At 39.5% G+C, this 57,671-nt stretch carries 45 protein-coding genes and 1 pseudogene (2 of these 46 only partly in view); 27 read left to right on the top strand and 19 right to left on the bottom strand.

The genetic code is table 11. The annotated features are described in order from the left end of the window. The 10 genes from CTN07_RS04165 to CTN07_RS04210 form a co-directional block, all read left to right on the top strand. Positions 1 to 743, top strand: partial view of a lipocalin-like domain-containing protein gene (locus CTN07_RS04165; protein WP_005299018.1) — the 3' portion only. It extends 337 nt beyond the left edge of the window; only the last 743 of its 1,080 coding nucleotides appear in the window; the start codon falls outside the window, past its left edge; it ends in the stop codon at positions 741 to 743. Between the two features lie 34 nt (positions 744 to 777). Beyond that, positions 778 to 2,067, top strand: coding sequence for an amidohydrolase (locus tag CTN07_RS04170; protein ID WP_005299021.1), 1,290 nt, complete (start codon positions 778 to 780; stop codon positions 2,065 to 2,067). Positions 2,068 to 2,556: 489 nt separating this feature from the next. Further along, positions 2,557 to 4,695, top strand: a complete 2,139-nt coding sequence (locus CTN07_RS04175; protein ID WP_036764966.1) for an FUSC family protein — start codon at positions 2,557 to 2,559, stop codon at positions 4,693 to 4,695. Between the two features lie 15 nt (positions 4,696 to 4,710). Beyond that, positions 4,711 to 6,345 (top strand): TolC family protein, encoded by a 1,635-nt coding sequence (locus tag CTN07_RS04180; protein ID WP_005299029.1) that lies wholly within the window; start codon positions 4,711 to 4,713, stop codon positions 6,343 to 6,345. A gap of 5 nt (positions 6,346 to 6,350) precedes the next feature. Further along, the gene (locus tag CTN07_RS04185; protein WP_085999137.1) at positions 6,351 to 6,554 is read left to right on the top strand and encodes a DUF1656 domain-containing protein; all 204 of its coding nucleotides are present in this window, start codon (positions 6,351 to 6,353) and stop codon (positions 6,552 to 6,554) included. Positions 6,555 to 6,561: 7 nt separating this feature from the next. Beyond that, the gene (locus CTN07_RS04190; RefSeq protein WP_005299032.1) at positions 6,562 to 7,458 is read left to right on the top strand and encodes an HlyD family secretion protein; all 897 of its coding nucleotides are present in this window, start codon (positions 6,562 to 6,564) and stop codon (positions 7,456 to 7,458) included. Between the two features lie 44 nt (positions 7,459 to 7,502). Then, on the top strand, positions 7,503 to 8,195 hold the full coding sequence (locus CTN07_RS04195; protein WP_005299035.1) for a potassium channel family protein: 693 nt from the start codon (positions 7,503 to 7,505) through the stop codon (positions 8,193 to 8,195). Next, complete coding sequence (locus CTN07_RS04200) at positions 8,188 to 9,315, top strand: AI-2E family transporter (protein ID WP_036763713.1); 1,128 nt, start codon at positions 8,188 to 8,190, stop codon at positions 9,313 to 9,315. The genes CTN07_RS04195 and CTN07_RS04200 overlap by 8 nt, the downstream gene beginning before the upstream one ends. Positions 9,316 to 9,440: 125 nt before the next feature. Then, positions 9,441 to 10,604: a YcjF family protein gene (locus CTN07_RS04205; RefSeq protein ID WP_005299041.1), complete on the top strand. Its 1,164-nt coding sequence runs from the start codon at positions 9,441 to 9,443 to the stop codon at positions 10,602 to 10,604. Further along, complete coding sequence (locus CTN07_RS04210; RefSeq protein ID WP_005299043.1) at positions 10,597 to 12,141, top strand: GTPase family protein; 1,545 nt, start codon at positions 10,597 to 10,599, stop codon at positions 12,139 to 12,141. Before CTN07_RS04205 ends, CTN07_RS04210 begins: the two co-directional genes overlap by 8 nt. A gap of 102 nt (positions 12,142 to 12,243) precedes the next feature. Here CTN07_RS04210 and CTN07_RS04215 read toward each other — a convergent pair whose 3' ends face one another. The 4 genes from CTN07_RS04215 to CTN07_RS04230 all read right to left on the bottom strand — a co-directional run bounded on the left by CTN07_RS04215 (position 12,244) and on the right by CTN07_RS04230 (position 17,736). Next, a complete protein-coding gene (locus tag CTN07_RS04215) occupies positions 12,244 to 13,875 on the bottom strand; it encodes a sodium/sugar symporter (protein ID WP_036763716.1) in 1,632 nt (543 codons plus the stop codon). Between the two features lie 386 nt (positions 13,876 to 14,261). Next, the gene (locus tag CTN07_RS04220; RefSeq protein WP_005299049.1) at positions 14,262 to 15,287 is read right to left on the bottom strand and encodes an acyltransferase; all 1,026 of its coding nucleotides are present in this window, start codon (positions 15,285 to 15,287) and stop codon (positions 14,262 to 14,264) included. A gap of 126 nt (positions 15,288 to 15,413) precedes the next feature. Next, the gene (locus CTN07_RS04225) at positions 15,414 to 16,340 is read right to left on the bottom strand and encodes a LysR substrate-binding domain-containing protein (RefSeq protein WP_005299050.1); all 927 of its coding nucleotides are present in this window, start codon (positions 16,338 to 16,340) and stop codon (positions 15,414 to 15,416) included. A 31-nt stretch (positions 16,341 to 16,371) separates the two neighbouring features. Then, entirely contained in the window at positions 16,372 to 17,736 is a 1,365-nt protein-coding gene (locus CTN07_RS04230; RefSeq protein WP_005299053.1) for a hypothetical protein, read from the bottom strand. 378 nt (positions 17,737 to 18,114) lie between these two features. On the opposite strand from CTN07_RS04230, the gene CTN07_RS04235 reads away from it, so the two are divergent. Both CTN07_RS04235 and CTN07_RS04240 read left to right on the top strand, forming a co-directional pair. Continuing rightward, entirely contained in the window at positions 18,115 to 18,957 is an 843-nt protein-coding gene (locus tag CTN07_RS04235; RefSeq protein WP_036763719.1) for a CvfB family protein, read from the top strand. Positions 18,958 to 19,294: 337 nt separating this feature from the next. Next, positions 19,295 to 20,503 (top strand): NupC/NupG family nucleoside CNT transporter, encoded by a 1,209-nt coding sequence (locus tag CTN07_RS04240; protein WP_005299059.1) that lies wholly within the window; start codon positions 19,295 to 19,297, stop codon positions 20,501 to 20,503. Positions 20,504 to 20,681: 178 nt separating this feature from the next. Here CTN07_RS04240 and moeB read toward each other — a convergent pair whose 3' ends face one another. Next, positions 20,682 to 21,440 carry a molybdopterin-synthase adenylyltransferase MoeB gene (gene moeB / locus CTN07_RS04245; protein ID WP_005299062.1) on the bottom strand — a complete coding sequence of 253 codons (759 nt, stop codon included), beginning with the start codon at positions 21,438 to 21,440 and terminating at the stop codon, positions 20,682 to 20,684. 12 nt (positions 21,441 to 21,452) lie between these two features. Further along, the gene (moeA, locus tag CTN07_RS04250; protein ID WP_036763722.1) at positions 21,453 to 22,688 is read right to left on the bottom strand and encodes a molybdopterin molybdotransferase MoeA; all 1,236 of its coding nucleotides are present in this window, start codon (positions 22,686 to 22,688) and stop codon (positions 21,453 to 21,455) included. Positions 22,689 to 22,982: 294 nt separating this feature from the next. Here moeA and folE point away from each other — a divergent pair, with 294 nt between their 5' ends. Together folE and CTN07_RS04260 are read left to right on the top strand one after the other, a co-directional pair. Next, positions 22,983 to 23,636 carry a GTP cyclohydrolase I FolE gene (gene folE, locus CTN07_RS04255; protein ID WP_005299068.1) on the top strand — a complete coding sequence of 218 codons (654 nt, stop codon included), beginning with the start codon at positions 22,983 to 22,985 and terminating at the stop codon, positions 23,634 to 23,636. 106 nt (positions 23,637 to 23,742) lie between these two features. Beyond that, positions 23,743 to 24,663, top strand: coding sequence for a LysR family transcriptional regulator (locus CTN07_RS04260; RefSeq protein WP_005299071.1), 921 nt, complete (start codon positions 23,743 to 23,745; stop codon positions 24,661 to 24,663). Between the two features lie 15 nt (positions 24,664 to 24,678). On the opposite strand, the gene CTN07_RS04265 is transcribed toward CTN07_RS04260, so the two are convergent. Together CTN07_RS04265 and CTN07_RS04270 are read right to left on the bottom strand one after the other, a co-directional pair. Then, entirely contained in the window at positions 24,679 to 25,563 is an 885-nt protein-coding gene (locus CTN07_RS04265; RefSeq protein WP_005299073.1) for a YjjW family glycine radical enzyme activase, read from the bottom strand. A gap of 22 nt (positions 25,564 to 25,585) precedes the next feature. Next, positions 25,586 to 27,130 carry a YjjI family glycine radical enzyme gene (locus tag CTN07_RS04270; RefSeq protein ID WP_005299076.1) on the bottom strand — a complete coding sequence of 515 codons (1,545 nt, stop codon included), beginning with the start codon at positions 27,128 to 27,130 and terminating at the stop codon, positions 25,586 to 25,588. 144 nt (positions 27,131 to 27,274) lie between these two features. Between CTN07_RS04270 and CTN07_RS04275 the strand changes: the two genes are divergently transcribed. Together CTN07_RS04275 and CTN07_RS04280 are read left to right on the top strand one after the other, a co-directional pair. Then, positions 27,275 to 27,511 (top strand): putative hemolysin, encoded by a 237-nt coding sequence (locus CTN07_RS04275; protein WP_036763725.1) that lies wholly within the window; start codon positions 27,275 to 27,277, stop codon positions 27,509 to 27,511. Positions 27,512 to 27,885: 374 nt separating this feature from the next. Beyond that, positions 27,886 to 29,652 (top strand): L,D-transpeptidase family protein, encoded by a 1,767-nt coding sequence (locus CTN07_RS04280; RefSeq protein ID WP_005299079.1) that lies wholly within the window; start codon positions 27,886 to 27,888, stop codon positions 29,650 to 29,652. A gap of 119 nt (positions 29,653 to 29,771) precedes the next feature. Here the strand turns inward: CTN07_RS04280 and CTN07_RS04285 are convergent, their stop codons facing one another. Then, entirely contained in the window at positions 29,772 to 30,746 is a 975-nt protein-coding gene (locus CTN07_RS04285) for a TerC family protein (protein ID WP_005299083.1), read from the bottom strand. A 771-nt stretch (positions 30,747 to 31,517) separates the two neighbouring features. Here CTN07_RS04285 and CTN07_RS04290 point away from each other — a divergent pair. Beyond that, on the top strand, positions 31,518 to 31,901 hold the full coding sequence (locus tag CTN07_RS04290) for a hypothetical protein (RefSeq protein ID WP_050787754.1): 384 nt from the start codon (positions 31,518 to 31,520) through the stop codon (positions 31,899 to 31,901). 96 nt (positions 31,902 to 31,997) lie between these two features. On the opposite strand, the gene CTN07_RS04295 is transcribed toward CTN07_RS04290, so the two are convergent. Then, positions 31,998 to 33,404, bottom strand: coding sequence for a basic amino acid/polyamine antiporter (locus CTN07_RS04295; protein ID WP_005299086.1), 1,407 nt, complete (start codon positions 33,402 to 33,404; stop codon positions 31,998 to 32,000). Positions 33,405 to 33,684: 280 nt separating this feature from the next. After that, positions 33,685 to 34,152 carry a cell division inhibitor SulA gene (locus CTN07_RS04300; protein ID WP_036763728.1) on the bottom strand — a complete coding sequence of 156 codons (468 nt, stop codon included), beginning with the start codon at positions 34,150 to 34,152 and terminating at the stop codon, positions 33,685 to 33,687. Between the two features lie 449 nt (positions 34,153 to 34,601). Between CTN07_RS04300 and CTN07_RS04310 the strand changes: the two genes are divergently transcribed. Beyond that, positions 34,602 to 35,081 carry a hypothetical protein gene (locus CTN07_RS04310; protein WP_197673589.1) on the top strand — a complete coding sequence of 160 codons (480 nt, stop codon included), beginning with the start codon at positions 34,602 to 34,604 and terminating at the stop codon, positions 35,079 to 35,081. Positions 35,082 to 35,103: 22 nt separating this feature from the next. After that, positions 35,104 to 35,469 (top strand): DUF6404 family protein, encoded by a 366-nt coding sequence (locus tag CTN07_RS04315; RefSeq protein WP_036763731.1) that lies wholly within the window; start codon positions 35,104 to 35,106, stop codon positions 35,467 to 35,469. Between the two features lie 57 nt (positions 35,470 to 35,526). Here the strand turns inward: CTN07_RS04315 and CTN07_RS04320 are convergent, their stop codons facing one another. Continuing rightward, positions 35,527 to 36,024, bottom strand: a complete 498-nt coding sequence (locus CTN07_RS04320; RefSeq protein ID WP_036763734.1) for a peptidylprolyl isomerase — start codon at positions 36,022 to 36,024, stop codon at positions 35,527 to 35,529. Positions 36,025 to 36,399: 375 nt separating this feature from the next. Here CTN07_RS04320 and CTN07_RS04325 point away from each other — a divergent pair, with 375 nt between their 5' ends. Together CTN07_RS04325 and CTN07_RS04330 are read left to right on the top strand one after the other, a co-directional pair. Further along, a complete protein-coding gene (locus CTN07_RS04325; protein WP_005299089.1) occupies positions 36,400 to 37,503 on the top strand; it encodes an NADH:flavin oxidoreductase in 1,104 nt (367 codons plus the stop codon). 101 nt (positions 37,504 to 37,604) lie between these two features. Beyond that, positions 37,605 to 38,084: a YehS family protein gene (locus tag CTN07_RS04330; RefSeq protein ID WP_036763737.1), complete on the top strand. Its 480-nt coding sequence runs from the start codon at positions 37,605 to 37,607 to the stop codon at positions 38,082 to 38,084. A gap of 166 nt (positions 38,085 to 38,250) precedes the next feature. Here CTN07_RS04330 and CTN07_RS04335 read toward each other — a convergent pair whose 3' ends face one another. Then, entirely contained in the window at positions 38,251 to 40,338 is a 2,088-nt protein-coding gene (locus CTN07_RS04335) for an FUSC family membrane protein (RefSeq protein ID WP_005299097.1), read from the bottom strand. 280 nt (positions 40,339 to 40,618) lie between these two features. Between CTN07_RS04335 and eptA the strand changes: the two genes are divergently transcribed. The 3 genes from eptA to CTN07_RS04350 all read left to right on the top strand — a co-directional run bounded on the left by eptA (position 40,619) and on the right by CTN07_RS04350 (position 45,969). Next, positions 40,619 to 42,223, top strand: coding sequence for a phosphoethanolamine transferase EptA (gene eptA, locus CTN07_RS04340; protein WP_005299099.1), 1,605 nt, complete (start codon positions 40,619 to 40,621; stop codon positions 42,221 to 42,223). Between the two features lie 321 nt (positions 42,224 to 42,544). Next, positions 42,545 to 45,385, top strand: a complete 2,841-nt coding sequence (locus CTN07_RS04345; protein WP_005299101.1) for a M66 family metalloprotease — start codon at positions 42,545 to 42,547, stop codon at positions 45,383 to 45,385. A 170-nt stretch (positions 45,386 to 45,555) separates the two neighbouring features. Next, complete coding sequence (locus tag CTN07_RS04350) at positions 45,556 to 45,969, top strand: lysozyme inhibitor LprI family protein (protein ID WP_036763741.1); 414 nt, start codon at positions 45,556 to 45,558, stop codon at positions 45,967 to 45,969. 83 nt (positions 45,970 to 46,052) lie between these two features. Here the strand turns inward: CTN07_RS04350 and CTN07_RS04355 are convergent. The 3 genes and pseudogenes from CTN07_RS04355 to CTN07_RS04370 form a co-directional block, all read right to left on the bottom strand. Then, positions 46,053 to 46,946 (bottom strand): annotated as a pseudogene (locus CTN07_RS04355) (ABC transporter ATP-binding protein); the annotation flags it as partial. Positions 46,947 to 47,235: 289 nt separating this feature from the next. After that, positions 47,236 to 49,788 (bottom strand): AAA family ATPase, encoded by a 2,553-nt coding sequence (locus CTN07_RS04360; RefSeq protein ID WP_005299105.1) that lies wholly within the window; start codon positions 49,786 to 49,788, stop codon positions 47,236 to 47,238. A gap of 482 nt (positions 49,789 to 50,270) precedes the next feature. Next, a complete protein-coding gene (locus CTN07_RS04370; protein ID WP_036763747.1) occupies positions 50,271 to 50,645 on the bottom strand; it encodes a hypothetical protein in 375 nt (124 codons plus the stop codon). A gap of 349 nt (positions 50,646 to 50,994) precedes the next feature. Here CTN07_RS04370 and CTN07_RS04375 point away from each other — a divergent pair, with 349 nt between their 5' ends. From CTN07_RS04375 to CTN07_RS04385, 3 genes are all read left to right on the top strand, one after another. Further along, complete coding sequence (locus CTN07_RS04375) at positions 50,995 to 52,002, top strand: DUF4238 domain-containing protein (RefSeq protein WP_005299108.1); 1,008 nt, start codon at positions 50,995 to 50,997, stop codon at positions 52,000 to 52,002. Positions 52,003 to 52,423: 421 nt separating this feature from the next. After that, positions 52,424 to 53,689, top strand: a complete 1,266-nt coding sequence (locus CTN07_RS04380) for an SMODS domain-containing nucleotidyltransferase (RefSeq protein ID WP_005299111.1) — start codon at positions 52,424 to 52,426, stop codon at positions 53,687 to 53,689. Between the two features lie 12 nt (positions 53,690 to 53,701). Further along, on the top strand, positions 53,702 to 54,412 hold the full coding sequence (locus tag CTN07_RS04385) for an SLATT domain-containing protein (protein WP_005299114.1): 711 nt from the start codon (positions 53,702 to 53,704) through the stop codon (positions 54,410 to 54,412). Between the two features lie 225 nt (positions 54,413 to 54,637). Here CTN07_RS04385 and CTN07_RS04390 read toward each other — a convergent pair whose 3' ends face one another. The 3 genes in view from CTN07_RS04390 to CTN07_RS04400 are tightly spaced (at most 20 nt apart) and all read right to left on the bottom strand, a layout consistent with a single transcriptional unit that may run on beyond the window. Continuing rightward, on the bottom strand, positions 54,638 to 55,195 hold the full coding sequence (locus CTN07_RS04390) for a hypothetical protein (protein WP_050787755.1): 558 nt from the start codon (positions 55,193 to 55,195) through the stop codon (positions 54,638 to 54,640). Continuing rightward, positions 55,192 to 57,375 carry a site-specific integrase gene (locus CTN07_RS04395; protein ID WP_005299116.1) on the bottom strand — a complete coding sequence of 728 codons (2,184 nt, stop codon included), beginning with the start codon at positions 57,373 to 57,375 and terminating at the stop codon, positions 55,192 to 55,194. Before CTN07_RS04395 ends, CTN07_RS04390 begins: the two co-directional genes overlap by 4 nt. 20 nt (positions 57,376 to 57,395) lie before the next feature. Next, positions 57,396 to 57,671, bottom strand: partial view of a hypothetical protein gene (locus CTN07_RS04400; RefSeq protein ID WP_005299119.1) — the 3' portion only. The gene runs 2,190 nt beyond the window's last position; only the last 276 of its 2,466 coding nucleotides appear in the window; its start codon lies beyond the right edge, outside the window — the gene reads right to left on this strand; it ends in the stop codon at positions 57,396 to 57,398.

Raw genomic sequence — 57,671 nt, forward strand, 5'->3', positions numbered from 1 at the left:
TTACCAGTAAGTCAAAGGTTTGGTCTGCCGAACGTTTTGCTCGTGGTGGCATAGGTCAGGCTGGTGTTACTTCAACGCCATACCACGCTTGGCTTGATAATTGGTCATGGAAAGCTCTCGGCAAAACGCCGTTTCCGGGCATGGTCGAATTTGCAGATGACGGAATGGCTGCGGTTCTTAAAGTGACACAGCATGGTCCAATTGTATTACAAGGTGATCAGGGTTATAGCAAAAAGCATCCTGAGCTTGATATGGCTTCCCGTTATTTTAGTGCGCCATTTTTAGATATTGACGGTAAAATCACTCTTGATGGAACAGAATATCAAGTAAGTGGTGAGGCGTGGTTAGATCGTGAATGGAGCAGTAGCATGCTTGCCAAAGATCAGCTTGGCTGGGACTGGTTCTCTATTCACTTAAATGATGGTAGCGCTCTTATGGTGTCTCAACTGCGTGAAAAAGATGATTTACCTTATTATTTTGGTTCTAGAAGCTGGCCTAATGGTAAAGTTGTTCAACTTGATCATACGCAAATTCGTTTAACTCCATTAAGTTACACTCGAATTGATGGTAAAAAATTTCCTTTACAGTGGAGAATTGATGTACCATCTCAAAATATTAAGTTAACGGTAAATGTTTTACGAAAGGATCAGTGGCTTCCTTTTGTATTCCCATATTGGGAAGGACCTATCCATGTGACAGGATCGCACTCTGGACAAGGTTTTATGGAACTTACCGGTTATTAGCTACGTACCATAGGCACAGCAGTAGGAATCGCAAGTGACATTTTTTCAAAACTATGATGAACAGGCTTTATCTCAACGTTTAATGAATTACCGTAGAGAGTTTCACCGATACCCCGAATCAGCATGGTGTGAGTTTTTCACCACTTGTCGAATTGCGGCTCATATGGAACATCATGGTTATCAGTTAGCTTTTGCCGATGAGATCATTGCGCGTTCTGCCATAATGGGGCGCGATGAAGAAAGTGTTATTGAAGCACAAAAAAGGGCCTTAACTTGGGGGGCCGACCCTAAGTATTTGGCTCAAATGGATGGTATTACTGGTTTAGGTGCGATTCTTGATACTGGCCGTGATGGCCCAACGGTTGCCTTCCGCTTTGATATTGATGCTGTTGATGTGATGGAAAGCCAGGATGATTCCCATCGTCCAAGATTTTTAGGCTTTGCATCTTTAGCACCGGGCATTGCGCACGCTTGTGGTCATGATGCCCACACCGCGATCGGTTTAGGGTTAGCCGAATTAATTGCCGCTAATAAAGATCAGTTATGTGGCAAAATTAAATTTATTTTCCAACCTGCGGAAGAGGGATGTCGAGCAGGAAAAGCCATTGCTGAGAGTGGCTGGTTAGACGATGTGGATTACTTCTTAGCTGCACATGTTGGAATGAATGTTCCAAGTGGTACCTTAGTGTGTGATCCTAAGCATTTCTTATGCAGCTCCAAATTTGATTTACATTTCAAAGGTAAACCTGCTCATGCGGGTATTGAGCCTAATGCCGGTTGTAATGCTTTAGCTGCGGCTTGCACATCAGTGACACAAATGCTGGCCATTCCTCGCCATAGAGATGGTATGACGCGTGTTAATGTGGGTCAGCTAAAGGCTGGAGAAGGGCGCAATGTCATTCCGGCTAATGCTGTACTTAAAGGTGAAACGCGAGGCGAGAACCGCGAAATTAATGATTATATGTATCAGCAAGTTGAGAGAATTGCTCAGGGATCTGCACATATTCATGGCGTTAACGTAGAAATTCAGGCTCAAGGTGAAGCAATTGGTTTGCACAATGATACTGAAATGGTGAACTTGATTGAATCCATTGGCTTGGATGCTGGTTTCAGTGATGTTATCCGCGAAAAGGATTTTGGTGCAAGTGAAGATGTTGGTTATTTATTTGACCGAGTACAACACAATGGTGGTAAAGCTGTGTACTGCTTAATTGGCTCAGATCTGACCGCAGGCCATCATAATGGTGATTTTGATATTGATGAGAGCCGTATGGTTTCTGGGGTAAGGTTATTTGCTATGGCCCTAATGCGCTTAAATCCTTAAACGTAACACCATTCACTCTGATCTCATAAACTGTTAGCCAGGGAGTAATGACCATTTACTCCCTTTATACTTTGCTTTGCAGTGATAAATCGAGGTTTACTTTTAGTTTTTATTATCCCCATTTAAACCCCGCCTATATTTTAAGTTATTTGGCTTTTTTGTTAATTTAGCTAAAACTATATTATTCATTTTAAATCAATGAATTAACATCATGTCCGCCTCTATTCCAGAGTATTGTTGAGACTTTTTTAGTTGTTTTAATATCTTTGTTGTATCTATTGTTTTTAAAAGATCTGAAATGTTACCTATTTCCAATTTATCAGTAGATTAGGTAAAAATATTCCGCTAATTTGCCCGCTTTTTACTACTTTTGTCTTGATATATTCAGCAAATTGGGGAAAGTGGATGTCGCAAAGCGATGGGTTAACAAACACAAACAGTAAAGTAACGACTTCGTTTTCATTATCAAAGTGGTTGTTTCCTTTTTGTATGAGTGACAAGTTTAAGTTTGCCTGTAAAGTCGGATTAAGTTTAACCCTTGCTTATCTTATTCCCATGGCTATGGGTTGGCCCCAAGCTTCGACTGCTGCAACCACAGTGATGCTGATAGCTTCTACAGGAAGTAAAAGGGAATCGCTAGCAAAAGGCTCACTTCGTGTTCTTGGTACTGTTGTGGGAGCGGTACTTGGCCTTTCTTTGGTTGGTGTTTTTGCTCAAGAACAATGGCTTTATATGCTATCGGTATCGGTTGTTGTTTCCGTTATCTTTTATTTTCGGAATGCTTATACCAAAGATCCCACGTTATTTATGCTAACGGGGGTCATGACTCTAATGATGTCAAATGGAGGGGATGCGGAAGGCGCTTTTCTTTATGGTATCGATCGAGCTTATATGACCGTTTTCGGTGTCGTTATATACACTTTAGTTGGGACGTTTCTTTTTCCAACCAAAACAGAACAAAATTTACGTCAATTAGCAGCTGATCTGAAAGAGAAACAACAAGCGGTATTTGTCGGTATTATTCATCGGCAAAGTTTAACGCCGACTCAGTTAGATGAATTTGACGATCCACTTCCAGAACTCATCAAAGCATTATTTACAGCTCAATCGCAACTTGATCAGCGATATAGCCTCATCAGTAAAGAGTGCAGTGATGTATCTGCCTATAAAACTGAATGGGATTTGGCGCTACATTACTACAAGCAGATCACTCAACAGTTAGTTGCAGTTGGTCAATCCAGTTTTGATCAACATGTTGATGGCGAAGACTTTATTGGCAACTATCAAGATGTGGTTGAAGAGATTAATCAACTGTTTTCTCAGTTAGATGATGCATGGGCCGAACAACAAAGTCACTATATTGGATCAGAGCTAAAAGTAGATTTTGAAGTTGATGCTTTAAAAAATGCCGGTCATTTTGAAAAGGGGTCTGCAATAACCTTAGGGTTTTCTCTAAAGAGCTTACATCAAAAGCTGTCGAAGCTAACCGAAGTCGTGACTTGCATCGATTCAGTAACAGAGCGAGTGAGCTTTGATAAGCCAAATATCAATAACACCAGTCGCTTTATTTGGTGGGATGCTGAAAACTTTAAGACGGCACTAAAAGTTTTTGTTACCTATTGGGTTGCTGCATTTATCTGGATCTACTTAAATCCACCTGGTGGTTACAGTTTTGTCATTTTCTCAACGATTTATATGTCGTTGCTCTCTTTTATGCCAGTGCACCCAGTTATGCTATTGGTATTATTTACCTTTGGTTTTTTATTTGCGGTCCCGGCTTATATTTTTGTGCTGCCAAACTTAACGTTGGGGTTAGAGCTTGGCGTCTTTATTTTTCTTTATACCTTTATTGCGTTTTACTTGTTTAATGGTCCGGTCACCATTTTCTTCTTAATGGGACTGTTTATTCTCAATATTGATAACACCATGTTTTACCATTTTGGAATCGTCATGACCGTTATGGTACTGTTTTATCAAGTTGTATTGATGATTATTTTTTCTCATTATTTCCCGTTTTCATCTAAACCTGAGCACCTATTCTTGGTTATGAGAGAGCGGTTATATCGCCATATTCAGCATTACTTAATGTCATTTTCTGCTCTAGAACCCAATAAGTTTCAACGGAGAAAGCGAGAGTTTCATCTTAAGATTCTTAAGTTTACGGTACCAAAGCTGAAGTTATGGGCATCGAAAATTAATTTAAAGCTCTTTCCTGCACTTTCTAGTGAATCGTTAATAGGTTTTGCCGCCGCGTCTGAACAGTTAGTTAATCATCTGACCATTTTAAATGTGTATGAGAAATCGTTGCACAATAACCCGCTAGTAAACAAAGCTCGTAGCCAGTATCCAGATGACTCTTTAGCTGAGATGGCGACAACATTAGCCGGTGGCAAGGGTAAAGAGTTATTAACTGCTGGTTTTGAACAATATCAAGTTGATTATGCTAAAGGTGAAAAGTCACTTGAGCATTTTTTTCAGCAAGTAGATCTAACATCAATCAGCCATCAACAAATTGCAGAGTTTTATATTTTCGTCTGTGTGAAACGCAATATTTTTGAAGCGATGAATCAGTGTAAAGACGCTTATGTTGCGATCGACTGGGATCATTTACGTCAAAAACGATTTTAAAAGGGAAGAGACTACGTGTTAAAACATTCATTGCGAGCTTGCATGACAATCTTGCCGCTATGTAGCTTGACCGCTTGTAGTGTATTAGGCCCGAACTTTGAGTCTTTACAGCCTAAAGCGATACCAGCGCAATGGCAGTTGGTTGATCAACAAGATCAAGCTGATGTTGCACTATGGTGGCAGCAGTTTAATGATCCAACACTGGATCATTTGGTTGAGATGGCGGCTGAGCAAAATTTAGATCTTGAAGCGGCAGGATTACGTATTATTCAAGCAAGAGCAGCTCTTGGAATATCTCAAGGTCTCCAATATCCACAAGTTCAGCAAGTATCGGGTAATCTTGCTAAGGCCTACCAAAATGAAAAGTCATTTGATAATGCAGCCCTTAGCTTTGATGCGGGATGGGAGCTTGATGTTTGGGGTAAATATGCACGAGGAATCGAATCTGCAGAAGCATTAATGTACGCTTCAATTGCTTCATATCGTGATATTGCTGTAACCATTACCGCTGAAGTTGCGCGTAACTATATAAATTATCGCACCTTTCAAGAGCGTATTTTATTATCAAAACGCAATATTGAAATTCAACAACGTGTTGTTCATATCACCCAAGTTCAATATGACTCAGGTAATGTTACCGAGCTTGATGTCCAGCAAGCAAAAAACCAGTTATACACAACAAAAGCGGCTCTACCATCGTTAAAAATTGCTATGTTGCAAGCTCGTAATGCACTAGCGGTATTACTTGGTGTATTACCTTCAGAAGTTGATGCATTGTTAGGCTCTGATGCTATTGATAAGAAAATTGCGGTATATGATTCGCGATATGCTGTGGGTAAGAAAGCAGCGTTAAATGGCACTGATAAGTACTCTTTAGTGCCTCATATTCCCAAAGTAGATAATCAGATTGATGCTAACTTAGTGATGCGTCGTCCTGATCTTCAAGTTGCTGAACTGCAAGCTCATAGCCAGAGTGCCAAAATTGGATTAGCGGAAACCGCACTATATCCAAGCTTTTCATTACTTGGTTCAATCGGTATTAATAGTACAGTCCCATCTGATCGCAGTTTCAGTTTCAGCGATTCTCTCATGCTTGTTGCTGGCCCAAGTTTTAGTTGGAATATTTTTCAATATGGCCGGGTGAAAAATAATATTCGCTTAGAAGATGTCCGCTTCCAAGAGTCATTAACCAATTACAATAAAAAAGTGCTAGTGGCGGTGCAAGAGGTCACTAATGCGCTTGAATCTTATGATTTGTATACAGAGCAAAAAGCCCTTCGTCTGCAATCGGTTAACTCATCTATTCGTGCTTTTAATATTTCCATGACTCAGTACGAAAATGGCCAAATCAGCTTCGAACGTTTACTGAACTCGGTTGAGAAGATGACTCGAAGTGAAGATAGCTATGCGCAAATTAAAGGTAATGTCGCCAATCAAGTTGTTGCGCTGTATAAGGCCTTAGGTGGTGGATGGCAAATCACATCGGGTAAACCTTTAGTTGCTGATTCTACAATAGAAACAATGAGAAGCCGTACTGATTGGGGAACAAGCCTTGATGAAGATCTTGTTATGCCAAAAGCGGATTTACCTAAGCAGGTGGTGTTACCCCAATTAGATCCTGATAAGGTTCCTGTTGAGGAGTTGAATTAATGTCGATACCTCACGAACTCTCAATGGGAGATATTTATTATTCGCCAGTTTTATTGGTGGCGGTTTTGTCTCTAGTTGCTACGTGGATAACCGTTGTGATTTTAAATAAGACTCGGTTATCACGATTTATTGCGTATCCCTCATTAACGTTTCTCGCCATCATGGTTTTTTATGTGGTTGCGATCGATACTTTTTATATCCAAATTTAGGTGAAAGATGAAAAAGACAATCGTCATCCTAGTTAATCTTTTGATCATTGGTGGAGCTGTATGGCTGGGTTACCAAAAATATCAAGAGTACTTCAATAATCCGTGGACTCGAGATGGTCAGGTGAGAGCGAATGTGATCAAAGTTGCGCCTAGAGTCTCTGGGCCAATTACGAACGTTGCGGTTATTGACAACCAAATGGTGAATAAAGGCGATCTTTTATTTGAGATTGACTCAAGTACTTACGATGTTGCTTTATCAAAAGCTCAAGTTTCCTTAGAACGCTCGATCATCAGTTCTAAAGGTAAAAAGATCGAATACGATCGTCTGCGTGATATTAGGGCAAAAGATCGTGGTGCTGTATCACATAAGGATCTTATTCGTCGTCAAATAGCTTATGAAGAGTCATTACTGCAGATTCAAATAGCTAAAGAGCAATTAAAGGCAGCGGAATTGAACGTGAGTTTCACCAAAGTTTATGCTTCTGTTGATGGTTATGTTTCAAACCTTGATATTCAAACAGGAACGCAAGCCGTTGCAAATCAACCGCTCATTGCATTAATTGATAAAAACAGTTTTTGGGTATTTGGTTTCTTTCGTGAAAACCAAATTGCCGCTATTCATGCAGGAAGTCAGGCAAAAGTTACCTTAATGTCTCATCCTGATTTATCGATCGACGCTAAAGTTGCCTCAATAGGATGGGGTATAGCACCGAAAGATGGCACCGTTGGCTACAACTTATTGCCTAATGTGAATCCTGTGTTTCAGTGGATTCGTTTAGCGCAGCGCATTCCTGTACGCATTGAGCTTGAAGCGTTACCAGAAAATCTTGATCTTCGTTTTGGCATGTCAGCATCAATTATGGTGTTACAAGATACGGCCTCTGATGAGAACCAAGATAGATAAGTTAGGGATAATTCATGGATCACTGGAAGTAAGGAAATAATCTTGTGGTAGTTAAAAAGAAGATTACTGAATCAAACAATTTTTTCTATCTAACATTAGCATTAATTGGCTTACTGATTAGTGCTTCGTTAGTACAGGTAACCACCAGCGATATATTAGAATATGTGTTAGAAGCATTTACTATTTTAACTTTTGTGGTTTGTTTGGTCAGTTTACGGTTTGATCAAAATTGGTATCGATTTTTAGTGACACTACTAGCATGTTGGATAGGTGCTATCGTTGTTAAAAAGTTCTTTAGTCTGCAGCAAATCGATATTGCAATGTTAGCGTTAATGTTTGCGTTCTTTTTTGGCACGTTCAAGTCGATAGCAAAGCAAGTGCTCTTCTCTGGGCCTGTGACGTTTAATAAGATTGTGGGGTCAGTCGCGTTATTTTTATTACTTGGTTTAATGTGGGCGATCCTTTATCTCATTCTTTTAGAGTTTGATCCTAATTCATTTACAGGTATGGAAAGCATGCCGTGGGGAGATAACTTTTCTAATGCGGCGTATTTCAGTTTTGTCACATTAACAACGTTAGGTTATGGCGATATCAGTCCAATTACACCTATCGCCCAAGTTATTGTGTATTTAGAAGCCATTGTTGGCGTGTTTTATATGGCGATCGTGGTATCGAGTCTCGTCAGTTCTAATCAAAGTTATGTAGAGAAAAATAATCAGGGGAATAAAAATGGATAAACAGATGGAGCAACGACAAAATAAATTGTTCGTCAATAATATGGTTGAATCGGCCATACGTATTGGTCTGCTACTTGTTTTAATTATATGGACTTACGATATTGTTAAGCCTTTTATTATTCCTGTATTGTGGGGTGCTATTATTGCTGTTGCTCTTATGCCACTTACAGATAAATTGCAGGCGGTATTTAAAGGACGTCGTGGATTAGCAGCAACAGTGATCGCTTTGGTCTGTATTGCGTTATTAATTGCACCTTTTGTTATGGTGTCGGGTTCTATTTATGATGGCATAACTCATACGATGAGTGTGCTTCAAAGTGGCGATATTAAGATTCCAGGCCCAACTCAGCGTATTGCTGATATTCCAGTTGTGGGTGATAAGATCTATGAAGTGTGGAGCTTATTTGCAACGAATATGGAAAAGGCGGTAACGAATTTCTTACCTGAAATTAAAACTGCTGTTGGTACTTTAGCTTCTATTTTGGGTAGCAGCTTAGCAAGTTTGGTTGTCTTTATTATTGCCCTAGCAGTTGCTGGTGGTTTTATGACTCATTCACATAAAATTACTGAAGCTATTCAAAAGGTTTCAATCCGCACAGTTGGTAAAAATGGTGCTAAATGGACAACATTAACCGCCGCAACGATTCGTAGTGTGCTACTTGGTGTTGTTGGGGTTGCCTTTATTCAGGCTATGATTATTGGTTCAGCAATGTTTGCTTTCCATGTTCCAATGGCTGGTTTATTGACTCTGGGCGTTCTTATTTTATGTATTGCTCAACTACCAGCTCTGATTGTGATTGCGCCTGTTATTTTCTATGTCTACTCAACGGGTGATGGTACTAGCACAACCATCTTTACAATTTGGGCGTTAGCGGGCGGATTAGCTGATAATATTTTAAAACCAATGCTAATGGGTCGTGGTGTTGATGTTCCAATGCCTGTGATATTGATTGGTGCTATTGGCGGCATGTTATTCTCCGGCATTATCGGTCTATTCCTAGGTGCTGTTATCTTAGCTATTTGGTATGAGCTATTTATGGCGTGGCTTAAAGCTGATGCAGAAACAACACAAGCTGTAGTTGAAGAAACACAATGCGAAAAAGAAGCGAAAGAACAGTAAGTAAAAAATAAATTAAAACATACCGTTGTTATCAATAGGGAGCCATTGTGCTCCCTTTGTTTTGCCAAAATTATAGATTAACTGCATAATGTTCAAAACGCATAACAACAAGAAAGAAGGTGTTTATGAACCGCTTTTTTAAAAAGGTTTATGATTACATCAACCCATCAGTTAATCCTGATATTGAACCTGCTAGTAAAGAATGGCAAAAATTAGTGCCAACCCTATGGTTATTGGGTAAGACCGGCGCTGGAAAATCAACAATTGTTCAAGCTTTAACCGGAGATAGTCGTGCTGAAATTGGTTTAGGTTTTCAGCCTTGTACTCAAACTGCTTCAGATTATAACTACCCAACGGCTAACCCAGTTGTGAGCTTTTTAGATACCCGTGGTTTAGCTGAGGACAATTATGATCCTAAACATGACATTGAGTATTGTGAAGGTCGAAGCCACGCTTTATTGGTCATCATGAAAGCAGAAGAGCAAGATCAGTCTGAAGTTTTACAAGCTCTGAAAGCAATTAAAAAATCAAAGAAAATTCGTCACTTGTTGGTTGTGCATACCGCTATTAATGGTATCTCAGATGAACAAGAACGCCAGCGGAGCATTACTCGACACCACAATCAAGTGTTGGATATTTGGGGCATTAATCCAGATAAATTAACCGAAGAACAACAACTTTGGTATCAGCCTATTTGCGTTGATCTTATTCCAGAAATCGAACAGCTAGAAGGGTTAGAGCAGTTACAGCAAGCACTGGTAGCGGCACTTCCTATGTTGAGTTTAATTACAGAAAAAAATGCCCACCAAACACGAGAAGAACACAATTTCTCTCGACTACAAACGGAAATTCTTTGGTACGCAGGTACTGCTGGGGCAAGTGATGCTATTCCAGGGATCGGGATTGTGGCCGTGCCTTCTATTCAGGGCAAAATGCTACACAGCCTAGCAAATCAATATGGCGTTACGTGGAATAAACAAGATTATGCTGAGTTTATTGGTATGTTGGGTTCAGGCTTTTTGATTCAATATTTATCAAAACTGGGTGTAAATCAGTTAGTGAAGTTTATTCCTATTTATGGTCAGACAGTGGGGAGTGCAACCGCTGCTGTAATGAGTTTTTCCTCTACCTATGCTATTGGTCGTGCGGCTTGTATGTATTTATACCATAAGAGTAAAGGGGAAACGGTTTCTAAAGATCAGATGAAACAAGCTTTTGAACAAGCATTTAAATCCGTTAAAAACGTAGCAACGGAACAAGCAAAAATGGAGCAAAAGCATCATGAATAAAATTAAAAATAGTTACCATTTGCTAAGTCGCTTATCTGATGGCTTTGTACCACTTGTTATGCTGGCGATTGCGATACCTATCTTAGTTCTAGCGGGTTTTGGCATTGCAGATTTAGTAACAAATGGTCAATGGGTTTTATTCTTTGCTCTGATTGCATCTTCTTGCTTAATTATCTTTGTTCCGTACTGGTGGATGCGCCGTTCTCGTACGGTAGAAACGGCTATTAAGCAGGATCTAGAAGGGTTAGATGTTGAAGGCAATCCAGCTTGGACTGCTAAAGATCAACAGATATGGCAACAAGCAAATGAAACCATTGTTCGCCAGATTAATGAAGAACCAGAGTGGGATAACCTTAAAGCTCATGCGCTACTGGTTTTAACTCAAGTTGCTGCCAGTTATAACCAAAAATCGGGTAAGGCACTCTCTTTTACTGCGCCAGAGTTTTTGTTAATGACAGAAGAAGTGAGTCGCCGTTATCGCCGTTTTCTTCGAGAAAATATTCCTTTTGTGGATAAAGTCAGTATTACAACGCTGCAGCAGGGATATGACTTAAGTGATAAGTTAGGTTATGCGAAAAGTGCTTATGATATCTACCGACTGTTTCGTATTACGACGCCAACTGGCTGGCTGGCCGAAGCCCGAGGTATGGTATTGGGGCAGTTGTTTGATAATGTCAGTGCTGAGATCCAATTTAAACTAAAAGCGACGTTACTACAGGAAGTTGCCTCTGTTGCAATTGATCTTTATAGCGGTCAATTTAAATTAGCGGATGATGAACTGCCACCGAGCGAAATAGAGGCTAAAGACAGTAAAGCTCATGCGGCTAAAGTCAGTCCGCTTCGTGTTGCGGTTGTGGGGCAAGTAAGTGCAGGTAAATCATCATTGGTTAATGCATTGATTGGTGAAATGGCCGCAGAGGTGAGTGCGCTACCTTCAACAGATCAAGCAACCGTTCATCAATGTACAGTCGATGGTATCGATCTAGTCCATCTAATTGATTTACCTGGGCTAGATGGTGATAAGGCCACTCAGAAGAAGATTGTGTCACAAATAACCAATAGTGATTTAGTGTTATGGGTGTTAAAAGCCAATCAATCAGCTCGTAAATTGGATGTCGAATTGCGTCAAGCCGTAGATGAATTTTATCAATTAGCAGCAAATCAAAACCGAAAAGCACCAAAGATTTTAGTGCTGGTAAACCAAGTTGATCGACTTCCTCCATTAGATGAATGGCAACCACCGTATGATTTGTCTAATCCACAAACACAAAAAGGAAAAGTAATTGCTCAAGCGGTTGAGTTTAATAAAGAGAAACTCAATCCAGATATTATCTTACCTTTGTGTGTTAGTCAGGACGTCCCTCAATTTAATGTCGACACACTTCAACAAGCGATTGTGTCTGCCTATGAAGATGGCGTAAACACTCAATTAAATCGACGCCGAGTTGAAGGGGATAGACTGGATTTAACCGAAGAGGCTAAGCGGCTTTATCATCTTGGTGAAGTTTTATTTAAAGCTTATCGCAAACAGCTGTAGTAGATTTTTAATATCAAAAAAGCCAGTAGATTATATTGCTACTGGCTTTTATTTTATGGTGATACTCAAATTTATCTATTGAGTAGCAACTTAATTAGATGATTACCAAAATACTGCGTATAGCACAGCCAAAATCACCATGATGCCATACGATGCTAAGTTAAAGCTTGATTCTGTTTTAAATAACTTAGCTTCAAGTGCGATACCTTTAGGATCCTCTTCACCTTCTGTACTGCTAAGACTTGTAAAGGCAATGACAACGATAGTGAACAGTAGGGTATAGAGCATCTGATCCATGAACGGCATAGATAGAGGCATCAGTTTTAGGAATAGGGCAAATGGGATTGACATCAGAACGCCAACGATAGCCCCTTTGCTGGTGGTTTTCTTCCAAAATAGGCCCATAAGGAACACAGCCAAGATACCTGGACTTACTAAACCCGTGTACTCTTGGATATATTGGAAAGCTTGACCAATACCGCCAAGCATAGGAGCAATAAAGCAAGCGATAATCAGAGCAACAAGAGCGGTTGCACGACCTACGTTAACCAGTTTGTGGTCACCCGCTTCTGGATCAATGTATTCACGGTACACATCCATGGTAAAGATGGTTGCTGTTGAGTTCAGCATAGAAGCTAGTGATGACACAATGGCAGCAGCAAGAGCCGCAAACACCACACCTTTTATACCTACAGGTAAGAACTGAGTTAACCAAGGGTAAGCTTTATCTGCTTGTGCTGCAGATGGCATGTGAGTCATAGCTGCAGAGCCTAGACCACTTAGTAATTCTGGGTTTGATGTAATAATGTAAGTCGCAATACCTGGAATAACCACAAGGAACGGCACAATCAGTTTTAAGTAAGCTGCAAACACAATACCTTTTTGCGCTTCTTGCACCGATTTTGCGGCTAATGTACGTTGAATAATGTATTGGTTGAAGCCCCAGTAGTATAAGTTCGCAACCCATAGACCGCCAATAAGAACGGCAATACCCGGTAGGTTCATATATTGCGGATTACTTTGATCTAAGATCATTTCAAAGTGCTCAGGCGCTGCATCAATCATGTGGCTTAAACCGCCTAATACACCATCAGCACCGCCAATGTAACTTAGAGCCATAAAGGTTGTTAATAGGCCACCAAGAACAAGGAAGAACACCTGGATTACATCGGTCCAAACAACGGCAGAAAGACCACCATATAGCGAGTAAATGATTGCAAAAAGGGCTAAACCAATAATTGCGTACATCATTGGAACGCCAAGAATGGTTTCTAACGCAAGGCCTCCTAAGTAGAGTACAGATGTTAGGTTTACAAAAACGTATAGGGCAATCCAAAATACAGCAAGAATCGTCTTTAATGATTTATTAAAGCGTTTTTCAACAAACTCAGGAATGGTATATATACCCTTATCAATAAAGACGGGTAAGAAGTATTTACCCACGATGATTAATGTCAGTGCAGACATCCATTCGTAAGAAGCAATAGCCAGACCTATAGAATATCCAGAGCCAGACATACCGATAAACTGTTCAGCTGAAATATTGGCAGCAATAAGTGATGCACCTACAGCCCACCAAGGTAGTGATTTACCAGCAAGGAAATAGTCTTCTGTTCCTTTTGTTGCTCCTTTCTTATCTCGTGAAACCCATAAGCCGACACCAATAATAATAAGCACATAGAGGGCAAAAACAGCGTAATCAATAACGCTAAATCCTATCTCGTTAGTTCCCATCTTTATAATCCATTGTGAGTTAAATTAACGGAGAGGAGTGTAAGCGTTTACATTTAATATTTTCGTTATTTATGTCACAAAATATTACGAAAGCTGAATGATGCTATTATTTTGACATGACGGGTTATTTTAACTTAATGAAAATACTCGTTTTATTTGTTGTTCGGTATTTGGTTCTATATTAGGTAAAATATTTAACTAAATTTTTAAGTTAATATTTACTGTGATAATGATAACGTTACCAGTGGCTTTGTTGAAAGGTTTACAGGGAAATAATTGCAATTAATTGGGTTGGTTAATCGTATTTTGGTCATTCATAATTAATAAAAATAAAATGATTTATGAATAGATAAGCAAGCGGTAGTTAAACCGCTTGCTATAAAAGCTTATCGCAACAAGATGTGCTTTAAGCGTGTTTTATCAATTAATGAGATGATAATTAAAGATATGCAGTAAGTAGCTGGTATGATTAATATATTACTTACCCAAGGGTTTAGATTCAGCATCATTGAGATATTCATAAAGTATATAATCAATAATAAATGGAGAACATAAATACCTAAGGTGTGTTTCGCACAGTAACGAACCCATTGAGTATTACCAATATTGGGATGATTAAGTAATAAAATAAAAATACCTAAGCCCCATAATGGTGTCCCTAACAAGAAATCATGAATATTAAATAGCCCATCAGGTAGAAGGGATAACATAAAAGCTTCTGTAAGGTGCAGTGACATACCGCCAATAAACAACAGGAGTGCGATAGTATTACTCAATTGCCATTTCTGACGACGATACTCAAATCCTAAGCCGACCATCAATGTGGCAAAAAAAGGTCCATTACGAGTAAAGATAATGGAGTCTAACTCAGTATAGGGCTGATAGCTTCCCGCAAGAAGTCCGTAGACAAAGAGTAATAACGCAAATGGAAGAAGCCATTCTATTTTATTGAATCGTATAAAGAATGCGATGAGGATTACGGCACAAATGAGTGCAGGTATAAACCAAAGATGTACTAATCCGCCTTCAAATAGAGAATTAATAGGATTTTCACTTAAATATTGCCAATATCCCATCCTCTCTTGTAAGTAACTCTCTTGCATCACAGTGTTGAGATTAAAAGGCGCAATAAGATAAATGATGCTCCAGATAAGCCAAACTTTTAAAAGCGGAATACTATATGAGCACGCGGTTTGTTGTGGGGATGCAATAAGTTTCGGCGCAATTAAGTAACCTGAGATTAAGAAAAAGAGCGGAACCGCAAAACGACTACTCTGGTTGAGTAGATAACCAAGCCAGGGTTCACCATTAATCAAGGGTAGAGTATTAAAGGCTTGGCTATGAATAATAACAACAGCAAAGATAGCAATGACACGACCAAGCTCTAAACTAGGAATGCGATTTTCATTCATAAGGTATTGTATCTACAATTAAATTTTGTGAAATCTAACAGTAAATACGAGGCTGTAAATTTTCTATTTGTAAAACTGTGTGATGGATCTGATTCTCAAGCTAAATATGAAATTTCGAGATATTGCTTAGTCTAATTTCTTAACGCCATGGATGATTAACTCACGTAACCATTGGTGGCTCAGATCTAATTCAAAGTGACGATGCCATAGAAGAACATAGCCACCAGCGTCTAAATGAATTGGAATTGGTCGTACAATCAGATTACTTGTTTCTTGTAACTCATGAGTTGGATACGAAGGGTAGCACATTAACAGATCTGAATTTTCACACAGTTTTATGGCTGTTCTAAAGTCGGTCATATTGATGGCAATATCAACATGACGATTCTGCAAAGCTAGAACCTCTTCTAATAACCAACGACGTAGACCGCCAATGCTTACTTCAATATGTCGGTATTTTAAAAACGTTTCGAGATTCCATTCTTCTTGTAGTGAAGGGTGATCTTTTCGCATTAAACAGACTGGATAATCTCGGCCCAGTAGATAGTAATTCAATTCATTGGGAATGGTTCGGTAATGCATCTCTGAACGCTCATCCCATTCAAAAATACCAATCCCTAAATCAATTTCACAGCGTAATAGTTGATTTAAGCTATCATCGTTCCAAGTGCGGCTGATTAAACTAACTTCTGGTGCTTGTTCCAGCATTTTAGGAATAAAATCAGGGTAGGTCAGTGTATAAGCCGTTTCCACTAAATCGATATGAAATTTACGACGACTGCTCGCAGGATCAAAATCTTCTGGCCGAGTGAGCTGTTCTACTTGTCGCAATATCTGATGAATATTGGGTGCCAAGGAGAGAGCCTTTGGTGTGGGTCTTAGGCCATGAGGAGCTCGTTCAAACAGAGGATCATGAAACGTTTCGCGTAGTTTAGCAAGTTGTTTACTGACTGCCGATTGGCTGAGATGTAAGCGACAAGCTGCTGCTGTAACACTCTTTTCTTGTAGTAAGACTTCTAATACTTTCAGCAGATTTACATCAAAATTTTTCACAGCAATAGCCTTGTCGTCTGTTGTGATATATCTATTTTGTTACAGGTAATGCGACTTCAACCGGTTCGATATCTACAATTTTTGAACGGTTCATGATGATCTTCCAGCGTTGAATACGAACAGTATTATCTTCATCCGTTTCTTTTGTGATTAAGTTTATCAAATGGCGCTTTTCAACCGATTCTTTTGTGACTTGACCATCTTTGAGCTGATATATCCGTTGAGAGCCTTTTTCCATTAAGCTGGCAACAACTCTTAAATCGAGAATAATTGATTCACGGGTCTGTTCATAACCACTTAAGAACTTAGTTGGAGACATTCGAGTGGTACTTTTATAGTGAAGAATGGTCTCTTCTCTATTTGATACTTTATGTTTACGGGTCTTTCTAATGCTTTCAGGAAGTTTGTCGTAGCTAATATATTCCATCCACTCGAACTGACGGCCAATAAGGTGATCGGTATTAGCATCGAAAAATTGTTTACGCCAGCGAGCTCGACCTTTACGAAGCCAACGCCAAAGCATTTTTTTTAAATCGTCTTTAAAAACTTCACGAATAGCGTAAATCAGAGACAGAACCAAAATAAATGATGCGGTAATATCACCTAATACACCACGCGCTTTTATCATCATTAAAGTCACAAAGATCATCACAATACCTGCCGCTGCACCTGTGACAATTTTTCGGGTATTTTTACCCAGCTCTATGGTTTTCTCTTTCATAGTGACTGGGTATTCGATCAAACGACGTAGAAGACGCATCTTATTCGACATTCGGGTTTGATCTTGCATTGCTCTTTCTGAATTATATTTGTGTTTAATTCGGTGTTGCTCTTCAGATGCGCAGATGTCTAATAAGAGTTCTTTAATTTCTGGGTATTCGTTACCACGGGGTAGGTGAGCCACCATAGCCAAGCAACGTTGTTCAGTAAACCATGATAGATAGTTATCAATGTTCTCGTAGTACTTAAGCAGCTTTTTATCTGTCGGTACGTTACGACGTAACCTTTTTAAGATACGAATTGTCAGTTCACTCAGCTCGCTGACATCATCTAATGTGACTGACTCTTTGTTCTCAAGTAAATTATGAGTCTCTTTTTCTAGAGCCAGTGCATACTGATAAGCGTACAAACTTAAACTTAAGCGATATTGTTCAATCGATAATTTACCTCGACTGGCTAATCGACTATGAACGAGGGGTAAGTGGTTAACGTCACTGTAATAAGTACGTTTGCCATGAATTGCGTTATGGTAGAACTCTTCATCACTGATGATGTTGCTGGTTAGGCCTAATTCTCCGGGCACAAAAATATAAATATCGAGCTGTCGATTAGTCGTTTCTTGAATGACGTGGGAGATTTTAAGTTTGTGTCCATCTTTTTTGTCGACAGTGATCACTTTGTATCCGTACCTCTAAACTGCATGAAATGATATTTAGTGTGGCTAATGATTGGCGTACTAGCCACCACTTTCTAGTTCAGTGACTTTTGAGCTTGTTATTGTTGTTTTATTTTAAACTTAGTCATTCTCCTAGAACCTAGAACCTAGAACCTAGAACCTGAAATATTACTCGGATTATGATGACAGTAAATGCAATTAACCGTGTTAATAGGATGAAAAATATCCAAACAGTTAAAGATTGCTGAGCACCAATGGGGAACATCACGTATAATGCTCTGTCATTAGTAAATTACAAAGCTAAGTTTACACGTTATATCACTTATTATTGTTACACAACATAACGGTGTAGCATGCTGATCAGAGAGTGTCGGATTCATGATTAAAATTGGACAATACAACACATTAGAAGTCGTCAACCTAGTAGACTTTGGCGTATTTCTCGATGGTGGAGAGGATTTCGGTAATATCTTATTGCCAAGCCAGTCAGTTCCAGCCGGCACTAACGTGGGCGATAAAATTAAAGTCTTTCTATACAATGATTCACACGATGAAGTTGTAGCAACAACCGATGAACCTATCGCTCAAGTGGGTGAATTTGCCAAGATGCGAGTTGAAGGAATCACGACAGTTGGTGCATTTTTAGATTGGGGTCTGCGTAAAAACCTTTTGTTACCATACAGCGAACAGCGCCGTAAATTACAAGAAGGTGAAGAGATTCTTGTGCGTGTGTATACCGACCGAGCAACAGGTCGTATTGTCGCTTCAACTAAGTTTAACCGCTTCTTAGATAAAACTCCGGCAACGTATAAAGTTGGGGATGAAGTACCAGTATTGATCGCAGAAATCACAGATCTTGGCTATAAAGCGATCATTAATAATCAACATTGGGGCTTACTATTTAAGACCGAATGTTTTGGTAAGCTGTTTATTGGTAAGACGCTAAAAGCTTACGTAAAAGAAATTCGTGAAGATGGCAAAATCAACCTATCTCTGCAGAAGATGGGTAAAGCACGTATGGATGACCTATCAGATAAAATTTTAACCTCGTTAGAGAAAAAGGGTGGTTTCATTCCATTAAGTGATAAGTCAACGCCTGAAGAAATTTTCAATGTTTTCCGTACCAGTAAAGGTACCTTTAAGAAGACCATTGGTGGCTTGTATAAGCAGGGTCTGATTGTTATTGGAAAAGACGGCATCCGCTTAAACGATAACGACTAATTAATCGCTATTTATGGCTGCTGAACATAAACGCATCTTGGCTTATTCCAGGGTGCGTTTTTTTTAATTATCATCTGGCTTTGGTGTAATTATAAGCATTGTAATGGTCTGTTTTTCATCAGTTTATTGCGCTTCTTATTGCTTCAAAGCAAATGATTTTTTCCATATGAGAAAAGTACGTCTAAATTTAATCGGTAAGTTATTGATATTTTGCTGTAGCACGTAGAATTAACCTGTTTAGTGCAATTAAAGTTAACATTTACATAACTTTGTGATCTTGATCGTGTTTTGTTGCTCGTTACAATGCGCGTCCCTTTTGACATATTTGATCAACATCATGATTGCAGTACTGGGTATTTTTGTTCTTATTTTATTAGCTTGGATTATTTCTACTGACCGTAAGCGCATTCCGATTAAAATGGTATCGCTGGCGTTTTTAATGCAAGTTCTGTTTGCTCTTTTTGTGCTATATGTACCTGTTGGTAAAACGATTCTACAGTCGATTACTCACGGCGTAACCTATGTGACCGATTACGGTAAAGATGGTTTATCTTTTCTGTTTGGTGGTTTAGCAACGGGCAGTATTGGTTTCGTATTTGCGGTGAACGTTTTAGGCATCATCATCTTTTTCTCCGCATTGATTTCTATGCTTTACCATATCGGTATTATGCAAAAAGTTGTGAACGTTTGCGGTGGGGCTTTACAACGAGTATTAGGTACTGGCCGTGCAGAATCCTTATCGGCAACTGCAAATATCTTTGTTGGTATGTCAGAAGTCCCATTGGTCATCAAACCATATTTAAAAAGCATGGATGATTCGCAACTGTTTGCTGTTATGACTTGTGGTTTAGCATCGGTTGCCGGTTCTACTATGGTAGGTTATGCCGCTGTGGGTGTGGACTTAGGCTATCTTATTGCTGCTGCGTTTATGTCGGCTCCTGCGGGTTTGTTAATGGCTAAAATCATTGTGCCGCCATCAGAACAAAAAATCAGTGCTGATGAAATTACCGCAGTTGAAATCCCTAAAGCAACGAATGTGGTTGAAGCGCTCGCTGATGGTGCAATGTCGGGCTTGCGTATGGCTGTTACCATTGGTGCGACGCTGGTGGCATTTATTAGTGTGATTGCTTTGCTAAACGGTATGTTAGGCGATATTGGTGCTCTATTTGGCGTTAAAGATTTAAGCTTCCAACTGATCTTAGGCTATGTATTTTCACCTGTAGCTCTGCTTATTGGTGTGCCTTGGGCAGATGTGATAACGGCTGGCTCTTTGATTGGTCAGAAAGTTGTGATGAACGAGTTTGTTGCATTTATTGACTTGATGAAAGTAAAAGACACGATGTCACCACACAGTGTAGCTGTTGTTACTTTCGCCTTATGTGGCTTTGCTAATGTCACCACGCTTGCAATCTTAATTGGCGGTATGGGAAGTCTAATCCCTGAGCGTCGTCCGTTTATTGCCAAGTATGGTGCTCGTGCAGTGATGGCTGGTGTTCTTGCTAACCTAATGAGTGCTGCAATCGTAAGTATTATTCTGTCGCTATAATCCTTATGTAGATTCAAAAAACATAAGTTTACAAAAGCCAGTAGACGGAGAAAATCTCTTTCTACTGGCTTTGTTCTATCTGATATATCTATATCGTTAGCCAAGATAAAAAAATCCTGCAATAAATGTAATCATCATCTATTGCAGGATTTGTATTTTCTAACCGATCTTAAAATGATTAGGCTGATTGAGTACCACAAACCGAACATGTCGGCAGTTTCATCAGTTTCATTTCTCGCCAACTCATTGATAAAGCATCCAGCATCAACAGCTTACCGGTTAATGGCGTACCCATATGACTAACGACTTTAATCGCTTCCATTGCTTGTACCGCACCAACAATACCGACGACAGGTGACATAATACCAGCCTCAACACAGCTTAGAGTCTGCTGACCAAATAGGGCACTAAGACATTGATAGCAAGGCTCATTGTCTTGATAAGTGTAAACACTAATTTGACCTTCCATGCGAATTGCCGCTCCTGAAATAAGCGGTTTCTTAATGGCAAAACAGAGGCGGTTTAATTGATTTCGAGTATCAACGTTATCACTGCAATCAAGCACAAGATCATGCTGTTCGATTAACGGACGAAGTTCATCATCACTTAAACGCTTAGCAATGGTTTCAACCTCAAGATAAGGGTTGATTTTTTCTAGAGCGGTTTTTGCTGATTCAACTTTCAATTGACCAATTGTGCTGTCGTTATGAAGCAGTTGTCGCTGAAGGTTAGACACTTCCACTTTGTCATCATCAATCAGGGTAAGTTTTCCTACACCCGCAGCCGCCAAATATTGAGTAGAAGCGCAACCTAAGCCGCCAGCTCCTAAAATTAGCATCGAAGCACTCTTTAGCGCTTCTTGGCCTTCAAAATCAAATTGGCGCAGCATAATCTGGCGGTTATAGCGCAGCATTTCTGCATCGGAAAGTTCGCTCACAAAAAATTCCTGTTAGTACATGGTGTGGTTGAAAAGCTCGATGGTTACCTGTTCGCCCGCTTCAACACGGCCGCGATCTTGCTCTAAAACAACAAAGCAGTTTGCAAGATGCATAGAGCTAAATGCTCCTGAACCTTGATTACCTGTGGTGGCAACTTCTACTTGGCCTTGCGTATTAATCTGATAGATACCACGTTGGAAGTCAGTTCGACCAGGGCGCTTCTTAAAGCCAGTTGTTGCAATAGCTTGAAGGCGCTGTGGTGCTTGGTATTGAGTGTGACCTGCAAGTTTTGCCAACATAGGTTGTACCAACTGATATAGCGTTAACATTGCAGATACTGGATTACCAGGTAGGCCACAGAACCAAGCGTTATTGATGGTGCCAAATGCAAACGGTTTACCTGGCTTCATGGCAATTTTCCAAAAACCAATTTGGCCCTGTTCATCTAAGATGTCTTTTGTAAAATCGGCTTCACCGACACTAACACCACCAGAGGTGATCATTACATCGGCTTCTGTTGAGGCTTTAGTAAATGCAGCACGTAGTTGGTCTGGACAATCTGGAATAATGCCAAGATCGAGTACATCACAACCAAATTTTTCCAGTAAAGCGCGGATACCGTAGCGGTTACTGTCATAGATCTGGCCCGCTTCTAATGGTTCACCGACAGGACGTAGCTCATCACCTGTTGAAAAGAATGCAACAATAGGGCGAACATACACTTCAAACTGAGCAATACCTAAAGAAGCCAGTAGAGGCATTTCACGTGCAGTGATTCGGGTACCTTTAGCCAGTACAATGTCACCTTGGCAAGCATCATCGCCAATAGGGCGTACATTATCACCATGCTTTGGCTTATCATGAAAAGTAATGGTCTCACCGTCTGCCGTGGTTTCTTCTTGCATAATGACGGTATCAGCCCCTTTCGGTAACTCAGCACCTGTCATAATTCGAATGCATTGACCTTGCTGACATTCACCGGCAAAAGGTACGCCAGCAAAAGCTTTACCCGCTAAAGTGAGTGTATTGGCGTTAACAAGATCGGCAGAACGGTACGCATAGCCATCCATCGCTGAGTTTGCGAAAGGGGGAACATTGATCGGAGAGTGTACATCTTGAGCAAGCACGTAACCCATTGCATCAGTAAGCGCGACAGTTTTGGTTGCTTCAAGAGGTGTTACTTGAGACAAAATTTTATCAAGAGCAGTTTCAACCGGCATTAAACCCGGTGCGTCACAACATCCCATAGTGGTGTCCATTATAATTATGTCAATTAAACAGTATCTGAAATATATCTTTTAAGTTATAACGTTCAGATAAATATCTCAATAGTATAGTGTGATTGGATTTCATCACTAGTGTTAACTTAGAGAGTATCAATTGGAGTAATTATGCCAAAAAAAGGCTAGCGAAACTAACCCGTATTAAATTCAGGGTGGAATTATTTTCATTTACAGGTATCCTCGAACGTGATTTGTATCACTGGCCGAAAGAATGGGTGAGTTTTGGGTAAAATAGCACCTAAGCCAGTTGGAGGAAAAATGACAACACTTAGCGAATCAGCTTTAAAAGTTCGTGAGGCATTAGCGGCTCGTGGACTGGAAACACCAATGACAGACCTTGTGGTCGAGCGCAATGAAAAAAAAGAAAAAATTGAACATCATATGCGTGAGATCTTAAATCTACTTAGCCTAGATTTAACTGATGACAGCCTACAAGAAACCCCTCACCGTATTGCAAAAATGTATGTGGATGAGATTTTCTCCGGTCTTGATTACGCTAATTTCCCTAAAATCACAGTTATTGAAAACAAGATGAACTGTGATGAGATGGTTCGAGTTAAAGATATTACCCTAACGAGTACCTGTGAACATCACTTGGTTACGATCGATGGTAAAGCTACCGTAGCTTATATTCCACGCGGTAAAATTATTGGTTTATCAAAAATCAACCGTATCGTTCGTTTCTTTGCTCAACGTCCTCAAGTTCAAGAGCGTTTAACTCAACAAGTTTTGGTTGCTCTGCAAACGTTATTGGAAAGTGAAGATGTCGCCGTTCGTATTGATGCTACACATTATTGTGTGAAATCTCGTGGGGTAATGGATGCGACCAGTGAGACTACTACTACAGCATTAGGTGGTATTTTTAAGCGCAATCCAGCGACTCGTGCCGAATTTCTGCATGGTGTTTGTTAAGTTACGACGACCTAAATAAAATCATGTAAAATCAATGCCTGTCCTTTGTGATGGGCATTGTTGTTTTTAAGGTCATCAATTGTTTTTAATAGGGGAATAGCGAGTCATGGATCTTATTAAGTTATCACGCATTAGTATGAAGCATCTTATTACGTTACATATTATGCTTGATACATTAAGTGTGACAGCCACTGCAGAAAGACTCTGCTTAAGCCCCTCATCGGTCAGTAAAACGCTGAATCAGTTACGTGATAACCTCAATGATGATCTGTTTTATCGCCACGGTAATAAATTAATCGCAACACCCTTAGCTCGCCGTCTAGGTCCAACAGTTCGGCAAATGATCAATGATATGAATCAAATCATGACGGCCGAAGTCTTTGATGTGAGCCAATATCAAGGTCGGTTTTCTATTGCGATGCGAGAGAGTACTTTTGATCTGTTAGCTGCACAATTGAGCCAAAATATTATTGCTCAAGCGCCGCATATAAGATTGGATATTTGGTCTAAAGACAGCATAGGTTTTGATGGTCTTCGTAAAGGGATCCTTGATTTCGTTATTTTACCCCACGACAGAAGTCAGCCGCCATTAAACAGTCAAAGCCATTTGGTATGGGAAACCTTAATGACTGATGAGATGATCTGTTTAATGAACCCAAATCATCCACTTGCTCAACAAGAAATGACAATAGAGAGGTACCTTAGCCAAAATCATATTGGGATTATGGATAACGATCTCAATCAACCTTTCTTTGAACTTCAACTTACTCAAGAGCACCAAAGCCGACAAGTAACTGTTACCGTGGCCGATTTTGGTGCAGCTGCGACCTTATGTCAGTACAGCAATTTATTGTTTACTTGTTCTCGGCGTTGGGCTGAAACCGCTATCATTGCCAAAGATCTTGTGGTTAAACCTTTACCTTTTAATTATGGGGAAGTGGCATACAGCTTGGTATGGCATGAGCCGAGTATGAACGATCCTGCCCATCGTTGGATGTATGAGCAGATCGTAAAATGTGCTTATTAATCATTTAGATTTTGATTAATGGTTGAGGTATATGACAGGTAACAGAATATTTTGTACACCTCGTTGGATCAGCTGTTGAGCTAAAAACTCTACATCACCTTGTCGGCAAACAGGCCAATTTAATGCTTCTCCTGTTACGCCATGATGTTGAAACGCATTGAGGCGAATATTAACTAGATTGTCTGTTTGAATTTGGTTGATAAATAAAGCGAGTTCTTCGATATTGGTATCAAAATCTGTAATAGATGGAATGAGTAATAAGCGCAGTTCATGCAATTTACCGTATTCTGCTAACAATCTAATTGATTGAAAAACGCGATGGTTACTATGACCGGTTAACTCATGATGGATGTCGTTCTGCCATGCTTTTAAATCTAACATAGCGCCATCTAGATAAGGTAAAACCTTTAACCAACCTTGAATACCTAAGCTCCCGTTGGAATCAATCATACATGTGAGATGGTGAAGGTGAGGCGTCTGTTTAACCGCTTTAAAAAGCTCAACAATAAACGCTAACTGCAGTGTTGATTCGCCACCTGAGACTGTAATTCCATTGATGAATAATTGGTGCTTTTCAATGAGTACCATTATTTGCTCAACAGTATAACGCTCTGCCTTCGGCGTAGATTGGCGAGAGCAAGTCTCTAAACAAGTGTCGCACTCTATACATGTGCGACTATCCCATACTATGTTTTTCTTATTATCTATAATTTCCAATGTTAACGCTTGAGTAGGGCATGTCTCAATGCAATCACCACAATGATTACACATATCAATTGTGTAGGGATTATGACAGTTTTTGCATTGATAATTGCACCCTTGGAAAAAGATCACTAGCCGATTTCCTGGCCCATCGACACAAGAAAAAGGCAGAATCCGATTAATTATTGCTTCGGTCATGGTTCTGCCTGATCTGTTTATCTTATTGTTTATCGACTAAGTGGTAACTTGGCATTTGCTCGCCACTTAATACTCGAGGCAAACGTTGCATGACATCGGTATTAACAGAAGCGTCGGCACCAAGCCAAGTGGTGTTCGTTCGAGATCCTTGCTCTTCATATTTAGCAATATCGGAAAGTTTAACCATATACCCTGTAATACGAACTAAATCATTGCTGGCGACATTGGCAGTAAACTCTCTAAATCCAAGTTGGAAAGATCCTTTACACAATTGCATTAAAGCTTGCGGATTACCTTTAATCGTCTGATCTATTGTTAAAATTTCACTTACACCAGAGTGATAGTATTGGTGTTGAGCAGCAAGAGACTGAATGTGCGTTACAGGGTCGGGTTCGTTACCGTAAGCAATACGGATCCCTGGCGTAACATTGTGATCACAGCTGATCCCTCCTTGTGAATGCAATAGAGCATGTCCTTGATAGCCATATTTGACCGGTGTTGAGGTTACAATGTCACTTAGTGCTGCAGAAATTTGAAGGCCAAGTTGATTGGCTTCATCGTCATATCCGTAAACCGCTTGTGAATTTTCTTTTGCAAGTAACTCTGCGACGGCTTCAGCCATTCCATAGATACCAAACATCGGAGCAAAGCGCTCTGGATAGATAAGCTCTTCTTGTACTAAGAAACTGGATTCAAAAAAGTGTGATTCTTTATGTAAGAACTCGCAACGGGCATCAATCAGTTCAAACATGGTTTGGCAATAAGTAGGCAGGTCAGAAGCAAAAAATTCACGAATGCTATTAGATTTTTTCGCAACTTCTTTAAGATTCATGCGAACTAATGTATTTGCACCGCCCGCGAGTGGAAGTGCATTGTAACAACTGACAATACCAAAACCTTGTTCATCAAAGGTCTGTTTGTGAATTGGGTAATTTGCGATATGTGGCTTACTGCATTCACAGATATTTTTTACTGCGAGCTCTAATAATGAGTCTGGAGTGATATCTGGGTCGTACATGAGAGTTAAGTTGGGTGCAACTTGTTTAAGCTCTGCGTCGATCTGCAAAATGGTTCGACAAACAATGTTATCTGTTGGCCCAATATTTACATGCATAAAGGCATCGGGCAAGGTACGGTCGAGCATGATCCAAAAGCGTTTTAGCTTCTTATATAGCTCATCTGTTGAGACATCTTGTGTATAAGGAAGCAACATTTCATCAAGTTGACCAAGATAGACCGGGTAATTAGTCACTGATGGTACGTGATGATAGATAATGGTTAACGCATTTAATGCATCATCAAGATCTTCTGCTGGTGGAAGTTGGAGATAAATAGAGCCATTGGTTAAAAATTTACTATAGTCAGGTAGAACATAACGAGGCTTAAAAGGAGCATGCCCTTCAAACATGTCACAAATAATGCCGTCAGCCATCGCTTTTTCAACCTCTGCTGAAATAGCGGGGTACTCAATAGCGCTATCTGCTTCTAATGAAAGGAAAAGTGTTTTTTGTTTCGGCGTTAAACGAGGGTCTGTTGCGATTTTTTTGAATTTATCAGAAAAATTCATAATGTATTCCCAGAAAGTCCTTATGTTCTCTATGGACTAATCTATCGTGAATAATCATTTTCCAGAAGTGAAAAACAGTCAATGGTATATTTCCTTTTTAGAAATCCAGTGTTGGACTTTACACCCACGTAAAAAGAGATATATATGAAAAAAATAATTTTATTTTCAATTGGTTGCGTAGCTATTTTAGCAGGTTGTGCTGCTGAACCTAAAGTGACAAAGGCTGATATGGCAAATCCGGCTTCACAATATTGTGTGCAGCAAGGCGGTAAAGTTGTCATGAATAAGGAGCCAAGTGGCGTAGTAGGTTATTGTCATTTACCTAATGGGAATGTGGTAGAAGAGTGGTCTTTATATAAAGTCGCTAACCCAAGTGAATAGTCGTGTTTAAAAATTAATCTTATAAGGTGTTTTTTTAACCATTATTGATTAACTTGTAAAAAAAGATTAATAAGCATAAATTAAACACCATTTTTTAAAGCTTTAAAAAATTACGTTTTAAATCAATGTCTTTGTCAAACTTTTGACGTTTATTGTCGAGATAATAAAAGTGAAGAGTAAAATTTTATGGCTGAAGTTCAATGATTTGGATTGTAACTACGACAAATATTTGTCTAAATATGTATGAAAGATATGCCAAGCCAGCAAAATAAAAGTTTCGCGATACACTCGTTTTTATGCTATTTTTTGCACTCAACAGTTTCATATATGTTGGCATTTTGTATTGTTTTTAATAGGTAAGGATTCGCTTGACGATGTTAAATCATAAGCGTGTTGTCACTCAGCGAGCAGGTAAATTACTTGCGCTTTCACTTGTATTTCCAGGCAGTGCTTTTGCTACAGAAGCGTTTACGCCTGTTACTACAAATGAGAGTTCAACAGCAGTTACAGCTCCAGAGGTATCAGCAGCACCACAAGTCTCTGAAGAACGCCCAGCACCACTTACACAAGGTAATGTAAACTGGTCATATTTGGATAATGCAAATATTCACAGTACGAAGACTTTATGTGTAACTGCAGTTTCTAATGTCTGTTTTACTCAGTCAATTGAACAAGCATACGTAGATAATAAGTTTTATCCACTATGGGAGGAGGCTTCTCTACGTAAAGAATTTGAACAGCAATTACAGGCTGTTGTTGATTCTGGTCTTCTTCCGGGTATGGATCAGCGTTTACAGGAACTTCGTAATTTAGAGCAGCATAAAGATATGCGCGCTTATGATCTGTTGGCTACGGATACTTACTTTGTTTATCAGGCATTTGAGCAGTACATCAAGACTCATCGCAACCAACTGTTTACAACAAAGCCAATTAATATGAGCAAAGAGATGTCTTCTTATGTATCTAATGAGAAGGCATTTCCGATGACTCTTGCTCGTCTTGAGCAACAGCGTCCGGCAAACGTTAATTTTGAAGCAACCATGCAAGCTATTGCTAAGTTTCAAGCGCTAGAGCCGAACCCACTAAAAGCAAGTTATCTTCCTGCTGTTTACCGTAAAGGGGACCGTATTCCTCATGGTAAAGCGGTTGCTCGTGTGCTTTATGATCTAGGCGATCTGGACCAAGCTAATTACGATAAATTAATGGCAGCAAAATCGATCAGTAATACTGGTGTGATGAATGATGCGATTAAACATTTCCAGAAACGCTATGGGCTATCAGCTGATGGTATTATTGGTAAGTCAACCGCACAACAACTAGCCATTCCTTATGGTGAACTTGCGCGCCGTTTGGCCTTGAATATGCAGCGCGCAAATGTGATTGCACCATTTGCTAAAGATAAAGCGCACATTCTGGTTAACATCCCTGACTACATGCTAAAAGTTTATGAGAATGGCAAAGTCGTATTTGATTCGAAAGTAATCGTTGGCCGTGAGAGTCGCCCAACCAATCTATTTTCATCAAGCATTAATACAATGGTGGTTAACCCGTATTGGAATGTGCCAATTACCATTAAGCAGAAAGATGTTATTCCAAAGGCTAAGCGTAACCCTGGTTATCTAGCCGCTCACAATATTAAAGTGATCAATAGCTGGCGTGATCGTACAGAAATCCCAGTGAGTAGCATTAATTGGTCTGCGGTAAATCCAAAATCATTCCCACATGAGTTCCAACAAGGACCTGGTCCTCATAACTCACTGGGTATGGTTAAATTCTTAATGCCAAATGATTATGCGATTTTCTTACATGATACGCCTGCTCGCGGTCTATTCAGTAAGACAAAACGTGATCTAAGCTCTGGTTGTGTTCGTGTTGCACGAGCGCACGATCTAGCTGATTTTGTATTAGATTACCAGAATCGTCCATCAATGCGCACATTTGATAGTATGCGTAAAGACAAAGGGCAAGATACCGTAAGTTTATCTCGTCGTATTGGAGTTGATTTTGTCTACCTAACTGGTTGGGTAAACCAAGATGGTCAAGTTCAAATGCGTGAAGATATCTATAACTACGACACGCCATCTGGTAAGAAGATTCAGTCAAAATTTATTACGATGAAAGACTTTAATCATCGTCGTTAATTTAAATGAATAATTAAATAAAAAAGACCAACTCAATGAAGTTGGTCTTTTTTTTCTTTTAAAAACGACGACTTATTGTAGGGTAGTCGCGGTTATTACTAACTTTTTTAGCATTACCCTTAATGGTGTCCAGCTGCTGGTTTATCTTCAACTTTAACTTGGTTACGTGTTTTCCAAAGAGAACCAACAATTGCAGCGGTAATGGTTAATGCGATAACACAAAGAGAAACAGCGGTTGGAATTGCCCATGCGGTTCCTACCAGTAGCATCTTCACACCAATGAAGCTCAAGATGAAAGCCAAAGCAACACGTAGATAGCAGAAGCGAGTCAACATTCCTTCTAGAACAAAGTACAGAGAACGTAGACCTAATAACGCAAATACGTTTGCTGTGTACACTAAGAACGGTTCTCTAGTCACGGCAAAAATAGCTGGAATAGAATCGAGCGCGAACATCACGTCAGTCAGTGCGATTACCGCCACAACAACAAGAAGTGGGGTTGCCAACCATCCTTTTTTATCTTTCACGAACATTTTCTGTTCTTGATAATCATCGGTTACACGGAAGAAGCGTTTCACGACACGAACAGGCAATGAGTTTGAGAAGTCTTCAGGCTCTTCGTCACCTTCTTTCCATAATTTAAAGCCAGTATAAAGAAGGAAAGCTGCAAAGATATATAGCACCCAGTGGAATTGATCCAGTAGTTCAGCACCAACTGCAATCATAAAGCCACGAAGAATCAACGCACCAACAACACCTAGCATAAGTACACGAGGACGGAGGCGTTCAGGCACCATAAATTGACCAAAGATAAGCGCAAATACGAATAAATTATCAACGCTTAATGATTTCTCAAGAAGGTAACCTGTTAAAAATGCAGTTGTTGCTTGTGCATTTGTGTAGGTGCTATCTGGAGCCATCAGAGGCCAATAGTGGTAAATAAAAACGCTAAATAGCAATGCTAAAACAACCCAGAACAAACTCCATATAGCCGCTTTCTTAATAGAAACAGCACCACCACGAGTTTGGTATAAATCTAAAGCTAGCATTAACACTGTTAGAACAGCGAACCCTTCATAACTAAAAAGGCTCATTTTTTTCTCCTTCCAAACGAATGCGGAAGGTGGGACCAGCAAATAGGGCTCACCATGACCTTCCGCACATTACTAAGCTTGTCTGCATAACAGCTACAGACAAGTACACGCAAAACGCGTGTTAATGGCGTTGGTCTCGTCAAAGTTACTAATAATTAATAACTCTCGACTGCCGGAAGCATTAAGCTTCGAGATGACGACAGGCGAACAGTGGTGACTACTCCCCAAGCAGCTTAATTGTATTCCTGAGAGTGTTTATTCGCTAGTAAAAAAACAGCAAAGAGAAATAAAATTAAAAATACACTATGTTTTGAGCTAAAATCTGAATTAAATGCTATTGAGGTAAAAAAATAATACCCATCTTGGTATGAATAATAAACGCTTAGGGAACTTTTATGATTGTAAGTAATTCTTTAATTACTAAAAAGTAAACTATAACATTTACATTTTTATTTAATAATAATAACTCATTAATTCAATTAGTTATATTACTGATTTTTTTATTCCTGATGGGTTTTGATTTGTTTTATAGTTAAAGATATTAATAATCAAATGGTTATAGTAATGGTTCTTTATTTGTTAATTTATTGTTTTTATTAAAATTTTTTGTGTTATTTTTCAAGTTATTTCGAGATCAAGAGCATAATTTCACAAATTGGATCTCTCACTAAAAAATAAGCCGAGTAGTATTATTAGCGTAATGAGCATGGATGCATAATCTAAGAAAGAGAGATTGTGTGGCTCAAGCGTCATAAGTTGGAAGGAGCTTATATGGATTCGGTTATGGAACAACCACCTCAAAGAAAAATACTGTTTAGCTATACTAACTTTTTAGCAAATAGTAACCCCAAGAGCATCACGTTTATTGAGGCATTCAAAGAGCTAATTTCAACATTTGAATGTGTTCGTCAACATATCAATATTGATGAATTTGATACGCTAGCCGGTAAAGTATTATCAACGAATGCAAGTGATGTAATGAACTTATCACGGCTCGTTGAGCTTGCCAGAGAAGCAGATCTCGATGAATTAGTAATAACTATGCCGTATGGACTCGATGAGGCTCAGCTTAATGAAATAGAAGCGTTAGCTCAATGTCGAATTCATCTCCAAGATGATGATAAAGAAAATATTATTATCTATTTGACTGATTAATTATCCTGTATTTTGAAGTCACTTGGGCATAAATATAGAGAATAAAAAAAGAGGCCCAATTATGAGCCTCTTATTTGTTTTACTACCAAACAATCTTTAAATCATGCCTTGCCACAACATACCTACAGCAACAAATGCCGCAACTGTTAGCATACTTGCTGCAACCATTTCTTTGCCGATAAATGGCTTTAAACCTTGCTCTCGTTTTGCTTTTACATAAAACATAAGTCCAGGAAGGTACAGTAGGGCAGATAACAGTAAATGCTCTAGGCCTGATGCATATAATAACCATAGTCCGTAAATGGTGGCACATACGCCAACAACCATTAAACTTCCGCGATCCTTTTTCTCAATGGCTAAACGTAAAGTATAAGCACCAACAAAGAAGTAAGGGACTAAGATCATCTCAGATGCAATATTAAGTAAGCTATCGTATGTGCCACCAGCAAATACAACGGCAAACAATGAGATCTGAATACAAATATTGGTTAATCGAAGTGAACGTACAGGAGTGCCTGCCGCGTTTTGTTCTTGATATGCTTTAGGGAACATGCCTTCTTTAGCGGCAATAAACGGTGCTTCAGAAGCTAAAACTGTCCAGCTTAAATAAGCCCCTGTTACAGACACAATTAAGCCAATCGCAATGATGAGTCCACCCCAAGGGCCAAGTATCTGATTAAGCACTTGTGCCATTGAAGGGTTCTTCATTGCTGCAAGCTCTGGCGTGGTAATAACACCCATTGAGAACAGAGTAACAAAAACATAAATCGATAGAGCAGTCAGTAAGCCTAGAATTGTGGCTCGACCAATATCTCGACGATCACGTGCGCGACCAGAAACAACAACGGCACCTTCTACACCAATAAATACCCATACAGTGATAAGCATGGTGCTTTTTACTTGAGACAGTAAACCGTGTTCATCACCAAAATGTACGCCAGTGAAATCTAAGGTAAAAGTATGCCACTTAAATGCAATCATGGTACAAATGATAAAGAGTACCATTGGAATCAATTTTGCGATTGTAGTGATCGAGTTTATTACTGCCGCTGTTTTTACCCCTCGAAGTACGAGAGCGTGAACTGCCCATACTACGATGGAAGAACAGACAACAGAGAGCCAGGTATTTCCCTCACCGAATAACACCATATCTGGTTTGTCAAAGAACATACCAAGGGTACTAAATACAATAACAAGGTAAGAGACATTAGCCAGCATTGCACTTAGCCAATAACCCCAAGCAGAACAAAATCCGACAAAATTGCCGAAACCAGCCTGTGCGTATCCGAAAACACCACTCTCTATTTCGGGTTTTAATTGGCATAGATGCTGAAATGATAAAGCGAGGAAAATCATTCCAATACCAGTAATTGTCCAGCCGATAATCACAGCAGCAGGACTTGCAACAGCAGCCATATTTTGCGGCAGGCTAAAAACACCTGCACCAATCATTGAGCCAACGACGAGAGCGCTTAACGCACCTAATCCAAGCTTATTATCCACAGTAGAATCCGAGTTTAAAAACTATAACGCGGGGGATTATAGAGCATTTTCTTAAAACATCCTGTGCGAATTCATACTTTCTGAGATTAATCATACCAATTAATCACCAAAGTGGGGTCTTCATTGTGATGGATCAAAAAACATATGAATCGTCAATATTTCTAACATTTTGATTTATATGTGCATATATTAGAAAGTTATCTTAATTTTTGTGCATATTTTTTCATAATGCGCGTTTGGGTTTAATATTTTGCTGAAATCTAAGAAATAGAAAATATTATTAGTGAAAAGTATGCGTATTTTTAGACGTATTGCGTACAACAAACGCAGTACTATGACCTTTAACTGTCGCATCACAAATCGATTGGGTCTGAAAATCTGAGATATCACCATTAGCAATGACCGCGCTACAGTTTCCTGTACGTAACGCTTTCACCATCAAATCATGATCTGTCATGCCTCTTTTATTTTTTAGGACTAGGATCTTCTTTATATCTATTCCCGCTTGAATCATTAGCTCTTTATCTAGCAATGCGTCCTGACCAAGAAACATAATCCAGCGGTTTTCAGCACTTGCTTGTTTTAATAAGCGTAATAAATAAGCCAGTTGTGTTTGTTGCTCGTCGCAAAAAGAGACTGCAATAGGACAGCTAACAGCGAGAGTGGTTAATGAAGAATGAGTTGCTGTTGTGGTCTTATAAGCTTGAGAAACGGTAACCGAGTGAATTGCTGTAGATAAAGCGGCCATGTTGCTCTCCAAATCAAAACTAGTGGTTATTTATACATGCTGTATGTCTATACAGTAGTTTTTAATTGATAGGGTTGCAAGCATTTTTTACGCTAAGTTGACAAGGTAGGCAAAAAATCTGATGTGAGTATTAGAATATTTTGTGTATAACCTGTTGATTTGTAAGTGTATTTTATTTGTCATTAGCCACTATTTCTTAACCCTTTAAATTATACTGGTTTAAAAAGTTTGCATTTAAAAATAGATCCCGCTCACACTGTATACAGTGGTTTATACAGTGGTTTATACAGTGGTTTATACAGTGGTTTATACAGTGGTTTATACAGTGGTTTATACAGTGGTTTATACAGTGGTTTATACAGTGGTTTATACAGTGGTTTGAGCACCCTGAAAAATATACTGAAACCTAATCTCGAATTATTTGATATATTGAGTTAAAAGAGGATTGAATGATGGTAAATAGATATATTGTTGGATGTGTTTTGGTTTTAGGCTCTATGTCTACAGCCCAAGCGAAAAATTTATGTCAAACAAATGAGACAGAATCGTTCTCCTGTCATATTAAATCAAAAACGGTCTCTGTGTGTATTGCCCCTAATAAGCAGTTAATTTATCGCTACGGAAAATCAAACAAAGTTGAATTAGAACTTAAGAGCGATGTTCATTTTAGTTCAGCCGCTTACAGTGGTGGTGGCGAAGGGCGATTGACGTTCGATAACAAACCTTATCAATACATTGTTTACTCAGGAATGGCCAACGGTGATTGGTTAGATAAGGAAATTGGATTAAGGGAAAAACTCGAATTTGCAGGTGTTTATGTATTTAAAAATAAAGAACTACTGACTAATTTGAAGTGCACAAGTTATGATGATAAAAATTATATTCATAGTTTGCCTCCTCATGAGTTAGAAGAGTTTTATTATTTTTAAATACTGATACGGACGATAAGCTATGGAAAAGCAAGAATTTATCAATCTCTATCTACAACGAAAAGGTGTACCTCAACGCTTGATCTCACCATATTTTCGACTTTGGTCGAGGATTTCAGGTAAAAGAAGACGCCCATGTCTGTTTGAACATCCTTTTAAATTATTTATTTATGAATTTGTTGGGCAAGGAGCCGTATTTTATTGCTTTATGTGGCTATTTATCTGGCAATATAACGCGCCCGATCAATACCAATTACTTGGAGCCTTAGTATTTGCATTGACTATGGCACTATGGATTTCTTTTTCAGCCTATAGCATGCGGCGAAAATTGAACATTATAACGTGGGAACAGTGGTTAGATGAAAATGGTTTTGATAACCCCAAGTAATTCAGCAAGATGAGTTACTTGAGGGGAGATGCGAATAAACCTTATTTTCTCAGTTGCTTACTCTTGTTGAATGGTTACTTTTTCTATCGTAATAGTTTCGCAAGGTACATCGTCATGACCAAATTTTGAGGTTGTCTTTACTTTTGCGATTTGATTGACAACGTCCATACCCGCGATAACTTTACCAAAAACAGCGTAACCCCAACCAAGGTTAGTCGTGCCTGTGTGATCAAGAAAATCGTTATCATCGAGATTAATAAAAAACTGCGCCGTCGCTGAATGAGGAGCATCTGTGCGAGCCATTGCAATTGTTCCGATAGTATTTTTTAACCCGCGGTTAGCCTCATTCACAATCGGAGCTCGGGTCGGTTTTTCTTCCATATCTGCACAATAACCACCACCTTGAATCATAAAACCGTCAATCACTCGATGGAAAATGGTTCCTTCATAAAAACCATCCTCACAATACTTTTTAAAATTTTTCGAGCTTACTGGTGCTTTATCTAAGTTGAGTTCAATGGTGATATCACCAATATTTGTTGTAAGAATAATCATAGTTAAGTGTTCGCTGTATTAGATTGGTCTGCAAAAGAGAGATTATACCCAAGTAACTTCAAGGTGCGAGGAGAAGAGAGAATAAATTGGCTTATTAATAAGGCAGAAAATTGAAAGTATAGTGAGTATAAATTAAGAATAGTTAATTTAGCTTAGTATTATAAGATTATTCACTTTTCTCTTAATCTAAATTAAAGAACTTCTGTTATCTTGTTGCTAACCTTGGTAAATATTCGCAAAAAATACGTTATTTGTTTATTAAGCCAACAAGATTATTAATTCAATAATGCTCCTTATGGGCAAGATTGGGCTGTTACTAGTTCCATTTTTATAATAATGAAGCACTAACAAGTTTACAGTAGAAGAGGATAGAGTGTGAGCATTCTGTTTACCGAAAGTCGCCTAGGCAATATGACTTTAAAAAATCGCTTTGTACGAAGCGCGACATGGGAAAACATGGCAACAGAAGATGGACATATGACTGAGAAGTTGTACGACATCTATGAAGAGTTGGCACAAGGTGAAGTGGGCCTGATTGTGACAGGCTATGCCAATATCGTTGAAGAAGAAAAACCCAATGCTGGCATGATGGGGATGTATAACGACTCATTTATTGATGAATACAAAAAGTTGACTGACCTTGTTCATCGTTATGATTCGAAGATTGTTATGCAGCTTGCTTATGGTGGTACAAAAACGACTTATAATGTGGGTGAACGAGTTATTTTTGCACCAAGTGCAGTCGCTGAAAAAGGGACGAATACCCTAGGTAAAGCGATGACTCAAGATGAGATTGATTATATTGTACAAGCTTTTGCTCAAGCGGCTCGTCGAGCACAAGAGTCTGGGTTTGATGGGATAGAGATCCATGCAGCTCATACTTACTTAATTAACCAATTTTTAAGCCCTTATTACAATCAGCGTACAGACCAGTATGGCGGCAGTTTAGAAAACCGTATGCGCTTTTTGGTTGAAATCATCCAAGAGACTCGTAAGCTGGTCGGAAACGATTTTCCTATCTTAGTGAAATTGACCGCAACAGAGTTTTTTGAAGGCGGCCAAACGTTTGAAGAAACTAGAATTATCTGTAAAAAGCTCGAGCAGCTAGGTGTCGACGGCATTATTGTTTCTGGTAATATTCACGGTAAAGCCGATACCATGGTGGGAGAGAAACACGATGGTTACACTATTGAGGCTGAAGGGTATTTCCATCAATATGGTCAAGTGATTAGTCAAGAGGTGAGCATTCCAGTGATCACTGTTGGCGGATTGAGTGATTTTTCTGCTATTGAAGAGATCGCCAATACCACAAACATTCAATACTTCGCGCTTTCTCGTCCACTGCTGGCTGAGCCACAATTAATTAAACGTTGGAAAGACGGCAATATCGAACCTGTAGACTGTGAGCGTTGTTCTAAGTGCCGAACACGCCGCGGTAACTTCTGCGTGGTTTATAAAAAACGTAAAAAAGTGAGTTAACATGTAAGTTACTTGGGGTTACGCATAATGTCTGTTACCATCGCGCAACCTCCAGTAATCATGTTGATAGAGCTGGAATCATTTGACGATTAGGATCTACTTTGACTAATAACGATATTTTACGCCGAATTCGCTACACTTTTGATTTTAAAGATAAAGCAATGGTGGACATTTTTGCTCAAGCCGAAGTTACGGTAACGGAAGAGCAAGTGGTGTCTTGGCTAAAAAGAGAAGATGATTCTGCTTATATTAAAATGAGTGATAGTGAGTTAGCGTCATTTTTGAATGGTCTAATTAACCTAAAGCGCGGTAAACGTGAAGGTGAGCAACCAGAGCCAGAAAGTCGCCTAACCAATAATATGGTATTTCAGAAGCTGCGTATTGCTCTAAACCTTAAGGCTGAAGAGATCCTAGAAGTATTAGAGCTGGCTAACTTCCGTTTAAGTAAACACGAATTAAGTGCTTTCTTCCGTAAGCCAGAAAACAAACACTATCGCGAGTGTAAAGATCAGATCTTACGTAATTTCTTATTGGGTGTTCAACTTCAGTTACGTCCAGAAGATACTGAGTATCAAGACTGATTCTTGCCCCATTGATAAAAATAGCCCAGCAAGTGTTTATCTTTGTTGGGCTATTTTGTATCTGCTGATACCCAAGTGACTTCAAAATGCAAAATTTCGAGTATAGTGACTAAGGTATTGATTCATTTTTGCGCTCACAACCGAAGTGCAACCAACCGTTAAGTGCTTATTGAGAGAGTAGCTGAACTTCTTTCGATAATAGTTTGAGTAATGTCTTGTTATCTAAGCGATATACTTCGTTTTCGATATGACTAAAGCTTTGATAAATAGCATCTTTTCTCTTTGATATATAGCTGTAGATATCTGCTTGTTGCTTTGATTCTCCCAACCGCATCTGCAGATCTTGTAGAGCCACTATGGCCTGATTTAACGCACTTGTCGTTTCGTCATCATGGTTTAACTCATCTCTATTTTCATTAAGCTGAGTGATAATGCGCAAAATAACATTAGAGCTACGGCTACAGAGCAAAATATATTCACCAAGTTGTGCGCTTAAATGAGGCTCGCCAAGATATCCCATCCAGTGGTCAAACAGGTTGGTATCGTTAAGAACACAGCGCTGATACTGGTGTTGAACATGCAGAGATAATTCACCATTCTTATTTCCAATGTATTGGTTTAATGCAGTTAGATAGACAATATAATCTTGAACGGTCGTTGCCAGCTGTAATGGAAATGATTTCTTTTGCCAACCCGGTGCGATGATGAAGACAAATAACAGTGGTAGTGTTACACCAAGGATAGTGTTATCCAACCTTGGCAACATAATCATATTACCTTGGCCATTTAATGAGAAACCAGAGAATACAAAAAGGGTGACAAAAAAGACTGCCCATCCATATTGCTTTGTGGTGGTATGGAAAAAAAGAACCGCCGCAATACAGAATATAAACGGTAAGATATCGCTCGATACCTGAAAGTGTAGTAGAGCCGCAACCACAATCAGACCTGAAAGGGTTCCTGTAATACGCTGTAGAAGGCGAGTCCAAGTCATAGACAAGTTAGGACGTAATACCAATAAGCTGGTCATCAGAGTCCAAAAGCCGAAATCTAGCTCAAATAGACGAACCAAGATTAAACCTGTGGTTAAGCTTAGTGAGCCACGAAGCGCATGACGGAAATAACTTGATTTCATAGTCATTTGGCTTGCCAGTTTGATCGCAACTTCTTGCCATTTCCAGCTTAATACAATGGGCTTAGAAACTGTGGAACTGGAAACCTCTGTGATTTCACAGCTCAGTTGCTGTAAAGACAGATAAACAATATCCAACTTATTGATAAATGCATGAGCCGCAACAGACTCTTCTTTTGCGTTATCCGGTATCGGGAAAGAACGTAGAGCATCAAAATCAATACGTGGGAAAGGTAATTGGTGCACATTATTAACGGTGACTTGCGATAAATACCCGATAATAGTTTGATTTGCCTGATGGATACGATCGAGCCACTGTGGGCAATGTTGTTTTAATTCAGGTGTTGGTGAAAAATACATTAACCGTGTTTGCTCTGATATGCGCTCTGCGATTTTTAAAAAGCGCGTAATATCTTGCAAACTTGCGCTATCTTCGCCAGCACTTAACTGCTGGTGGATTCGATACTCTAGAGTTTTCGATAGCGTGGTAATTTGAGAACGAGAGCGAGCCGATTCAATAAAGAGTTGGTTTTTATCAGTAGAAAAAAGAAAACCACGGTCATGAATCATTAATTTTTTTGCTAGAGCCTGATATAAGTCGCTTAAGATATCTTTTGATTCTTGATTGGGAAGAAAGTACATCGCAATCAATTGCCACAATACATACCAGATCGCACCGGCCGTTAACCATGTCGGAACTAGCCAAATTGAACGACCTTCTTGATGCACTAACATGGCATAGATGGCTAATAATATTGTGGCAAAACCAATCGCACCTAGGCGAGGGCTTAATACCGCTAACATAAAGAGAGCAAAACTGACGACAGCTAATGAGGCACTAAACAAGATAGAGTGAGGAAAAACAGCCTCGACCCCTAAACTGACCACAAAAAATAGTGGAATTGTCACCAAATAATCTAACAGTCGATATTTAGTGACACTGGATGTATCCGCAAGTCCACAACTGATGCTACCAAGAGATAATGCAATCCCCATAGTAACGTGACCCATTAAGAAAAAGGGCACTGAGCAGGTAACAAAACTTAACGCTGCAATATTGGTTCGTAGATTGAGCAAACTACGAAGAGAAGGGAAGCGCAATAGTAAATTAGAGATAGTCATAACTCATTAACACGATGACTGCATAATTAGAATATGAATAGTATATGCCACTTAGGTATCTGTTAGCTATCATGACTGTTTAAGTTTTTCTCCTTTTGCTTTATATGCCAGTAAAGATTAGCTGATGTTAGGATTTGATGTAAATTTGAGAACAATGATTTCATGCCTTGTAGGGATGATAAACAATCGATAACTTTGTCAAAATGCACTTTCTAACAATTAAGTGAATACTAAAAAGAAGTGCTATACCTTATTTATATTGGTTAACTGGCTTGAAAGTATGAAACTTCGACTGAGTAGTACCGCATATATTGCACTTATCGCCCTTTTTTTTACGCTCATTCAAAACATAGGATTATGGCATCATCTGTCTGACCTATTTAGCAAAGAGCCGCCTCATAGTTGGATTTTTGTTGCGACAATTCCATTATTTATCTTTTTTGCTTTGAATATCATTTTTACTTTGCTGATTTGGCCAGTTGCCCATCGCATACTTATACCAATAATCATCATTCTGTCATCATTGGCGACCTATGGTATGTACACCTATGGGACTTTTTTTGATTACGGCATGATAGTCAATATTTTTGAGACCAATACGGGAGAGGCAACCAGCTATTTATCGTGGGGGTTAGTACCGTGGTTTCTGATCATTTGTGTACTGCCTATTGTGGTTCTTAGTCTAACGAAAGTCGTGTTTAAACCGTTTTGGAAAGAGTTACTATCAAAGCTTATTTCTATTGTAGTGTCTGTCATTGTGATTGCGGTAATAGCAGGGTTCTATTACAAAGATTATGCTTCTTTAGTTCGTAACCATTCAGAAATAAAAGCACTGCTTAACCCAACGAATTACATTACCGCGACATATCGTTATGGCCGTTACCAATTAGTCGAAGCGCATATGCCATTCAAACATTTAGGAGAGGATGCGGTTGATACAAACAAATCGGGTCGACCTAATGTTGTCGTGATGGTCCTTGGCGAAGCATCACGTTCTATGAATTACTCATTGAATGGGTATAAACGTGATACAAATCCGCAGTTAAGCCAACGTGATGTTATCAGCTTTAAAAATGTTCAATCGTGTGGAACCGCAACCGCCGTTTCTGTTCCTTGCATGTTTTCAGATATGACTCGCGCAACCTATAACCCAACAACAGTACGCCATCAAGATAGTGTCATAGATGTTCTTAATCATGCTGGTATTAACTTATTGTGGAAAGATAACGATGGTGGTTGTAAAGGGGTATGCGATCGTATTAAACATATTGAAATGACCGCTAAAATAGATCCGAGTCTATGTCATAACGGTTCTTGCTATGATCAGATACTATTAAATAAGCTGCAACAATTTATTGATGAGCAGAAACAAGATACGTTAATTGTTATCCATTTAATTGGTAGCCATGGTCCTACCTATGATGACCGTTATCCTGCCAAGTTTAAACACTTTACTCCAACGTGTGACACCAGTGATCTGCAAAACTGTACTAGAGAGCAGGTAACCAATACTTACGATAACTCAATATTATATACCGATCATATTTTGAGTCAGGTTGTTGATATATTAAAAGCTGATGATAAACATGCAAATACCGCAATGATATATATGGCAGATCACGGTGAGTCTTTAGGTGAAGATGGTATTTATCTTCATGGCTTACCTTATTCGATTGCACCAAAAGAGCAGACAACCGTACCTCTAATATTGTGGTTGTCACCATCGTATGAGAAGAGTCAGAAAATTAATCGACAATGTTTAATTAAAGAGTCGAACCAAGGTGGTATAACACAAGACAACTTGTTTCATACATTACTCGGTATGATGGATGTTAAAACTAAAATCTATCAGCCTAAGTTAGATATATTCAATCAATGCCGATAAATTAATGTCTAACTAAAAGGACAAAAGCCACAATATATTTTGTGGCTTTTTTCTATGTGTCAATTAAATATCTCTTTCTTTATATAGCGTCAAATAAATGAATCTTTATATGTTACTGATAAGTAAGTGTTTTTTATTTATAAAATTATTTTTCACTAAGACCAATTTGACAGGAAATACAACATTTTTCATTGGTGTTTATTAAAAAGTTTGAAGTAAGATCATAGTTATAATTAACAACATATACATTGGTGTATATTTATCTTGGCGAGCAAAATAATGCAATTCATACTTAATCCATAACAACAAGAGGGCTAGGTTATGAAAAAGAAAACAATAGCATTATTTATTTTAGCTTCGCTGTATGGCGCAACTGCTTCGGCAGAATCCTTAACTTTAGAAGCATCGACTAACAAAGTAATGCAAAAAATGAATGAGTTAGCAGAATTAGCAAAAGATCCTGCCAATGTCATTCAAAAAGGCGATCAAAAATATCTTAGTTATAAAGGCAAAGAGTTAAGAATTAATTTTGATGGTAATATCAAATTTGATTTAATGGATTTCCACTCTGAATTTAATACAGTTTTTGATTTTATTCCATCCGCATGGGAAACGTATTGGTACGACGGTGGATTTGATATCTATCCGGGCAAAAGTGACGAGTGTAAATTTGAATTATTTGCAGCAGCTCGTGGTTCAAAAGATAACGAAGGTAATTATAGTTGGGAGCGGCCATTAAGCACTGTACTGACTACAACGGGTTGTCCTGATGTTACTCAGAAAGAATCGATCTTCTTTAATACGAATACTGTTACCAATGATCTTTCTGGTAATTTGGCTGGTGCCGTTCTGTTTGCTCAAGCGCATATCGTACCTGCTAATGCCAACGAGCAAGAAAAACGCATGCACTTAGTCGGTGAGCGTAAAACTAAGGTTATGCTGAAACCTGAGAACGAGTTGGACTATTACTCAACTGTTACGGTTACAGCAACAGATAAAGCGGGCCAAGTGCTTGGCGAAATTGAGATGAAAAATCCAAGTCAGCTAGCACCTAACGTATTGTCAATGCCTGAGCTAACCACAACAAATATTGATTTTAGCTACGATGAAAGCAAAGCTTTTAATGTTAGCACCCCAACAACAGAAGCGATTGCTGCCGCTCTTGTTGATCATGATACAGTGGTTATGCGTACATGGAACGGACACTGGAATCGCATGTTCGACTTAGAACAAGACAATCCAAAGCTAGATGGTAAAACATTCGTCTTTATCTCAAGTGCCGGTTACAACTCTCACGTTAATTACTATAAAGATCGCAGTCGTACTATCGTCAATGGTACAACAACCGTTTTTAAAAATGTGAATGGTGCGTGGATTTTACAAGATGACCTGATCTTTAATGAAATCGGTTATGCACAAGGTTACTGGTCTGCAGATCTACCAAAAGAGTGGTTAAAGCCAGGGCTTGCGCTCTCTTTTGCTAACGGCGATAAAAAAGGTACCCTAAATTCTATTAAGGTTGGCGCTCCAACAGAGCTACTAATCAATACTATTGATGTGGGTATGCTGGTTGAACCTCGCGGTCGTTTCGACTTCCAAAAAGATAAAGAAGTACAGCGAGAGTATTTTGAAACTGCACCTGTCAGTAAAATGATCGTCAATGAGTATGAACCGGTTCATCTGACCGAAGTGATGTTGCCTGATGGTACGTTACTGACTGATCACGATCCAAGTGATGGTGGTTGGCATGGCGGTACAATGCGCCAACGTATTGGTAAAGAGCTAATCTCAATTGGTATCAATAACGCCAACTATGGCATTTACTCCTCCTCGGGTGTTGGTGAAGGTGAAAACCCATATATTGCAGCTCAGCTAACGGCTCATAATACTCGTGGTATGTATAACAATGGTTTGCAAACTCACGGTGGTTCAGGCGGTGCTGGTATGGTTACGCTTGATAGTTCGATTGGTAATGAGTTCAGTCACGAAGTCGGACATAACTACGGTTTAGGCCACTATCCAGGTGGTTTTGCAGGTTCGATTCACCGTCCTGCGGATATGCTAAACTCTACTTGGGGTTGGGATTCGAGCAAAAACGTCTTTATACCAAACTTCTCTCCAATTAATACAGGTGGTGAAAGCTGCTTAGATGGTCAATGTGTGCCAGCATTTAACGGTATGTTCAAATATGGCAGTGACGCAATGGCTGGTGGCTGGGCCATGTATGGTGCTCAACGCTTTACTATGTACACGCCGTATTCCATGTATTTCATACAGAAGAACTTAGAAAGCAAAGTGGTGTTTGATAAAACCTCATCAACAGGCTTTAGAAAGTGGGATGAAGCAACGCAAACGATGGCAGAATACACTCATCGTATTGAGAATATGGAAGTGACATCAGTTAACCCTTGGGATGCGAATGAAACTAAGATAGCCGCGCTATTTGAGAATTTCGATAAAGTTGACTTATCTACTTGGAATGGTCATTGGGCTCGAAACATGTCGGTTCCAGCGGCATCTGAAATTAACAAAGGCAAAGTATTTACGTTTAATTCGAGTGCAGGTTACAACTCTCACTTAGCCATTAATGGTCAAGAGATGTTGGTTCCTTATGGTAGCCGTCTAACGTTTGTATCTGATGGTCAAACGTGGGTGAAAGATGCGCCATTTGAATCAACTAAAGCGGTTCATCCAGAAAAATATGGTGTACCTGTAACAACGCTAGTGGGTTACTACGATCCGCAAGCTAAGTTAGATAGCTATATTTTCCCGGCGCTACACGGTGCATTTGGTTATGTATATTCTGATGATTCGGCTGATTTAATTGCCGGCCAATGTGCGCTTGAAGTTGAAACACAATCGGGCTCTGTTCTGAAATATGCGTTAAAGAATAACCGTCGTAATGCCGACAACATGAATAAGTTCCACGTGAACGTTGCAACATCAGATAACCCGGTGTCGGCATCTGTAGTGTGTGATGGTCAGGTATTGGATACTCGCACCATTGATGCACCAAAACTTGCGCCTATTTATACGGTACAAGGTGGTGATGCGAAAGCACGTTCAGCTGCAGCATTCTTTAGTGCTCCAGTGCCAAGAGTCGAAGCAACACGCTATGAGCCGCAAGCATGTAATCATGCTGATGGTGAACACAATCATTAATGATGGCTTGAGTTAAGTTGTAAATAAAAATGGATAGGGGGAGACCTCTATCCATTTTTTGTTTTATTCTTTTTATCTGTATTTTCTAAAAAACTATAATCACTTTTTAGACAATGAAATGGAATAAACACCAAGAAGTTAGTACCAAAGAGCTAACACCAAGGAGTTATATGAAAAAATACTTACTTTCAGTCCTGATGATATTGTCATTCTCAACCTTAGCTGATGATGAGGTTTTAGATTGTGATAATCCGATGAATACTATTCAGATCAATCAGTGCGCCGCAATAAAACTGGAAACAGCACAAGCACAACTTGCTCAATACTTAAGAGCAAGCCTGACTCATAACGCCAATGATCCTGAATTAGTAGAAGCTATTAAGGTCGCACAAAAAGCTTGGCAAGCTTATATGACGGCTCATTGTAATGCGGTTTACACACAATGGAGAGAGGGGACCATTCGAGGTGTAATGGCCATTTCTTGTAAAACGGAGCTTACTGAGCAAAGAACTCATGAGTTATGGCAGAACTTTTTAACTTATATGGACAGCACACCAGCTGTATTGCCAGAACCTAAACACTGAATTTTATTGGTATTATACAGTTGTTCACCAACAGCGAGCCCTTAGAGCATGGTACTCGCTGTGGTGAAGAAAACACAAATCGATTAATTTACTGTTTCTGTTAAATTCTGCTCGCCAATAAAGCCGCCCGTTTGATGGGACCAAAGTTGAGCATAAATACCATGTTGCGCCAAGAGTTCTTGATGCGTACCGTGCTCAACAATTTCTCCTTTATCGAGCACGATTAAACGATCCATGGCAGCAATGGTTGATAAACGGTGCGCGATGGCTATAACCGTTTTGCCTTCCATCAACTCATATAAACTCTCTTGAATCGCGGCTTCTACTTCAGAGTCCAGTGCTGATGTGGCTTCATCGAGAATAAGTAGAGGGGCATTTTTTAGTAAGACACGGGATATTGCGATACGTTGACGTTGTCCTCCAGAGAGTTTAACCCCTCGTTCACCTACCTGAGCATCGTAACCACAATGACCAAATGGATCCGTTAGTGTACTGATAAATTCATCAGCATGAGCCTGTTTGGTTGCGGCATAAAGTTCATCATCTGTTGCATCAGGACGACCATATAAAATGTTGTCTTTTATTGAACGATGTAAGAGCGACGTATCTTGCGTCACCATACCGATATTGCTGCGTAATGAATCTTGTGTAACCTTGGCAATATCTTGACCGTCAATTGAGATTTTACCGCCTTCTAAGTCGTGGAAGCGAAGCAGAAGATTAACTAACGTTGATTTACCCGCACCAGAGCGACCGACTAAACCGACTTTTTCACCGGGCTTAATATCCAGATTCAAATGACTGAGTACGCCCTTGTTCTCTCCATAATGAAAACTGACATCTTCAAAGCGGATGCTACCTTGAGTTACAGACAAAGGTTTTGCATTTGGTGAGTCTTTAATTTCAATTGGTTTAGCTAAGGTTTTCATACCATCAACAACCGTACCTAGGTTCTCAAATAATGCGCCAACCTCCCACTAATGTTGGTAAAAATTTTAGACGTAACTTTCTAAAGATCTCAGGCAAAGCCTTTTGTGACAAGAGATCAACTTGTCTAAATGAGTCTTCAAACATAAAAAATACCTTTAGTCTAAAAAAGTTGTCGATTGCAGTCTGCTTAATCTAAAAAACGCCAAAAAAGTAACTTGTTTGTATAATAACCTTGCTCTGAGCGCAATGTGAATAAATTTTTCTTATGCTTTTTTCCTTACAAGATTAGGGGGAATGAAGGTAAGCGAATCTCTTCAACTACCTTCATGGCGGGTATTAGTTCTTGCGAGCTTTAAACTCAGTGTGCCAGTCAATAACGGCATTAATATCGGTATCTAGCTGCTCAGGTGTAGGTGGCTCTACCGGTGACTCACTTGGCTGGCTATGTTCATGCGCAGAATATTCCCCCATAAGGCGCTCAATGAGATTGCAGTCATCAATTGTTATCTTCGCTAAGTTACTAATTTTATTTTTTGTTTGGACTTCTCTACGATGACGCTGAACCACATCTGCTAGAAACTCAACTTCAACAACTCTTTCAAGTAGAATTCTGAAGTCGCTGCAAATTGACTTCGCCATTGGGGCATAAACCTCAGTACCGTGCGAATCCAATAGTTTTCTAGCTTGGGCTAACCTTTGATTCTTCAGTTCATTTAAAGCCTTAAGTGGTTTTTTCGCAAACAATGGGACAACTCCGTGCTCTCCGCAGCCCCAATTTTCACGCCTTATGTGTACGCATTTAGGATTTCCAAGATCATTTAAGGCTCCCAACAAACTAATTCTATGTGTAAAAACAATGACTTGCCTATGTTCTGACAACTCAACAAGTCGTTTTGCAACATACAACTCATATGACTGATCTAGCGATGATATCGGGTCATCAAAAATAAATGGGGTAGTTTGAGGTTTACCATTGGTATCAGCTAAGAAAGCAGCAAGACTTACTATTCGCTGCTCACCTTCGCTTAAAATGTCATGGGACTTACTGCGGGTGAAGTTTTGGTTCACACCCATCAAGTGCAGTTTGTGCATCACTTTTCCTTTTGACACACGCGTTTTGGACAACTGAACATTGATTTTCTTTGCACCAAGATTATCTAGTTCATCGTTGAAACGCTTAACATAAGCATCTGTTATTACTTGCTTTGATACTTCACCAGCTTTACGTGTGAATTTTGAGCTACCTAACAATTTGCCCCATTCTTCATATTGCCTGTACTTCTCTAGCCTTTTGACCTCTTGAATAATGGCGTCAATGTAACCTGAAGCCCATTGTTTTGCCTTGTAATCATTAAGCTCGTTGGTTAGTTTCTCTTTGTTGAAAGCAATTACGTCTTTTTGATGGTTCTCTATTTCTTTTGCTAGCACCTCTTTTTTTTCTGATAGTGCTGCAATAAGTGAAGTATCAAATGTGAATCCTTGATTTGGAATCTCAGGGTGCTTAACAAGAGCCTCAGAAACTTTTTCGATTTCACCCCATATCTTGCTTAAGACAGGGAGCCATTCTTCTTCGACAAGGTTTGATGCTGCTATTTGAGTCTTTAAGGTATCTTTCGTTGGTATTGATGGTAACTTTTTAACTAGGTTGTCAAAGTGTAGCTGCGTAGCTTTAACTTCTTTCTCAAGGCTTCCTTGAATGTGTTCTTCAAAAGACTTAAAGCGTTGTTTAGCTGCATCTGAAAGTGGTTGGTGGCAAAGAACACACTGAGCGTCATTTCCAATATAAGGGGCTTCTTCATCTGCGTATGCTTCTTTCATAGAGTATTCTTTCGCAGCAACCCATAGAGCTTTCCAAGTTTGACTTCCGATGCCATTCAGCAAGTTCTCATCAGAGAGGGCTTTAGCACCTTGCTCCGCTATTTTTTTTGCTGATTCTAGCTTAGCTTTGGATTCATTAATCTTTTCACAAACTAGAGAACTGACTTTTTCGCTTGCCACTAAAACTGAATTAGTGAGTTCAGTCAGTTGCATTAGCTCCCGTGATTTCTTGTCTTTTAGTTTTGATGGGTCACCTTTTAGACGCTCACTAAGTTCATTGAGTTTGTTTTCGTCATCATTGGTAAAATTGAAAAACTCTCTCAGTGTTGCTTCCGGCACATCTGCTTTAAGCCTATCGTTAATTGCTCGTATATATTTGGACTGCGTTAGTTCTACTGGAGTGTTGGGTAGAATTTTTACTAATTGAGCTTGTTCTTTATCCAGTAAAGACTTGATTGATGTGGAAACGAACACAAGCTTCTCAAACAGAAGAACATCAATCGGTACATATGACACTTCATTTTCATTATCAAGGTAAAGACCTCCAGTAAAAGAGTCAAAAATGTCTGCTGAACTAATCTCAGGGATAGGTAGCGAGTTTGCAACCCAGTCAATTTTTTTCGTACTAACACCATCAATACTAATAGCACATTTGCTCACAGTTGGAGGCGCTTTAAAAACGTTTGGTTTCAGGTCGTTGGCGTTGTTTTTTCCACATGCCTTTTTGAGGATGCGTGTGTAACCTGATTTGCCAGAACCATTATTTCCGTAAACAACAGTGAGTTTCTGTTCGAAGGTTAAAGGAGAGCGAGGGTTTAGGTCGTCAATACCTTCAACTTCACCAATCGACTTAATCCATATTTGATTGGCAGTGCTTGATTCTTCCTTGAATTGTCCAAAGTCTAATGCCTCAGTGCATGACTGACCTTTTGGAGTTTTTAACAGCTCTTTAAACTCTGTGATTTTATCTTGTGTGATTTCTTCCTGTTTTAATATGGTCTGAGCCGCCAATTGAACCCAGTAAGGTTGAGTATGTAACCAGTTGATAATGTCTTCTCTCACGCGACCCATTCGCAATACTCCGGTAAACTTTTGATTGATATTCGATTGGGACGATTAAAGCATGCATTCGTAGATGTGAATATGCGACCTCTATTAGTAAGATCTAAAAACTTGATACAGAGCAAATAATTGGACGGTTAAATCTTTGTTTGCCTACATGCAGTGGATGAGGGATTTTGGCCAATCAATAAGAGGATTCGCAATACCTCTGGCTGCCTGATTTGGTCAAGGCGTATGAGGTAAGGTGTCGGATCAATTATGAGCCAGTACACCTATACCCGACATCCCTCCTACCTAGCCTCCACCTCACTCAAGACCACTGTTTGTCAAAGTTTGTGAACTCGGCAATGTCACTATCCGATAATGAAAGGACAATCGACGCAATATCTTCTTCGCATTCGCTGGCAACAACCCTATCAGCAATAACATCCTTCAGCGTCTCAACACTTACGTTAAGTCGTCTTGCTTTTGCCTTTATTAGTCTTTCCACGTCATCGTGCATAGAAGTCAGCCTCCAAACTCCTTACCCTAGGATAGTTATAGCATTGGGCATTATTGCGCTGCGCTACCATCTGAATAGCCTCAATCAACGCCTTGTCCCTAGTAACGATGGCGATTTTATGCTGATTGTCGCCCTTTAGTTTCTTTGAACGCATCAGTAATTTAGTTAGCAAATACAGCAACATAAAGTCAGATGAGTTCTTAAAAACAGGAGCAACTTTGCCGAGAGGTTTTCCTGTGGGGTTTTTGGGGAGCTTGGCTGAGTGGTTGGCAACAGCAATGTACTTGATAGCCCCCTGACCTTCGTTGGCGAACGTGTATCCATCAGCTTTAACGCAGTCACAATCGAGTAATACGATTTTCATTTCTTATCTCCGTTTGTATGAAAAACGCACTTTAACTGTACATGCATACAGTAAAATGATCAATAGGTTTTTGGTTGCTCTTTAGATGGTAACTAAATCAGATACTTAAGTGCTAGAGGTCATAAATTTCGGATGATAGTTCGTCATTTATTCTTCGTATTAGAGGATTGATTTAAGTTATTGATATTTATGGATTGCCGTCACTTCTTGCTGTGGTGTTCAAGTTCACATCCCCACTAAGAAAGCAACCAAACGTTTTAATGCCCTGTACCGATCAAAACTTCACCTTTACTGAGTCTGATTATTTTTGTATCTATATGGTTTTCAGACACTTGTTCGAGGAGGGGCTATGCCGGAAGCTTCAAAAAAACACTTAGAGGCAAAGAAAAACCACCATCATGTATGGGCTAACTATATGAGGCGATGGTCGCCTGATAACAAACAGGTTTATTACACAACCAAGAAGAACAACGACATTCGCCTTGATAGTGTCAAAAGTATTGCTGTTGAGCGGGACTTTTATCGAGTGAAGCCACTTAAACCTGAACATGTGCAAGTAATTAGGATTTGGTCATTAAAAAGCCCCAAAGACCTACACGAGCTACACATGTCTTATCTGAATGATTACCTAAAGATGCAATACATGGAATCGCTATATGTACAAAGTGGCAAGAAAGATGAAACCGTTGATAAGCTGATTGAAGCTTGGAAGAGTAATGGTATTGAAAACTACCACACAGCTCACGAAAATGAAGTTCAAGAAATTCTAGAGGCTCTTGCAAATCGAGATTTATCGATTCTTGATAAAGATGACAACATGATTAAGTTCATGCAATTCTTTGGTCATCAAATAGCGAGAACAAAAAATTTCAAAGATACGATAAGCAATGCAGCCGACAATCATATTAAGACGTTAACACTAGAGTGTTGGTGGTTTATTGGTTACATGTTCGGCATGAGTATAGGTCGATCACTTTACTTAGATAGAAAAGACGATACTCATTGCCTGCTGATCAATGACACTGATATACCGTTCATTACTTCTGACCAACCTATTGTTAATGTTCACCCAGCATTAACCGCCGAGGTTAAACCACCAGAAGATCATGAGTGTGATTTTTACTATCCAATATCACCAAACGTTGCCTACATGATAAACAAATCAAGTCGGTTCCCATGCGGTATGGTTCAAGTATCAGTCGATGTTGTTGAAGAAATGAATATCAATATAGCCAAACGTGCCAACTTTCATATCATTGGTAACAGTAAGGAGTCGCTTAAGCCTTATAAGAAGTTTGTTGGCTTAAATTTCAATGCTGTTAAAGCAGTCCACAGAACATCTGATTTGCGTGAGTAACTGTAAATCAAATAACCAGATAGGAAATTCGACGCTCTCAAAGACTCACTTTTGAAGCAGAAACTGTTAACGATGAGCGTACTGGCATCCCTCTCGATTTGAATTCAGAGAGTGAATCAGTTCACCTAGCGATTAAGTGAATATTCATTAATGATGAGTAGGTCAGATTGAATGGACAACATCGATGGTGCTTGTAGGTTGAATCTCCAATTGTTCCGCTAGCTCCTGATATGATGCGTCCCACTAAGCATTGAAAGATTATAAGTTCCTAATTGATAGCATTTCTAACTTAAATTCAGTATTAGAAAATGTACATGTAGTGCTTACGAGAAGTTCTAAGCACAATATATTTGCAGCCGAGGTTGTTTCTCCAAATAGTGACCCCATATAAAATAAGGACTTAACTACATGGAAATGGCATATGACGGTAAGACGGGATTTCAGCTTGTTTTTGGACAACTTGAAGATCAAGAACAAGGATTCGATATCGAGTCGCTATGGAACCATCACTAAGAACCTTAATGAAAAGTTTCGAGGTTTAGAAAATGATAAAACCAATAATAGCCTTCAAGCTGGTTCGTATGGTCGTTACTCTGGAATTCAAGGTATTTCTGACCTTGATATGCTTTACATACTTCCACCTTGGGCTTGGAATACCTACCGTAAAGATCCATCAAAGGCACTAGATCATGCTAAAGATGCAATTCAGCAGACATACAAGACAAGTAAGGTAAGAAAAGACCGGAACGTGGTGGTGGTTGAGATGCAGGATTTTACCTTTGAGGTGGTGCCTGTGTTTGAATGGCAAGGTGTTTTCAAATATCCAGACACATATAACGGTGGCTTATGGCGCAAGTGTAATACTCGTGCTGAATTAGAAGCATTTAGGGGGCTGAATACCGAGCGCAAAGACAATCTACGTAAACTTGCGAAAATGGTTCGTGCATGGAAGCATAGAAATGATATTCAGATGAGCGGCTTTCTGATTGATACTCTCTGTTACAACTTCTTCAAAGACAACACCGATTACGATAAGGCTAGTTTCGGTAGTTTTGACAAGATGGTGAGAGACTTTTTTCAATACCTTACCAAAGAGCCAAAGAAAGCATACTACTACGCATTTGGCAGTAACTCTCAAGTCGGAGTAAAGAAAGCATTTCAAGCTGATGCAGAGATCGCTCTGAACAATGCCATAGAAGCCATAGAAGCCAGAGAAGGCGGCTATGAAGATAAGTGCAACCAGCGGTATAAAGCCATTTTTGGCACTAAGTTCCCCAATCGTGAAGCCAAAGAAGTCTCGGCGGTTAATGAGCAGTTTATCGAGGAGCTATTCGATCTAGATATTACCAACCAAATTGTCATTGATTGCGAAATCAAAAGCGATCTAATGACCAGAATGTTGTCATCATTAAAATTTGGCGGGGAACGAATTCAGCACCAACGCAAACTGCACTTCTTCGTAAAGCAAACCGATATCGGTGGAGATTATGAAGTGAAGTGGAAGGTACGTAACCGTGGGTATGAAGCGGATAGGCAGAAGAATCATCGTGGTGACATAATGGATGATGATGGTAGTAAAACCCGTATTGAGACTGCTAATTTCTTTGGAGACCATACGGTTGAGTGTTACGCTATCCGCGATGATAGGGTGATAGCACGACATGAAATCACAGTCCCAATCGAATAGGAACGATAGCTTATGACAGAACAGACGATTAAAAAGCAAGTGGCAAGAGAGTATTACAACGTACTCTACAGCGCCAAGCTTCATTTTGCGTCATTTGATATCTGCGAGAAGCTTCCGACGATGATCAGCGTAATTTCGCTGTCTTTTGGTGTGCTTGGCTTGGCATTTGCCGAGTTCAATAGTAAGGCTTTAGCGGCACTTTTACTTATTATCGGTATCATTGGAATCACCCTCAAGCCAAGAGAGCTTCAAAAGGGGCAGTATGAAGCTACAGGGGTTAGTCTGACTGACATCAGCAAGAAGCTAGAGCATATTTACTGTGAGATTGATGTACAAGATACAGAATCTGTTGCCAAGGCGAGAGCTGACTTAGCGCAAGCGCAGGCTGATCATCGAGCTGTTGGCACTATGCCTCCGGTGCTAATGTCCTCATGGTATGCCCATTACAAAGTCTTTTCTGAGCACAATAGTGACTGGATGAGCAAGGAACTTGAACTCGGCTTTAATGACAAAGTTCCACTAAGTCTGCGTGCGGTGATCATCGGTGCCATAGTCGCTGCCTTGTTATGGCTAAACCCATTGTGCATCACAAGCAAGACTTGGGCGTGGGTTTCTGAGCCTTGTGTTGGTTGTTGGCAAGAACAGCTCGCACCGGGATTAGAACCAGCTTTAGCCAAGGATGCCACGCCAGAACCAAAACAGGATAGTGAAGTAGCTAAATAACAACAAAAGGACACGTAATGTGTCCTTTTTGCTATGTCAAGGGTGTTAATTTAGGTTCATCATCTGCCTGTGTTAACTCGAACATGTATTGGTTCGTTATTAACCAATTGATATAATTGAATTAGTATAAATTATTAAACGATTTAATAATTGCACATTTCTTGTTGTGGTGCTCACATTAACTGCCGTATGAAGCTCACTACGAACTAACTTAGTTTAGGCACTTCAGTTTTCATCATCCTCCGCCGCTCGAACCTTGGCACCATTTTGATTGAAGTTGACATCAATGATATTTGCTAAATCTTTTGCAGCTCTCATTCGAGCATCGACATCCTGAGGAGGGATGGCGTTCCACAAACTGACAAGTAGCTCGTGTGTATGTGCCAAATGTTTGCTTATTGCCTCATCTTTGCGCTCTAATTCTGCTTGATGGTCTTCCTTTTGCTTTCTTAGCTTCTTACGGGCTTCTAACCCGCTATCGTACTTTGATTTCAGATCTTGGTAGGCAGGGTGCCTCTTGATCACATCATCGGTTATGTTGCTGTCGCCAAACTCTTTTCTAACCAATGTAGCCTCAATTGCATCAAGGACATCTTGGTGACCTTTGGCGGCATTATTCGACAGCCCAGCCTCTTTCTCGACATTGGCTTTATTAATTTTAACTTCCTTGCCAGCGGCAATTCGGTCTTTCAAATCTGGATGCTCAGGCTCTTGGCGAACTAGCCTATCAAGCGCGTCAAAGAGTGCTTGCTTTGTTTGCTGGGGATTACGTCTGCGCTTCATGCCATCACCTTAAAATCAATAACAAGACTCTTAACAGCTTCGGGCACTTGGTAGGGTTCATACTTAAAATCTAAGTCTTTCATAATGCGTTCGCTAGCAAGGATGGTCATATAACAGGATGACGCCACGCTTGGATTCAGCTCACCCTCAGATGCTAGGCGCTCTAGCCGATACATTGCGTTCATGCGAGCGCTTTCGGCATAAGCAACATTCTCAATGTAGTCAAACTCACAATCAACACACTCGGTCAGGTCTATTGCCAGACGCATTGAGCACTTATCATTGCTGCAATACATAGAAGGGGCAATAGCGTGGATGTGCTGCTTGCCAGTTCTGAGCTTTTCTTCCCAGTATTCTTTTGTCAGAAGTCGTTTGTTGGTGCCATCCTCAAAGTAATTGGGGTTGTTTTGGATCTCTCTCAAGTACGCAGCCCCTTTACCGCCAGCAAGTCGTTCACCATTGGCTAGGCGTTTGAAGATACGCACACAAATATCAGCCTTCTCTGATATTCTTAAGTCGCTAACTTCTTTCCAAAACGTTGGGTATTTGGTTGCATTTCTTGCGTACCAACGTGTCATCGCCATTGAAAAGTGCCCCAATTGTTGTTTTAAAGCTGGAAATGAACATAGCTCATAACCAACAAGGTAGTAGGCAAGGCTCCTTCTTGCTTGGTGAGGCGTAATTTTGTACTGTTCATCTACATTATGTGTCTGCTTACCTTCAGAAATACTCAAATTATCAATATCCACTTGAGTTAAGCTCATATCAACACCACTTTCCTTAGCGATGAATCTGATCAGGGTTCGACCAAGGGCTGTCTTGGTTCGTTGACGATGAGAGGAAGCTCTTTTTAAATCAACAAACATAGTGTCAGATTTGACTTCTTTAATGTATGCCCTATAAGGCGCTGACAGCGCATTTAGTACATGAAAGGCTTTGTAACCATCAACCGTAGTGACGTAAGTGTCGTCAAGCTTCTGTGTGGTTGGAGTTATTTTTGACTGCCTTGTTGTAAATATGTATATCGTCTCTTTCTTGCGTAATGAGTTTCCGATTGGAAGATCAATGTCTTGGGCACCGAACTGAGGATGTAACGCGTAAAGTTCATCAATGCGCATCCCTGATAAAAGTAACGCCAACCATGAGCATACATTGCATATCCGCGACAAGTATTCTTTTGCTTCAGCAAAACGCAATTCCTTTCCTTGGAACTTAAATGTTAATTTTTTTGTATAGTTATTAAGCGACAGAATTACCTTATTCTCATTAAAAAGTTGTAGCCATCGGTCGTTTTGTTCGTAATCGATAAGGTTGATGCCTTCAGCTTTTAATGCTGATAAAAATTCTGATGTTTCTAGTCGTTCTTTTTCTCTTTTATCAAAGGATCTTGCGCCAACCCTAATGTTGCTGATGGCTTTCTTTTCAGCTTTATCACCAGCTTTTAACATTTCTTCTGTTAACTTTTGTAGTTCATGTCGATGCTTGTATGCCTCTTGCACCTCCTTAATAAAAGAATTTACAAGTTCAGACCAGATCCTAAAAGGGATAACCTCATTTTGTTGAGTGTCAGCTTTCTTAATATTTAGCTTTTTATGTGTTAAATGTGGTAGTTGCACCTCAAATGAAAGGGTGCCACCATATTTTCTTAGTGAATTTAAACCTACAAACATCAACTGCTGACTTAAATCAAATCCATCAGCAATCCAGTCTGACAGCGTTTCTTCTGTTATATCTTCAAAACCGTTAAGACCATACCTAAGCGCCATTGAAGCAAAACACTTTAGGTTGGTTATCCTTGCAGTAAGGGTCGATAATTCAACAACCTCTGCTGAGTGGTAAATTACCGCCAAAGCATATGCTTTAATTTGGTTAATGAAGTTCCTTTCTGCTTCCTTCGAAGCGATTGGAGTAACATTGGCACCAAGTTCTTTATTAAGGTGAAAATTTAAATTAGCAATGCTTTTATTATTTAAGGTGCTTTTATTAAACTCCCAGACATCAGAGCTGAATTTGATTACAATTTTTCTATCTTCATAAACAGTAATATTTTCTAAAAAGGCATAGTCGCCACTTTTTAAGGCTAACTTAACAGCGGCGCTACTGGCATCACAAGGAGCATTAGTTTCAGCCGATCCTAGTGGCAACGCTTCATTTTTTTGCAGTGGCTTCAGTACGATCATATTAATCAGCTTCCTTGATGTTAAAGATATTGCATAACTGAACTATGTTCTTCAAACATGAAATAGCGCCCATTCTCATCAAGAATTTCTTCAGCCTTTTCTCTTGTGGATTCTGGCAATGTATCCAACTTACTATAAAATGCCGCCACTCGTGACTCTATAACGTTGGCTCTCTCTGGAAATAAGTGAATTGCGTCTTCTAGAGCATCAATAAAACTGATTAGCTTATATACGGCGTGTACATCATCCACTAATTCCGCACTATTACACTTCACACACAGGTCGTACTGGTAACA

Source organism: Photobacterium damselae (genome assembly GCF_003026815.1).
Lineage (GTDB): Bacteria > Pseudomonadota > Gammaproteobacteria > Enterobacterales > Vibrionaceae > Photobacterium > Photobacterium damselae.

Bases quoted from the DNA above. Each gene is read 5' to 3' on its own strand.
- CTN07_RS04350 (WP_036763741.1), top strand. From the start codon at position 45,556: ATGAAAAAATACTTACTTTCAGTCCTGATGATATTGTCATTCTCAACC.
- CTN07_RS04270 (WP_005299076.1), bottom strand. From the start codon at position 27,130: ATGAATTTTTCTGATAAATTCAAAAAAATCGCAACAGACCCTCGTTTA.
- CTN07_RS04200 (WP_036763713.1), top strand. From the start codon at position 8,188: ATGGATAAACAGATGGAGCAACGACAAAATAAATTGTTCGTCAATAAT.
- CTN07_RS04235 (WP_036763719.1), top strand. From the start codon at position 18,115: ATGATTAAAATTGGACAATACAACACATTAGAAGTCGTCAACCTAGTA.
- CTN07_RS04360 (WP_005299105.1), bottom strand. From the start codon at position 49,788: ATGGGTCGCGTGAGAGAAGACATTATCAACTGGTTACATACTCAACCT.
- CTN07_RS04390 (WP_050787755.1), bottom strand. From the start codon at position 55,195: ATGAAGCGCAGACGTAATCCCCAGCAAACAAAGCAAGCACTCTTTGAC.
- CTN07_RS04280 (WP_005299079.1), top strand. From the start codon at position 27,886: ATGTTAAATCATAAGCGTGTTGTCACTCAGCGAGCAGGTAAATTACTT.
- CTN07_RS04320 (WP_036763734.1), bottom strand. From the start codon at position 36,024: ATGATTATTCTTACAACAAATATTGGTGATATCACCATTGAACTCAAC.
- CTN07_RS04240 (WP_005299059.1), top strand. From the start codon at position 19,295: ATGATTGCAGTACTGGGTATTTTTGTTCTTATTTTATTAGCTTGGATT.
- CTN07_RS04310 (WP_197673589.1), top strand. From the start codon at position 34,602: ATGATGGTAAATAGATATATTGTTGGATGTGTTTTGGTTTTAGGCTCT.
- CTN07_RS04335 (WP_005299097.1), bottom strand. From the start codon at position 40,338: ATGACTATCTCTAATTTACTATTGCGCTTCCCTTCTCTTCGTAGTTTG.
- CTN07_RS04260 (WP_005299071.1), top strand. From the start codon at position 23,743: ATGGATCTTATTAAGTTATCACGCATTAGTATGAAGCATCTTATTACG.
- CTN07_RS04220 (WP_005299049.1), bottom strand. From the start codon at position 15,287: ATGAATGAAAATCGCATTCCTAGTTTAGAGCTTGGTCGTGTCATTGCT.
- CTN07_RS04300 (WP_036763728.1), bottom strand. From the start codon at position 34,152: ATGGCCGCTTTATCTACAGCAATTCACTCGGTTACCGTTTCTCAAGCT.
- CTN07_RS04215 (WP_036763716.1), bottom strand. From the start codon at position 13,875: ATGGGAACTAACGAGATAGGATTTAGCGTTATTGATTACGCTGTTTTT.
- CTN07_RS04265 (WP_005299073.1), bottom strand. From the start codon at position 25,563: ATGACCGAAGCAATAATTAATCGGATTCTGCCTTTTTCTTGTGTCGAT.
- CTN07_RS04370 (WP_036763747.1), bottom strand. From the start codon at position 50,645: ATGAAAATCGTATTACTCGATTGTGACTGCGTTAAAGCTGATGGATAC.
- CTN07_RS04395 (WP_005299116.1), bottom strand. From the start codon at position 57,375: ATGATCGTACTGAAGCCACTGCAAAAAAATGAAGCGTTGCCACTAGGA.
- CTN07_RS04190 (WP_005299032.1), top strand. From the start codon at position 6,562: ATGAAAAAGACAATCGTCATCCTAGTTAATCTTTTGATCATTGGTGGA.
- CTN07_RS04290 (WP_050787754.1), top strand. From the start codon at position 31,518: ATGGATTCGGTTATGGAACAACCACCTCAAAGAAAAATACTGTTTAGC.
- folE (WP_005299068.1), top strand. From the start codon at position 22,983: ATGACAACACTTAGCGAATCAGCTTTAAAAGTTCGTGAGGCATTAGCG.
- CTN07_RS04385 (WP_005299114.1), top strand. From the start codon at position 53,702: ATGACAGAACAGACGATTAAAAAGCAAGTGGCAAGAGAGTATTACAAC.
- CTN07_RS04205 (WP_005299041.1), top strand. From the start codon at position 9,441: ATGAACCGCTTTTTTAAAAAGGTTTATGATTACATCAACCCATCAGTT.
- CTN07_RS04175 (WP_036764966.1), top strand. From the start codon at position 2,557: ATGAGTGACAAGTTTAAGTTTGCCTGTAAAGTCGGATTAAGTTTAACC.
- CTN07_RS04315 (WP_036763731.1), top strand. From the start codon at position 35,104: ATGGAAAAGCAAGAATTTATCAATCTCTATCTACAACGAAAAGGTGTA.
- CTN07_RS04375 (WP_005299108.1), top strand. From the start codon at position 50,995: ATGCCGGAAGCTTCAAAAAAACACTTAGAGGCAAAGAAAAACCACCAT.
- moeA (WP_036763722.1), bottom strand. From the start codon at position 22,688: ATGGGATGTTGTGACGCACCGGGTTTAATGCCGGTTGAAACTGCTCTT.
- eptA (WP_005299099.1), top strand. From the start codon at position 40,619: ATGAAACTTCGACTGAGTAGTACCGCATATATTGCACTTATCGCCCTT.
- CTN07_RS04275 (WP_036763725.1), top strand. From the start codon at position 27,275: ATGAAAAAAATAATTTTATTTTCAATTGGTTGCGTAGCTATTTTAGCA.
- CTN07_RS04380 (WP_005299111.1), top strand. From the start codon at position 52,424: ATGACGGTAAGACGGGATTTCAGCTTGTTTTTGGACAACTTGAAGATC.
- CTN07_RS04285 (WP_005299083.1), bottom strand. From the start codon at position 30,746: ATGAGCCTTTTTAGTTATGAAGGGTTCGCTGTTCTAACAGTGTTAATG.
- CTN07_RS04210 (WP_005299043.1), top strand. From the start codon at position 10,597: ATGAATAAAATTAAAAATAGTTACCATTTGCTAAGTCGCTTATCTGAT.
- CTN07_RS04345 (WP_005299101.1), top strand. From the start codon at position 42,545: ATGAAAAAGAAAACAATAGCATTATTTATTTTAGCTTCGCTGTATGGC.